Origin of the sequence: Aequorivita sp. 609, from assembly GCF_014212065.1 — a bacterium.
Classification (GTDB): Bacteria; Bacteroidota; Bacteroidia; order Flavobacteriales; family Flavobacteriaceae; genus Aequorivita; species Aequorivita sinensis.
In genome coordinates this window covers 57,672-115,342 of sequence record NZ_JACJVM010000012.1, presented here as the reverse complement: position 1 = coordinate 115,342, position 57,671 = coordinate 57,672, and the positions used below count along the sequence as shown (strand labels likewise).

Sequence of the window (57,671 nt, the reverse complement as noted above, 5' to 3'; positions counted from 1 at the left end):
CGTATTTTTAATTTGGATACCAATGCGTTTACTGAAGGAGCACTTCCAAAGAAAACAAAAGAACTCCTAGGTTTAGGAAACTCATTAGTGCTTCGTTGTGATGACTGTGTACGATATCATCTAGAAGAATGTCATAAACTTGGACTTACAAAAGAAGAAGTTGTTGAAGGGATGAGCATTTCACTTCTTATTGGCGGAACCATAGTAATTCCTCATTTACGAAGAGCTTATGAATATTGGGAAGCTTTAGAGGCTAAATAAATATTAAACCAATTATATACACTAAAAAAGGCTGTCTACATTAGACAGCCTCTTTTTATGGTTTCACGGTAAGTAATTAAGATTATTTACCTTCCCATTCTTTTATAGACTTTTCGTTCATTTTTACATAATCGTCGTTTCCAGCCTCTTTAGACATTTTAAGCGATTGCTTGGCAGCTTCAATTGCTCCTTTTTTATCACCTGCAGCTGCGTAAATAAGCGCTTTCTGACGAATTTGATAGTACTTAGGATCTTTATTCATCTCAAACGACTTATCAATCCAATTCTTAGCTTTATTGATGTCTTTTCCTTCAGTTAAGTAGTATACCGCTGCAGCGTAATAGTCGTTAGAACTAGGACCGCTCATTGCGCGTTCTATGTTTGCTGTAACAGCTTTATCAGTAAACAATTTAATTGGTACTCCAACATAAGTATCGGCCCAAAGAATTCCTAATACTACAGAGTCATTTGTAAGATTATCAAACGTCATTGTTAACGTTTCAATTTTTACTGGCATTGGGTAAGCTGGAACTGAAACCTTTGCAGCTACTTTCTTATCATCCCATTTTTCAGGTAATCCCCAGTTGTTTGAATCGCTGTAGAAGTACACTTCCCAATTTGTAGCACTCGGCTTTGCGTATACTGCATACGAACCAGCAGCGAGGTTTTTTCCTCCTATTTCAACTGCATCACTAAACGTTATTTTTGTATTTATATTAGCTCCTACACGCCACATTTTATTGTGAGGCACTAAATCGCCAAAAATTGTTCTACCTCTCATAGAAGGTCTAGAATATTCTAATGTAATATCTGTAAGCCCTACTTTTTGTTCTATTTTTTGAAACGGACTCGGTTGTGGAGTTTCTATTTGTGCTTGAATACTTGCAGTTAGCATTAAAACAGAAAAAAGTAAAATTATCTTTTTCATCTTTATTGGTTTTTGGATGTTTATATTACTTACGAAGGTACTGTTTGAAAACCTTCTTTAAAGTTAATAAAAACTTAAAAAACCCACAAACACAATACTTCCAAGTCCAAGCTATACAAGAAACGACCTCTATATGTTAAATTTTTGTTTAACCTTTTAATTACAATTTAAAACAAAGTAATTTTAAGGAAAAATTTGAGCTATGTTGAAAAAATTAAGGAATAAAATAAGAGTTAAGTCGAGATATAAAGCTTTAGATGTAGACACTTACAGATTACTGTCAATGAACAAGAGACTAACAATCAAAAGAAGTAGATAAATCATTAATGAAAATTTATACACTTCAAGCAAAACAAAAATTACCTATAACAATTGATGAAGCTTGGGCGTTTCTTTCAAACCCTAAGAACTTAAAAGTTATTACTCCCGATTATATGGGATTCGATATTCTGTCCGGATCAGAAAAACCTATGTTTGCTGGACAAATAATTGAGTATATAGTAACCCCTAATTTAGGCATTAAAACTAAGTGGGTAACTGAGATTACACATGTTGTGGATAGAGAATATTTTGTAGACGAACAACGTTTTGGCCCGTATTCTCTTTGGCATCACAAGCATTTTATTAAAGAAATTGACGGCGGAATTGAAATGGAAGACTTACTTCATTATAAACTTCCTTTTGGAATTCTTGGGAAACTAGTCCACCCACTGTTGGTTAAACCGAAATTAGACGAAATATTCGAATATCGTAAAAATAAATTACACGAGCTCTTCGGTACTCTATAACACTGAAAACAAACCTTTTGACAGAAACAGATCTATTAATAAATTTTTCAAATTAAATTAATTTCGTCTGTAAAAGTCAATTTACAGATAATTTTTATAGCTCATTATTAAAACTTGACGAAAAAACTCCAACCTTAAACACTAATTAAGATTTGACAGAAAAAGTAAATATATTTTGGTTTCGAAGAGATTTAAGGTTACGTGACAACACGGGTTTTCATCAAGCTCTAAACGGGAAGTTTCCAGTACTTCCAATCTTTATATTTGATTCAGAAATAATTAGTGAACTTCCAAAAAACGATGCACGCATCACTTTTATATTTCAAACACTTCAAAGTTTGCGCGAAGAATTACAAAAGCACGGGAGTAGTTTAGCAATATACCACGGAAAAACCAATGACGTTTTCCAAGAAATAATTTCAAAATTTGAGGTTCAAAATGTAATTACAAATCACGATTATGAACCTTATGCGAGAGATCGCGACCAACAGATAGAAACACTTCTAAGTCATAACAAAATCAAATTTCACACCTTTAAAGATCAGGTGATTTTTGAGAAGAATGAAATTGTTAAAAGCGACGGTACTCCTTATCTCGTTTACACTCCATATATGAAAAAATGGAAAGCTCAGTTTAATATGGAGTTTAAAGGTGAAATATTAAACTCAAAGAAACACTTTAAAAATTTATATCAAGATTCACGTTTACCAAATCTTTCATTAAATGATATCGGATTTGAGAAGTCTACAATTAAAGTCCCAGATTACTCCCTAACTCCTTTAACCATTCAGCAATATGAAAACAAAAGAGACTTCCCTGCTGAAGATGCTACTTCGCATTTAGGAATCTATTTGCGATTTGGTACAGTTAGTATTAGAGAAGTAATGAAGAAAGCTACAGCTGAGAAAAACGAAGTTTTTTGGCAAGAACTAATTTGGCGTGAATTCTTTATGCAAATCTTATGGCATTTTCCTGAAACGGTAGAAAATGCCTTTAAAAAAAAATACGACAGAATTGAATGGCGAAACAATGAAGTTGAATTTCAAATGTGGAAAGAAGGGAAAACTGGCTACCCCTTAGTGGATGCTGGCATGCGGCAGTTAATCACTACTGGTTATATGCACAACCGCGTAAGGATGGTTGTAGCGAGTTTTTTGTGTAAGCATCTTTTAATAGATTGGCGCTGGGGAGAAGCATATTTTGCCGAAAAGTTATTGGATTACGAGCTTTCTAGCAATGTTGGAAATTGGCAATGGGCAGCGGGTTGCGGTGTAGATGCAGCGCCCTACTTTAGAATTTTCAATCCTACAACACAGATTGAAAAATACGATAAGGATTACAAGTATATTAAAAAGTATATTTCCGAATTTGAAACTGCCAAATACCCTGAAAAAATAGTCGAACATAAAGAAGCTAGAGAACGATGTTTAAAAGTGTATAAAGCTGCGATTTCCTAAGTTTTTCTCCCTATATTTTTTTCATTTGTTAAAAAAAAGGTAAATCAAGCCTAATTTTGTGCTATTCTACACAATTTTGCTACTCTTGTGCAGTTAATGAAGGCAAGCAAACAAACTTAAAGACATGAAGAAAATTTTATTATTAACTATCCCTCTATTTCTGTTTAGCATAAGCGCTAATGCTCAGGATTCTGTTCAAATTGAAAAGAACACCCTTGATAACCAAATGACCGAGGCCTTTGATAAAAGTAATAGTTATCAAGAGTACAAGGTGATTAAGAAAACCCAACTAGCAACTTTAAAAAGAAACATTTTAGATTCTGTTTCTACGTTAGAGCGAAAAATTACAGGTTTAGAAAGTGAAATAAAAAACCAGAATACTGAAATTGACTCACTAACTCAAAACTTGAATCAAACTCAGGAAAATTTAGCGGCTTCTAAAGAAAAGGAAGACGGTATCGAATTATTTGGAATACTTACTTCAAAAACTACTTATAATACCATTATGTGGTCTATTATAGGAATTCTGCTTTTAATCTCAGGCTTTTTATTCTATAGATTCTTAAACAGCCATAAAATCACTAAAGCAGCTCAATTAAAAATGGCTGAAATAGAGATTGAATTAGAAGATAACCGTAGAAATAGCTTAGAACGCGAGCAAAAATTACGTAGAAAACTTCAAGACGAAATCAACAAGAACAGGAAAGTTTAATTACTTTCCGTTCTTGTTATTTTAGCTCCAATAGCTCTTAATCTTTCATCAATATTTTCGTAACCTCGATCTATTTGTTCGATGTTGTGAATAACGCTTGTGCCTTGTGCAGAAAGCGCTGCAATTAACAATGAAACTCCTGCGCGTATATCTGGCGAAACCATTGTAGTTGCCTTTAAATTAGATTGGAAGTTATGCCCGATTACTGTTGCACGATGCGGGTCGCAAAGAATGATTTTTGCACCCATATCTATTAATTTATCCACAAAGAACAGGCGGCTTTCAAACATCTTTTGATGAATAAGCACACTCCCTTTTGCTTGAGTACAAATTACAAGAACGATACTCAATAAATCTGGCGTAAATCCTGGCCAAGGTGCATCAGCTACTGTAAGAATAGAACCGTCAATATAGCCTTGAATTTCGTATTCTTCTTGCGAAGGGATATGGATGTCATCCCCTACCTTATTTAGTGTAATACCAAGTTTACGGAAGGTTTCAGGAATAAGCCCTAAATTTTCCCAACTTACATTTTTAATGGTAATTTCACTTCTTGTCATTGCTGCAAGACCAATCCAACTACCAATCTCAATCATATCTGGTAAAACACGATGATTACATCCTCCAAGTTTTTCTACCCCTTCAATTTCTAGTAAGTTTGAACCAACACCTTTAATTTTAGCTCCCATCGAGATAAGCATCTTACAAAGTTGTTGTATATAAGGTTCACAAGCAGCGTTGTAAATTGTAGTTGTTCCTTCAGCCAAAACTGCAGCCATTATAATATTTGCAGTTCCAGTAACTGAAGCTTGGTCTAAAAGCATATAAGCCCCTTTTAAACCCTCTGGAGCTTCTACTCCATAAAATCGCTCTTCTCTATTGTATCTAAATTTAGCGCCTAATTTAATAAACCCTTCAAAGTGGGTATCTAATCGTCTTCTTCCTATTTTATCGCCACCAGGTCGCGGAATATATCCTTTTCCAAATCTAGCCAATAACGGACCTACAATCATGATAGAACCGCGAAGAGAGCTACCCTCTTGCTTAAATAGTTCAGATTCTAAGTATTCAAGGTTAATTTCATCTGCAATAAATGAATATTTTCCTTTGTCAAGTTTTTCAACTTTTACTCCTAAATTACCAAGTATCTGTATAAGCTTATTAACATCAAGAATATCTGGAATATTCTCAATAATCACTTTTTTAGGAGTTAATAATACTGCACAAAGAATTTGTAAGGCTTCATTTTTGGCACCTTGAGGGGTTATTTCGCCCTTTAGTTTATGCCCACCTTCTATTTGGAAACTACCCATAGATAAAGATTGGAAATTTAGTGACGCTTTCGGTTGCGATTGTTAGAATTCGATTTGTAGTTTTTCTTATTTGAACTTGAAGATGAATAGCGCTTTTTAACTTTTAGTAAGTTTGAAGCATCGCTTAAGTCTTCATCACTATTTTTAAGATTGATTTTCCCTTCTGAAAGCTCATAAAGGTGTCCGAAAATCACATCATCTTCAACAGTGTCTTTATTCCAATTAAGGAAACACTTTTTCATGTGGTTTGCGATAGTTATAATTAAACCATCTTTTTTATCACCATCTTCCCAGCTATTAGCGACATCTATCATCCTTTTAATATTGTTCCCGTAAAAACGGTACTTTGGATGGTTCTGTGGATAACTTAAAGGTTCTGGTCTTTCCAATAACTCTTCTCTTGAAGGAATTGGATATGGAGAATCAACATCTAATTTAAAATCAGACATTATAAAAAGTTGATCCCACAGCATCGGTTGAAAATCTGGAACATCGCGAAGGTGAGGGTTTAGATTACCCATAACAGCAATAATACCTTTTGCCATTTTATTGCGTTCTTCTTTGTCTTCGGTAGCAATAGCCTGATCGACCATTTTTTGTATATGGCGACCGTATTCAGGTATTATTAATTTTGGACGCTCTGTATTATACTCTATCTGTGAAACTTCTTGTATCAAATTTTTAATATTAGGGGAGAGAATTATTTTACTTGGAAAGATTGAAAAATCATTTCACTTGCAAATTACTAAAAATTAAAGTGAAATTACACCTTCAACCTTAGAAACTTCAAGATATTTTTCTACAACTTCTTCTGGTGAAGACATTGTAACCCTTACCGATATACTTGTATATGTGCCTTTTGAAGAATCTCTTGTGTTAATCACTGCATCAGTTTTATCAAAAACCGCACGTATTTCTGCTATCTTTTCAAGATCTGCAGGCACTACAAATTTATAGAGGTATGGTGAAGGCCAAGTAGTGTCTCCTTTAAGTTGCTCTTTTAAACGTTCGTAAAACTCTGTAGTCTTTTTATCTTGACTCATTTATATAGTAAGTAGTTGGGTGAACTGCAAAGATACACTTTCACCACAAATAATTATTTACTTACTTTGTATAAAATTATAACTTTTGAAAACAAGACGAATTGTAATTACTGGTGGGCCAGGCTCGGGAAAAACCTCTTTGATTAAGTATTTAGAAGATAAGGGGTATAAAGTAAAAGAAGAAATCTCCAGAGAAGTTACACTTCAAGCTCAAAAAGAGGGTATTGATCAACTTTTTTTGGAAAAACCCATCCTATTTAGCCAAAAACTGCTAGAGGGAAGATTAAAGCAGTACCTAGAAGGAAATGAATGTGTTGACAAAATTCTTTTCTACGATCGCGGTATGCCAGATGTTACTGCTTATATGGATTTTGTAAACACCGAATACCCTGAATATTTTTCAAAAACCTGTATTGAACATAGATACGATGAAGTTTTTGTATTACCACCTTGGAAACAAATCTATAAACAAGACAACGAACGGTATGAGTCTTTTGACCAAGCCGAAAAAATATTTCATTTTTTAAAAAAAGGTTACACTAATTTCGGTTATAAAATCCATGAAGTACCAGTAGGGTCAATTGAAGATCGCGCTCACTACATTCTTAGAAGCTTAAATGAGTAGGTGTTTAAAGTAAAACCCTTATTCCTCATATATATAAATAGTTATTTATAACTTAGTAAATAATAAACTTCGTCAATTTGACAAATGTCCACGACATCTTAAACAAATATTGGGGTTATACTTCCTTTAGACCAAAACAGGAAGATATAATTAATTCCGTAATAAAAGGAAGGGATACCGTGGCTTTATTACCTACTGGCGGGGGAAAATCTATATGCTTCCAAGTTCCTGCAATGGCCATGGAAGGAATATGTATCGTGGTTTCCCCCTTGGTAGCACTAATGGGAGATCAAGTAAATTCACTAAAAGAACGCGGCATAAAAGCTTTAAACTTAACGGGGGGAATTTCATTTTCTGAATTGAATACACTTTTGGACAACGCCCTTTATGGAAAATACAAGTTTCTATATCTTTCTCCTGAAAGGCTGCAACAGGAAGTAGTTCAGAATTACATCAGGCAAATGAATGTGAACCTAATTGCTATTGATGAAGCGCACTGTATATCGCAATGGGGAAACGATTTTAGACCCGCCTACAAAAACATAACAATCCTTCGTGAAATTCATCCATTAACTCCTATTATTGCACTTACTGCAACAGCAACAACAGAGGTTTTAAAGGATACTATAGCAGAATTAAAACTCGAACAACCTGAGATATTTAAAAACTCATTTGTAAGAAAAAATCTTTCCTATCAGGTTTATAAAGAAGAAGACAAACTTTATAAGGCAGAGCAGTTTTTAAAGAGCAATACCGGCTCAGCAATTGTTTATGTAAGAAACCGAAAAGGCACCATTGAAATAAGCGAACAACTTAATAGCTTAGGAATCTCTTCAACTTATTATCACGGTGGAGTTTCCACTAAGGATAAAGCTAAAAAACTTCAATCTTGGCGACGAGGTGAAGTGTCGACTATGGTAGCTACTAATGCCTTTGGAATGGGAATAGACCAACCCAATGTTCGCTATGTAATTCACTTACAAATTCCAGAAAGCATAGAAAGCTATTTTCAAGAAGCAGGTCGCGCGGGGCGTGATGGTAAACTTGCAACAGCAGTTTTACTCTATAACGATTCCGATAAAATACAGGTACAAAAACAATTTATAGAATCACTTCCTTCCTCAACAGATTTGAAAAAGATATATCGGAAACTGAATAATTTTTTCCAGATATCTTATGGTGAAGGAGAGTTTACAAAACACAACTTTGGGTTTTCGGAATTCTGTAAAACCTATAATTTCAATCCTCTTCTTGCGTATAATGCTTTAAACAATTTAGACCGATTAGGTGTTATTCAATTATCACAAGAATTTGGACGGAAATCTACCATTCAATTTTTAATTTCTTCAGAGCGTTTATTAAACTATTTTGAAAAAGACATCACATCTTCAATAATTGGTAAAACGATCTTAAGAATTTACGGTGGAGTTTTTGAAATGCCCACTTCAATCAATTTAGAACTTATTTCTTCAAAAACAGGGCAATCTATTGAAACTATTATTTCTACTTTAAAAAAGTTAGAACGCGATCAAGTGGTAGAGTTGTCTTTACAAATTACTGATGCTACTCTTACTTTTCTCGTCCCAAGAGAAGATGATAAAACTATTAACGTTATTTCACGGGATGTAGAGGCTTTAAATAGAAAAAAGACCGCTCAAGTAAATTCGGTGTTACATTATATAAACGACACAAAAACCTGTCGGAGTGTTCAATTGGTAAAATACTTTGGGGAAACAACCTCAGAAGATTGTGGAATTTGCTCTAATTGTAATTTATCATCGCCACAAGCTTCTAACAAAGAATTAAAAAACATTGCTGTACAAATACTAGCCTTGCTTGAAGGTAGTGATTTAAGTTCGCGTGAAATAACAGAAAAACTTACTTTTGCGGAAGACACTGTTTTAAAAGTAATCCGGATATTACTGGATGCTGAAAAGATAAAAGTGAGTATAAAAAACGAATATTACATACCTTAAAATTGACTATATAATTGAAATATCTAGAGCGTCCTTATTGGAGTCTTTTAGATATCGCCTTTATATATTATTACGTCATTAAACTTATTATAGAGATTTAAAAATGCCAAAAGATTTAAGAATAGTATTTATGGGAACTCCAGATTTTGCTGTTGGAGTTCTAAAAGAAATGGTTGAAGCAGGAAGAAACATCGTTGGTGTAGTTACAGCGGCAGACAAACCTGCTGGAAGAGGACGAAAACTAATGGGGTCGGCAGTAAAAAACTATGCTGTTTCAAAAGGATTAAAGGTTCTACAGCCATCTAATTTAAAAGACAAAGCTTTTTTAAATGAACTTGAAGAGCTACAAGCAAATCTTCAAGTAGTTGTTGCTTTTAGAATGCTTCCAAAAGTGGTTTGGCAAATGCCTGAATTGGGCACTTTCAATCTTCATGCATCACTTTTACCACAATACAGGGGTGCTGCACCAATTAACTGGGCTATTATTAATGGTGAGAAGAAAACAGGGGTAACCACCTTCTTTATAGATGAGAAAATCGACACTGGAGCAATAATAGCAAATACAGAAGTTGATATTGTAGATGATGAAAACGCCGAATCTCTCCACGACAAATTAATGGATGTAGGAGGCAAACTAGTTTTAGAAACACTTACCTTAATAGAGCATGGTAATGTTGATCCTAAAATTCAATCTAACAATAGCGACCTAAAAGAGGCGCCAAAGCTCACACCCGAGAACACTCGAATAGATTGGAACAAACCAGGAAAAGAAATTGAAGCATTTATTAGAGGTCTTTCCCCCTATCCTGTTGCTTGGTCTGTATTACATAATAATAATGAAGAGCTAAAAGCTAAGATATACTCAGCCAAATACGAAAAAGCAGATCACAATCAAGAGCCGGGAGAAATTGAAACCACTAAAAAGGAAATAAAAGTTGCTTGTATTGATGGTTACATTTTAGTGAAGGAGTTACAGCTTCCTGGAAAGCGAAAAATGGATAGTGCATCGCTTTTAAATGGTTATTCATTCGATGTGAATTCAAAACTGTCGTAAACCCTCGTAAACACTGATTTGATTAAATTTTATTTAAAAACAATCAAGTTTATTAACAATCGACCAAAGTTATTAACAATATAGTGGATTTACTGCGTGGTTACTTGCTTGAACGGATAATCCTTTTAAATTTGTAGAGCAATTAATCGAAGTTTAACCAACAATTTAATTTAAAAAAAATTATGAATAAATCTGATTTAATCGATGCAATGGCAGAAGATGCCGGAATCACTAAAGCTGCTGCTAAGAAATCTTTAGAATCTTTCTTAGAAAATGTTCAAAACTCACTTAAGAAAGGTAACCGTGTATCTCTTGTAGGATTCGGTTCTTGGTCAGTTTCAAAAAGAGCTGCTAGAGAAGGAAGAAACCCTCAAACAGGAAAAACCATCAAAATTGCTGCTAAAAACGTAGTGAAATTTAAAGCTGGTTCTGATTTACAAAATAGCGTAAATTAATTGTAAAAAATACTTTACAAAATTTAAAACCTTCTTTTCAATTTAATTGATAAGAAGGTTTTTTTATTGGTCTGATTTATAGTTTATTAGTAATTCATTCTTTTTTATGAATATTGATGAGTTAATCATAATTATACTTTGGTTTGATTAAATTTTTGGCATTCTTAAATTAATTACTTAGCTTTAATAAACCAAATAAAAACTAATGACCATAATTAAACCCGAAAAAGGCCATCTTTTAATTGCGGAACCATCTATTATAGGTGACGTTTCATTCAATCGTTCTGTCGTTTTATTGGCAGAGTACAATGAAACAGGTTCTGTAGGTTTTATTCTCAACAAGCCATTAAAACATAAGCTTAGAGACTTTATTCCAGAAGTTAAATCTAAGCTCACTGTTTACAATGGCGGACCTGTAGAACAAGACAACCTTTATTTTATTCATAGTATTCCAGACATTATTCCTGAAAGTATAGAAATTTCGAAAGGCATTTATTGGGGTGGCGATTTTAATGCAATCTTAGATTTACTAAAAGAAGATAAATTAAACGAAAATCAAATTCGTTTCTTTTTAGGATATTCAGGATGGGAAGCCGACCAATTAGACCAAGAATTAGAAGTACATAGCTGGGTAGTAGTCCCAAATACCTATAACAATGAGATAATAGGAAAAACCAAAGCTAATTTTTGGAAACAAAAAATGATCGAACTTGGAGGCGATTATGTTTTATGGTCTAACGCTCCAGAAAACCCTACTTACAACTAATTAGTTGTTACCAAATCATTCAATTTTTGCAATAAAATTTTTGCAATTTTATCTTCAAATGCATTTTCATTATACCTAGTAACGGGTACAATTCCTTGAATAACATTTGTTATAAAAATTTCGTCAGCGGTATGTAAATCCATAACCGAAATTGAGGTTTCTTTTATCGAATATTCTGTGTCGCTTTTTACAATAGTAATAAGCTGCTTTCGCATTATTCCATTTAAACATCCTTCTCGAATTGGAGGCGTTATAATAGTTTTTCCTGAAACGATAAACAGATTACCATTTAAAGCCTCTACCACATTATTCTTTTCGTTTAGAAGAAAACAGTTATCAAAACCATTTTCCTTAGCAAAAACACTACCTAAAACATTAATTAACCTATTGTTCGATTTTAAAGTGGAAAGCTCTCCTGAAGAAACTAAGTGTTCGTCATAAGCCCCTATTTTACACGCTGCAATATTCGATGGATACGTTAGTGAAGCTAAAGCTTCAACCATAATTGCATATTCAACCTCATTGGTAAAGGGTGTGTATTTTCCTCCAGCCTTACGCCAAACTAATAGCTTTACTCTATATGAAGAATTTATAGATACCTGTGCAGCTATAGTTCTTGAAATTTCTTGTTTAAGAAAGTTGCTAGAAAAATTCTCTGAACTTTCCATTTTCAGAATTTTCAATGACGATTTTAAACGTAGATAATGGTCTTCCCAAAAGTAAATTTTGCCATTTCCATAACGCATAGTTTCAAAAACAGCGTCACCATAATTCAAGCCTCTATTATTAATTGTAATAGATGCATCTTGTTCTTTTACTATTTGGCCATTTAAGTTTATCATATAAAAAACCGTCTTAGCTATAAGACGGTTCTAAAATAATATATTTATTGCGGTTTTAAGCAGATCCTAAAATCTGTTTAAGGTTTGAAACCATATTTTCCCAAAGCATTTTTCCTTCTTCTATTTCATCTTCTTCAGCGTAGTCGGTTATCATAAGCGAGACGTCTTTAGTTATTTCGTCAACTTGTATTCTTAGTTCGAAATAAAACTCCTCCCCTTCATCTTCCAACCATCTAAATTTGATGCGTTCAGGGCTTTTTTTGCTTAGTAACTTAGCTTTCTCTTCGCTACCTTCCCAAATAAAAGTATAAAATTCCCCACGTGAATTTACGTTGTCTGCATACCATTCTGATAACCCAGAAGGTGTTGAAATATATTGATATAATAAAGATGGAGATACCTGTATTGGGAATTCCATTTCATATTTAATTTTGTCTTCCATAGCACTATATTTGTTGCTGCCCAATATATATATATTAATTATAATCCCGAAATATTCGTTTAAAAATTTTATGAGATTAAGATATAAAAAAAATGAAATAAATTTGAGATAAAATTTGCGTCAGTTTATTTTGTTACTATCTTTGCAGCCGCTTAGGCCTTTTGGCTGTAGCAAATTTAGATTAAGAATCTAAAATGGCGAGGTAGCTCTCCCGATAGCTATCGGGAGGTAAGAGCGTCGAAAAGGAAAAGTTTTGATTGAAACTTACCTTAATTTTTTTTTAAAATGGCGAGGTAGCTCAGCTGGTTAGAGCGTCGGATTCATAACCCGGAGGCCTCGGGTTCAAGTCCCGATCTCGCTACAGAGGTTAATACTCAAATTCAAACGGTTAGGTTTATTCCTAACCGTTTTTTTATGCAATCAACTTTTGAATTTAGTACCTTAGAGCACAGAATTAGATACGATTTGAAACAAATTATTCTAAACGGTAATTCTTAAAACTACACCTATCTATAATGTGCTACGAAACCGCCCTCACAAAAAAGAAAAAGGAAGTAAAAGAAAACTTTAATAAAGACTTTGCTAATCCCGAACAATACGAGATTTACTATCATCGCTCTGGATTTACTCATCCCAATCTTCAAATTGTAAAAATGAATGAACCCAACACTATTTATCCGGCTGAATGGGGATATGTACCAAGTTGGGGAATGAGAGATATCACAGCGTTTAGAAAAAAATACAACACCTTAAATATAAAGTCCGAAACACTTTTTCAAGGATTATCCAAAGAAGCAGCATTCGAAAACCGCTGCCTAATTATAGCCGATGGTTTTTTTGAACCACATAAAACTGCGGGAAATTCTATTCCCTACTTCTGTTATATCCCAACCGATAAATATGCAGATAACCGTGATTTGTTTGTATTTGGTGGGATTTATTCTGAAATAGAAGATGATACAAATCAATTTACCTGCTCCATTCTTACTATGGAAGCAAATCCTTTTTTCACTGAGGTTCACAATGTCAAAAAAAGACAACCTCTTGTACTTGATGAAGAATTGTACGACGAATGGTTCAATCCTGATTTAAATGAAGGAAATGTATTAGAATTAATCAAAAATGGCTTTACCTCAAAAGAATTTAAGGCTCATCCTGTAAGCACAGATCTTTATAAGCGGAATTTAAACACAAACAAACCCTATATTATCGAGGAGGTTCCACCTCCAAATCTTTTGTTTTAATAAAATTTTATTCTTTATAATTCTAGCGATATTCAGGGTTCTTAAACTCCCAACGTGCTCCATCATCCCAATCATTTCTAGAATTTCCATAGTTTGAGTAACCGTTATTTGATTTTAACATTGAAGCTAGGTGAAGTAAATTATAAGTCATAAAAGTAGTATTCCTATTGGTAAAATCGCTTTCAAAACCTACGGGTTGCTTTAATTTTTTACCCTGCCATTCGGTATCTCCATAACTAGGGCCAGGACCTACCTCTCCTATCCATCCACAGTCAGCTTGTGGAGGTATAGAATACCCTATATGCTGAAGTGAATACAGTATTCCCATTGCACAATGTTTTATTCCATCTTCATTGCCTGTTACTACACACCCACCAACCTTTCCGTAAAACAAGTATTGTCCTTTATCGTTGGTTTGACCACTCATAGCGTAAAGTCTTTCTATAAGTTTTTGTGCAATTGAAGATTTTTCTCCCAACCATATTGGTGAACCTACGATAAGAATATCTGCATTAATGATTCTTTTAAATAACATTGGCCAGTCATCTTTTTCCCAATTATGTTCCGTCATATCAGGATATACCCCAGAAGCAACTTCAAAATCTACCAATCGGATTTCATCTATTCTAACTTTTTCCTTCCTCATTATTTGTTTTGAAACATTTATCAATGAGTCTGTATGGCTAGTTTCTGGAGATTTTTTCAATGTACAATTTACATACATCGCACTCAAATTGGTGAAGTCTGGAGATTTCATAAAACAATTTTAATTGATTCTGTTATAAGTTACAACATGTTTTTTAAATTGGCGTGATATCGTAGAAATTCCACAGTCTAAAATTTTAGATAATATTCAAACATCTAGAAAATATTTCTAAAAAATCCTGCTATTAAAAGTATTCGTTTTAGAATAGAAATTAGATAGATATCAATGAGTTTTGCTAATAATTATTAGATCTAATCTTCGACACTATCAACAATTAAAATTATAAAAACCAAAAATCCCGCTGAATATATTTTCCAGGGGATTTTTGATATACCTGCGTAAAGTAGTAATAATCTATTCTGCTAAAAAACTTTCTAGGTCTGAATAACTCATCATTGTTTGTTCTCCAGTTTTCATGTTTTTAAGCGTAAAAGCTTCGGCTTCCATTTCCTTTTCACCTGCTAGGATTGTAAATGGAATATTGCGCTTATCGGCGTACCCCATCTGTTTTCCCATTTTTGCCGAATCTGGATATAGCTCAGCTTTTACATTAGCACTACGCAACTTTGAAATTGTTTTCATGGCGTACAACGCTTCTTTTTCACCAAAGTTTAGGAAGAGCGCTCTACTATTTTCAGAAATGGCTTCTGGAAAAAGATTTAGTTCTTCAAGCACAAGATATGTTCTATCCAAACCAAATGAAATTCCCATCCCACTCATGTCTTTTAAACCAAATATCCCGGTAAGATCATCGTATCTTCCGCCGCCGCCTATACTTCCCATTTTCACTTGTTTGGGAGCAGCTACTTCTAAGATAGCACCTGTGTAATAGTTTAGGCCACGCGCTAAGGTTACATCAATTTGCAATGAAGCGGACTTTAAACCAAGCGTTTCTATATTATTAGTGATGAACTGTAACTCTTCTACCCCTTGCATTCCTGTTTTAGAATCAGAAAGCATTTCGCTTAAGGATTTTAAGTTTTCATCGTTATTTCCTGAGAAAGAAAATAATGGTTGCAATTTGTCTAAGGCTTCTTCAGAAATTCCTTTTTCACGCATTTCCTTTTTTACGCCTTCCTCACCTATTTTATCAAGTTTATCTAAAGCCACTGTGAAATCTATCAGTTTATCTTCTGCACCAATAGTTTCAGCGATACCGCTTAAAACCTTACGATTGTTTATTTTAATGGTTACTCCTTTTAGTCCAAGTTTGGCATAAACAGCATCATAGAGTTGCACAAATTCCACTTCTTGCCAAAGCGATTTTGAACCTACAACATCTGCATCGCACTGATAAAATTCGCGGAACCGTCCTTTTTGAGGCCTATCTGCACGCCATACAGGTTGAATTTGGTAACGTTTAAAAGGAAAAGTAATTTCGTTTTGATGCTGAACAACATAGCGAGCAAAGGGAACTGTAAGATCATAACGCAAGGCTTTTTCAGAAATCTTAGCAGTCATTTTAGTGCTATTTTTTTCAGAATAAAGCCCATCGTCTACTTTAGAAAGATAATCTCCACTATTAAGAATTTTGAAAATCAAACGATCCCCTTCTTCACCATATTTCCCCATTAAGGTATCACTGTTTTCAAATGATGGGGTTTCAATAGGCTGGAAACCATAAAGAGAAAATGTTTCTTTTATAGTATTAAAAATATAGTTACGTTTAGATACTTCTTCAGGAGTAAAATCGCGAGTACCTTTTGGAATAGACGGTTTCAAAATAGATTATAGATTTTAGATTTTATAAAAAAGAGAAGAGAGAAGAGAGAAAGATGGTGAGAATTTCAAACAAACAACCAAACTCATAACTCATAACTCATAACTCATAACTCATAACTCATAACTTAAAGAAGCAAATATCTTAAATAATAGTAACTTTATCCAACTTTTGCCGTCTAATGAGAAACTCAAACTAAAAATATGTTTTCACTCTTTTGGGAAAATGTTCGAATTGCACTTGGCTCTATTAAAGGGCAACTGCTTAGAACTATATTAACTATCGTAATTATAGGCATTGGTATTTGGGCTCTTGTAGGGATTTTAAGTGCCGTAAAAGCACTGGAAAACACTATATCGGGCAATTTTGCATCTATGGGTGCCAATACTTTTAATATTCAACGATACGAATTTGAAGTACAAAGTAATAGAAGCGGCGAACGCGAAAAGGTAAACCCTATAATTAGCTACAACAACGTTCGTGAGTTTTTAAATAAATATGAATTCCCACAAACAAAAACTTCGCTTTCATTTTTAGGTACCGCCGGCGCCGAGGTAAAATTTGGCTCAGAAAAAACAGATCCAGAAGTAAAAGTTTATGGTATTAATGAAAACTATCTTGAAACCTCGGGTACAGAAATAGAAAAAGGTAGAAATTTTACAGTTTTTGATGTTGAAAACAACAATAAGGTGTGTATTATAGGCTCCGATTTTATGAAAAGTCTTTTTAAGAATGAAGACCCTATTAATAAAACCATTAGCATACGCGGGGTTAAGTTTAAAGTTATAGGCTTACTTGAATCTAAAGGCTCTACATTTGGCAATAATCAAGATTTAAGGGTTTTAATTCCCGTTCAAGTTGCACGAAGTATGTACACTCAGCCTAACATTAATTACAACATCAGTGTAATGGTTGGCGACAAACAGTATATGGAAGCAGCCCAAGATGAAGCAATAATTACTTTCAGAAACATACGCGGACTTAGTCCAGTTGAAGAAAATAATTTCGGTCTTGAGCGCAGTGACGATTTAATAAATAGGATTGCAACAATGACGGGGTATTTAGAAATTGCCGCCTGGATAATAAGTATCATCACAATTTTGGGATCTTCAATAGCTCTGATGAATATTATGCTAGTATCTGTGACTGAGCGTACTCGGGAAATTGGTGTCCGTAAGGCATTAGGAGCCAAACGATCTACAATATCTACTCAGTTCTTTATGGAAACTATAGTAATTGGTCAGTTTGGAAGTATTCTCGGGATTATTCTCGGAATCCTAACCGGATATGGCTTCGCAAAAGCTTTCGATTTCGATTTTACCTTACCTTGGACTGCAATGATTTGGGCTACAATAATAACCTTTATAGTAGCTGTTATTGCAGGCTCCTACCCTGCTTCAAAAGCTGCACGTTTAGATCCTATTGAGAGTTTAAGGTATGAATAAGTAAAACTATAACATAAGGAAAGCCCCAAATCTCAAAATTAAACTTCTGAAATTTGGGGCTTTTTAATTTGAAAATTATTCTTTCAATAGGTCGCTAAAATAAGTATAAAGTTCACCTTTTGTAATAACAGCACCTTGCTGAATTAGAATAAAAATATCTTTATTTCTATCTTCTTTAATTGCTTTAGTAGATGTGTACAAGCTTACTGCATCGTCGTGTAAATTTTGCTGAAGCCATTTGTAGCCGTATTCGGTTGTAATATCAACCTCTTCCTTATCAATTTTTATTGCGATAAGTTCCATAAAAGCATCTGTAATATGAAAAAGCATTAATTGCTTAGGCGAAATGTGCTCTAGGTATTTAACTTTCTTAAGCACACCTTCCCATATTAAGTCGCTAAAAACATCTAACTCTTCTTCAGCTACTTCAGGTTTTTCAACTTTTAACTTAGCCCATTCGTCTGCAGTAATAGACTGAGTAGCTAGAAAGTTGATAAACTCCTGGTGTAATTCTTCAAATTGTTCTTTTGTTAATCTGGCGTATTTCATTTTTGGTATCTGTTATCTATTGTAATTGAAAACCTATTTCCAAATAAAAAGCCTTCCTCAAACTGAGAAAGGCTTTTTTATATTCAATTGAATAAATTATTTTGCTTCCGCAACAACCTCAAATGCGAAGTTGCTAATCACATCTCTGTGGAAACGGATAGTTGCTTCGTAAGGTCCTGTACGCTTAATAGCTCCACCAGCAATCATGATGAATTTCTTCTCGATAGATACACCTGCTTTTTCAAGTGCTTCTGCAAGATCAGCGTTGTTTACTGAACCGAATAATTTATCACCTTCACCAGTTTTGGCAGAGATTTTAATTTCAAGTCCGTTTAATTTCTCAGCCTGTGTTTTTGCTTCATCAACTATTTTCTGTTCTTTAAAAGCGCGTTGTTTTAAAGTTTCAGCAAGTACTTTTTTAGCTGAAGGAGTAGCAAGTACTGCATGTCCTTGAGGTATTAAGTAGTTTCTTCCGTAGCCGTTCTTAACAGTTACAATATCATCTGCAAAACCCAGATTTTCTACGTCATTCTTTAATATAAGTTCCATAATACGTTCTGGTTTTTTATTTTAATAGATCGGTTACATATGGCATAAGTGCCAAGTGGCGTGCTCTTTTAACTGCAACTGCAACTTTTCTTTGGTACTTCAATGAAGTTCCAGTAAGTCTTCTTGGTAAAATTTTACCTTGTTCGTTTACAAATCTTAATAAGAAATCTGCATCTTTATAGTCAACGTATTTAATACCTGACCTTTTAAACATACAATACTTCTTAGTCTTGTTTGTTTCTATATTAAGCGGAGTAAGATATCTGATCTCTCCGTCTTTTTTTCCTTTTGCTTGTTGTTGTAATGTTGCCATAATTTAAGCTGATTTTTTATTGCGATTTCTTCTCTTCTCTGCCCAAGCAATTGCGTGCTTATCAAGGCTTACAGTAAGGTAACGCATAAAACGCTCATCCCTTTTGAATTCAGTTTCTAATTCGTTTACAGTATCACCTTCTACAGTGTACTCAAACAGGTGGTAAAACCCACTTTTTTTCTTTTGAATTGGGTAAGCAAGTTTCTTCAAGCCCCAATTTTCTTTGGATATCATCTTAGCACCTTTAGAAACAAGAAAATCTTCGTATTTCTTTACTGTCTCCTTTATCTGATCTTCAGATAAAACGGGATTTAAGATGAAAACAGTTTCGTAATGATTCATAAAAAATCTATTAAAATTATTATTAAAACTCCTTGACTTCCTGCCAAAGAGGGTGCAAAAGTAATACATTATTTGGTTTAATCAAACCTATTTTTAAATAGAATTTAAAGAAATGCCCAATAAATCTTCAAGTTGATACACTTTACTAAAGTATTTATGTACTCGACATATTCTTAATTTTAATAATTATCCACATCTATATTAATACGCACACTTGAAAAATCTTTAATTGTATTAAAACTACGCTGTACGTTATTAATATATTTCTTACTCTTATCTAAAGACTGATCCTTCGGAATTTTGATTAGGACATTAATAATATACATATTCTTAATTCTTCCAATAGGTGGGGGTTCAGGACCTAAAACATTTTCTTTAAACGGAAATTGTAGCGCTTGAGCAAACCAAGCAGAAGCTTTTTGAACTTTTTTTAAATTCTTGTCTTTAAAAACAATTTTTATAGTTCTATAGTATGGAGGATATTTAAAATTGTACCGCTCTTCTAGTTGCTCCTTATACATCTCGGCATAATCATTAACGCTAACTTGCTTTAAAATTTGATGATACGGATTGTACGTTTGTATTAAAACTTTACCTCTTTTTTGTGTACGCCCTGCCCTACCCGACACTTGTTGAAGTAATTGAAAACTACGTTCGTGAGCTCTAAAATCGGGGAAATTTAGAAGGTTATCGGCATTCATCACCCCTACCAAACCTATATTTCTAAAATCTAACCCTTTAGCCAGCATTTGAGTACCCACCAAAATATCTATTTCTTCATTTTCCAGTGCTTCAATAAGTTTTGAATACGCGTGTTTTCCCCTGGTAGTATCTTGGTCCATCCGTGCGATTTTGTGATTCGGGAAAAGTGGTTTTAATTCGTTTTCAACCTGTTCGGTTCCAAATCCTTTTGTGTCTAGCGTTTCACTCCCACAAGCTATGCAACTTAGCATCATCGCTATTTTGTATCCGCAGTAATGGCAACGCAACTGATTTTTATATTGATGAAAAGTTAGACTTACATCGCAATTAGGGCATTGAGGCGAAACACCACAAGTTGTACACTCTACCACTGGCGAATAACCTCTTCTATTCTGAAAAAGAATAACCTGTTCCCCATTTCCTAAAGTTTCACGCATTTCTTCCAGCAGTCTATCACTGAAATGCCCCGTCATTTGCTTTTTACGGCTTTTGTCCTTAATATCTACCAATTCAATTTCAGGCATTAGTACGTTTCCGAAACGCTTTTTTAGGGTTACCAACCCAAATTTCCCTGTTTTAGCATTGTAATAGCTTTCTAAAGAGGGCGTTGCAGACCCCATCAAAACCTTTGCTTTGTGAAGTTTAGCTAATACTATAGAGCTGTCTCGAGCATTGTAACGTGGTGAAGGACTATATTGCTTAAATGATGGCTCGTGCTCTTCATCTACTATTATGAATCCTAGATTTTTAAAAGGTAAAAATAATGATGAACGCGCACCAATAACCACTTGTGCTTTTGACTTTTCATTCAATACATTATTCCAAACCTCAACCCTTTCATTTACTGAAAATTTTGAATGGTAAACAGAGATTTTTTCTCCAAAATATTTTTGAAGTCGAGTAATTAATTGTGTAGTCAAGGCAATTTCAGGAAGCATATATAAAACCTGCTTTCCCGTAGCTATCATTTGTTCTATTAAACGAACATAAATTTCAGTTTTCCCACTAGATGTTACACCGTGAAGTAATACAACATCTTTTTCAGCAAAAGTAGCTTTAATCTCTTGGTAGGCTTTTGTTTGTGCTTCGCTTAACTCTTTAATATCTGTGGTAGCTTCACCCGAAAACTCTACCCTATCTTTTTGAATAAAATATTCTTCTAAAACTCCTTTATCGATAAGCGATTTTAAAGTGGAAGCCGAGGCATTACTTTTCTTTTGAAGTGCTATAGTTGTAATCGGTTTTTTTGTCTGACTACTCAGTACAAACAAATTCATAAGCATTTCGCGTTGTTTTGGAGCGCGACTCATCGAATCTAAAAGTTGACGTAAATTCTCTTCAGAAGTATATTCAGGTGAAAGCTTCACATAGCGAACAAGCTTTGGGGTGTATAGCTCGTAAACGGTTTCTTCAACATCAACAACTTTTTTATCTATTAATTTATTAATAACAGAAACCACATTTTTCTTATCGAGTATAGAGCGCACTTCATTTATGTGTAATGAAGTTTGATTTTGAAGCGCTTCAAATACTAAAAACTCTTCATCTGTAAGTGATTTTTCCTCTATATTAATTTCGGTAGAAAGCTTAATCATTGTTTCACTTTCCAATAAAAAAGCACTTGGTAAAGCAGCCTTAATCACTTCCCCTAATGAACACATATAATACTTCGCAATCCACTCCCAATGCTTTAACTGATGAATTGTAATTATGGGGGTTTCATCTAAAATATGATCTATAGACTTGGTTTCGTAGCCTACCGGAGCTTGATCGTGAACTTGATAAACAATTCCCGTAAAAACTTTTGACTTTCCAAATGGGATAGCTACACGCATACCCGGTTGCAGAAAAGCAGCTTCATCCTTGTTTACACTATAAGTGAAGGTTTGTTTTAAAGGAATAGGAAGAATAACATCTATAAAAAACAAAAGGAAAAATTATTTGATTAATTATTTGATTTGAAGACACAAAAAAGGCCACCAAAATGGTGGCCTAAAGATACTGTTTTTATGATTTTTTAATTCACTCTAGACCAAGTTTGTGTTCTTCCTAAAAGTGAAAAACCTACATATCCACGTACGTCAAGCTTATTTGCTCCATTTAATTTAATATAGCTTTTATAAACTTTCCCGTTTAATGGGTCCATAATTGTTCCGTCGTTGTATTCATCGCCATCTTTCTGAAGTCCTTTAAGTATTACAAGTCCTTCTATTGGCTTTCCTTTATCCGCTCCTGGGCATTTATCGCATACTGCATTTTTCTTAGCAGGGTTTAAAATTTCTACTATTTTACCATAAACTTTACCGTTTTGCTTATAGATTTCAACAATAGATTTTGCTTCCCCTGTTTCGTCGTCTATAGTTTTCCATTTTCCAGTTACATCTTGAGCCGAAGCAGCAAAAACAGTCATTAAAGCTAATGAGAGTGTTAAAAATATTTTATTCATAATTTGAAGAGATTAAGTTATTTTTTAATTTTTTCTTTAAGCTGCTTAATTGAAACATTCAACTCAAAACCTAGCAGCAAAAGGTTTGCGTTTATCCAAATATATAACATCAATATCAAAAGTGCACCAATAGAGCCATATAACTCGTTATAATTTGAAAAATTATTAATATATATTCCGAAAAAATATGTGGTTAACAAGAACAACACTGTAGTAACTACTGCTCCAATGGAAAAAAAGCTTGAAGACTTCCCTTCTTTGGTTCCGAAGTAATACAAGGTCGCAATTACGACATAGATCATAATTAGGAATACAAGAAATTGAAAGAACTGAATCCAAAACAAATCGTTATCGATATAAGCTCTAGATTGGAAGTCGCGAATAATAAATTCTCCATAAAGGATAACCCCTACTGAAGTTAACAACAACAATGCCAAGAAAATAGCAACACTTAGAGCTACAAGGTATTGACGGAAAAAATTCCTATTTACAGATACGTGAAAAGAGTATTGAAATGCACTAAATATAGCATTCACCCCATTTGCTGATAAGAATAGCGACAGTATAAACACAAACGACAGCAATCCAGAGCGTGGGTTTACCGCAATATCTGCAATAATTGGATAGAAAAACTGTGTGGTTTGTGGAGGTAATAAAGCTTCAATAAATATTAAAAACCGCGTTTGAAACCCATCTATACGGATGTAAGGAATAAGGTTTAAAAGTAAAAGCAAAAAAGGAAATAACGCTAAAAAGAAACTATAAGCAATAGAACTAGCTCGCGGCGAAAAGGAACCTTTTAAAATACCATTTACATAAATTTCTAATAAATGATATAGTGAAAACTGACCTAATCCTGGGAGTTTTATTCTTTTTGTTACATCAACCAATTCCCGTATTACAGGAATTTTTATTTCCTTTTCTTGGTTTTCGCTCATTTAACCGCTTTTAGGCTAAGATCCATATTATAAACCGAATGCGTTAACGCACCACTTGAAATATAATCTACACCACATTCTGCATATTTTCTAACTGTTTCTAATGTAATTCCTCCACTAGATTCTGTTAAACACTTACCGTTAATTAGTTTTACAGCCTTACGAGTATCTTCGTAATTAAAGTTATCGATTAATATTCTATAAACTCCGTCACTTTGAAGGATTTCTTCAATTTCAGCAAGATTTCTTGCTTCAACAATTATTTTAAGATCAAAATGATTTTCTTTTAAATATGCTTGCGTTTTTTCAATAGCCTTAGTTATACTTCCGCAGAAGTCGATGTGATTATCCTTTAGCATTATCATATCATATAACGCAAAACGATGATTCTCTCCACCTCCTATCTTTACAGCCCATTTTTCTAATGCGCGAATTCCAGGTGTGGTTTTACGAGTATCTAAAATTTTGGTATTAGTGCCTTCCAAAAGCTTAACATATTGATTAGTTTTAGTTGCAATTGCACTCATACGTTGCATAGCATTCAAAACCAATCTTTCAGCTTTTAAAATTGACTGTGAAAGTCCTGAAACATAAAAACATACATCTCCATATTTTACTGGAGAGCCGTCTTTTATTTTTACCTCTACTTCAAGACCTGGATCTATATATTCAAAAACTTGTTTCGCAAAATCTATTCCTGCAATAATTCCTTCGTCCTTTACCAAAAGCTTAGCCGAACCGGTAGCATCTTCTGGAATACAGGCTAATGAACTATGATCGCCATTCCCTACATCCTCACGAATTGCATTTGCGATTATGATATCTATCTCTTTGTTGAATTGTTTTTCTGAAATCATAGCTTAAAATTTTAGCTAAAATACTTTAAAAAGTTAGAAAGTCGAAGTGAGAATTAGGAAGAGACACCTATTATCTTTGTATTTTTGAAATCTGAAAACTTTTAGATGAAAATTACACTACTCGCAATAGGTAAAACCGACAATAAACAGTTACAATCCCTAATGGATGATTACATCAAAAGATTGGGGTTTTATATTCCTTTTGAATTGGAAGTAATTCCAGATATTAAAAATGCAAAAAACTTATCTGAAGCCCTTCAAAAACAAGCTGAAGGTGATGAGATCCTAAAACGAACAAATACAGCTGATGTATTGATTCTTCTAGATGAAAAAGGAAAAACATATACTTCTGAAGGATTTTCTCAATTTTTACAAAAGAAAATGAATAGCGGCCTGAAAAATCTAATTTTTGTAATTGGAGGGCCTTATGGATTTAGCGAGGAGGTATATAAACGCGCAAACGGAAAAGTATCCCTTTCTTCAATGACTTTTTCTCATCAAATGGTAAGGTTGTTTTTTATTGAGCAACTATATCGCGGGTTCACTATTTTAAGAAATGAACCCTATCATCATAGGTAGTCCGGGGCTTCGGTGTATTTTATTTTTCTACAGAAAATAGAAATACTCAGCCACCTTCAATTGTTCAATATTTCATATTTTAATATTGATACTTAGCTTTTATTGGCTAATCACCATTGACAATCTATAAAATCTGTTAGCATGTGGAATAGTAATCCTACTGCTATAATTCTTGTTTTTTTGAAAAACAACATCACCACATAAACCGCTATTGCCCAATAAGTGTGTAATGGGTGGAAATTAATACTACATCTACCTGGATCAAATATAGGCGTAGCCAAAAGATGATCTAAATCTACTAGCATTGTAGCCAACATTATTAACCAAGCTTTCTTCCATTCTTTTCTGAAGAAAACATAAGCTATTAGTCCAGGAACTAATAAATGTAATGTATAATGAATAATCGTTTGAAGCATTAAAGATTTTTATGGAAGTAACTTAATCGATGAAAACAATGAATTCTATAATTAAAGCAAGAACTATCAAAACCACAATACTTACGGCAACCCAAGCATACACCTTATAAAACTTCTTGATATCGCGAAAATCTTGATTTAGTATTGTTTCAGTACTAGCAACTATATCATTTTCAATTAGCAATGAATCTACTTTTTGTCTATCAGTTTCAAGAATGAAATACCTAATTCCACCATCTAAAAATGCTTGTTCCTTAACTTCAGAATAGAATGGTAATTGTTTGCGGGTCATCACATTTTCAAAGTTGATTTTATCTTTCAATAAAACATACAACTTTAAATGATCTTGATGCTTTATATAAAAATTCTCATTCATTCTGATAATTTATACAATAAAGCAGTCAATTACCCCCAATTCCACTACTCTATAGATTCAATCAACACTCCCAACATCTCAATTGCTGCATCGCTAATGCGGGTTCCGGGACCGTAAACAGCTATAGCCCCTGCATCAAAAAGGTATTGATAGTCTTGTGCAGGAATTACACCGCCAACGATAACCATAATATCCTCACGGCCGTAATTTTTTAAAGCTTCAATTACTTGAGGTACTAACGTTTTATGGCCTGCTGCCAAAGACGATACGCCTAGAATGTGGACATCATTTTCTACAGCTTGTTTCGCAGCTTCGGCTGGAGTTTGGAATAGTGGACCTATATCCACATCAAAACCTACGTCGGCATATCCCGTAGCAACAACTTTCGCTCCTCGGTCGTGACCATCTTGCCCCATTTTTGCAATCATAATACGTGGACGACGCCCTTCCAATTCTGCGAACTGGTCTGCCATCTCCCTAGCTTTTGCAAAGCTTTCATCTTGTTTTATTTCTTTACTATACACGCCGCTAAATGATCTTATTTGTGCTTTATACCTTCCGAATTCCTTTTCCATTGCGGTAGAGATTTCGCCAAGAGTTGCTCTACAACGAGCAGCTTCTACAGCTAAAGCTAATAAATTTCCTTCACCTGTACGGGCACATTCGGTTATATCTGCAAGTGCTTTTTCAACTTTAGTATTATCTCGAGTAGATTTTATTTGATTTAAGCGTTCTATCTGAGAAGTTCTAACCTTTTTATTATCAACATCTAAAATTTGTAATGGGTCTTCTTTAGCCAATCGGTATTTATTAACCCCGACAATTACATCCTGACCACTATCTATACGCGCTTGTTTTCTAGCCGAAGCTTCTTCAATGCGCATTTTAGGAATACCCGCTTCTATAGCTTTTGTCATCCCTCCTAACTCTTCAACTTCTTCAATTAAAGCCCAAGCTTTATTTGCGATTTCATTAGTTAGACTTTCTACATAGTAACTTCCTGCCCACGGATCGACAGTTCTTGTGATTTGGGTTTCAGTTTGTAGATAAATTTGTGTGTTTCTCGCAATACGGGCAGAGAAATCTGTTGGTAAAGCAATAGCTTCATCTAATGCATTGGTATGTAAAGATTGTGTACCACCGAATGCCGCTGCTGCAGCCTCAATTGCAGTTCTAGCAACATTGTTAAAAGGATCCTGCTCGGTAAGACTCCACCCACTGGTTTGACAGTGCGTACGCAACGAAAGTGATTTTTCGTTTTTAGGATTGAATTGCTTCACAATCTTAGCCCATAGCATTCTAGCAGCTCGCATTTTTGCGATTTCCATAAAATGGTTCATCCCAATTGCCCAAAAGAAAGAAAGTCTAGGTGCAAAGGTATCTATATCCATTCCTGCTTTAATTCCTGTTCGGATGTATTCCAATCCATCAGCCAAGGTATATGCAAGTTCAATATCTGCCGTTGCTCCAGCTTCCTGCATATGATATCCAGAAATAGATATACTGTTGAATTTAGGCATATTTTTAGAAGTAAATTCAAAAATATCACTGATAATCTTCATCGATGGTGTAGGCGGATAGATATAAGTATTCCTCACCATAAACTCCTTTAAAATATCGTTTTGAATAGTTCCCGAAAGATCTTTTGGCGCAACGCCTTGTTCCTCGGCAGCAACAATGTAGAATGCCATAATTGGTAGTACAGCACCATTCATCGTCATCGATACACTCATCTTATCTAAAGGAATTTGATCGAAAAGAATCTTCATATCCTCAACGCTATCAATAGCCACTCCTGCTTTACCAACATCACCTTCTACCCTTTCGTGGTCGCTATCATATCCTCTATGTGTAGCAAGGTCGAAAGCTACTGAAAGTCCTTTCTGACCTGCAGCTAAATTTCTTCTATAAAAAGCATTACTGTCTTCTGCAGTAGAAAATCCTGCATATTGACGAATTGTCCAAGGACGACGCACATACATAGTAGAGTATGGTCCGCGAAGATTTGGAGTAATTCCTGCTACAAAATTTAGATGCTGAAGCTTGTCAATATCTTCCTTGGAGTATTCTTTTTTTAATTCAATATTCTCCGCTGTGGAAGAAGTATCATCATTCAATTCTGAATTCTGAGTTCTGAATTCTGAATTATCCAGGCTAATATGTTGTATATCTCTTCTACTCATTGCTTAATCTTTCTTGTTCAACTTTTTCTGCCAAACGTTTTTGAATGATTGGAACTATTAAGGTTTTTACCGGATTGTGCTTTACAAACGGAAAAAGCTCAATATCCTCTTTCATTCTATCATTCTTGTTAATGTGATAGTTGGTTCCCAATAGTTTTAATTCGCCACTATCAAAAAGCTGCTGTTCTTTTTCAGCGCTTTTTTTAATTTTCTTCTGAATTGTTTCTTCTTTTAACTGCTTCAGAAAACCACCGTTCTTCTCAATGTCTTTAAACAGTTTTAATGCTTTTTCAGCCAGTTCAGTTGTAAGTTGCTCGATATAATAAGTTCCATCAGCAGGATTACTTACACTTTCAAAATAACTTTCGTTTTTTAAAATCAGTAATTGATTTCGCGAAATACGCTCACCAAACTCATTGCTTTTGTGATAAATTTCATCGTAAGCCAAGTTACAAACAGTATCAGCACCGCCTAATACAGCACTCATACATTCGGTAGTACTTCGCAATAGATTTACGTTGTAATCGTAAAGCGTTTTATTGCGTTTTGAAGGTGTAGAAACAATATGGCAAGTTTCTTTTACTCCATATTCGTTAGCCAAAACTTTATAAAGCTTTCTTAAGGCTCGGACTTTTGCAATTTCAAAGAAATAATTAGCTCCTGTAGCTAATTGAAAAGTTGTATTTAAGTTTTGAGCTTCTTCCTTGTTTAAAATCTCAGTATTAGCTTCAGAATCTTCTGAATTAATTAAGTGATTTAGATATTCATTTACGTGAGACAAGGCATAAGCCAATTGCTGCACGATATTAGCACCAGCATTTTGGTAAACAGTTGTATCTACAGATAAGAGGTTTAAGGAAGTATTTTTCTTAATAACACTCTCTAAAATTTCGTGATCTTTCTTTAAGTTATGAAACCAATTTCCAGTACGAGTTAAATTTCCAATAATATCAATATTGTAATATACTGAGGCTTCTTTATTTGCAAAGAACTTGAATAGTTTAGTGTAAAACGCTTCTGAAAGAAATTTTAAGTTGAAATAAACTGAGACATTCTCAAGTGGGAAATCTTTAAAAACAACTTTAATATCAAAATCTTCATCTGCAGTAAAAATTATTGCATTTGCACCTCTGTTAATTGCATCAATAGCAATATTATTAGCTATTTGCTCGTCATCGATAAATATTTTTTGGGCAATCTTCCAAGATTCGGGTTGCCCTGGAATTGGAGAAAACTCATTATCAAAATCATCTTGATGATAAAAAGGTTTTACATGTACTCCTTCAGGACTTTGCCAAACTAATGTTTCGTTATAATCTGCGCCCTTTAAGTCAAATTGAATTTGCTGTTTCCACTGTTTAGCTGAAACTTGGTCAAATTCTTCAAATAGAAACTCACTCATCGCTTATCTTCTTTTTTAATACTATCTTGATTTTCGATAATATAAATATCTTCGTTTTCTTTTTTCAAATAATACTTTTCTCGAGCAAATTTTTCCATTTCCTCTTTATCTTCCATCTTCTTTATAAATGCTTTATCATTTTCTATTTCCTTTTGATAGAACTCGGCATTGTCTTCAAGCGCATTAATTTCACTATCTAATTCGTGGTGAGTTAGATAGGAATTTGCATCGAAAAACAACATCCAAATAATAAACACAACAAGAATTAGTACGTATTTGTTACTTACAAACCGCACGAATTTATTATTCCTAAGTTCTGATAAACTCACTATTCTTTAAGTCTTATTTTATGATCTATAATACTTCTTATAACTTCTACAGCCACAGTATTGTATTTGTTGGTTGGTATAATTATATCGGCATACTCTTTTGTAGGCTCTATAAACTGCTGATGCATCGGTTTTAGTGTGGTTTGATACCTGTTTAAAACTTCCTCTAAGTCACGACCACGAGTGGCAATATCGCGTTTTAATCTGCGTATTAATCGTTCGTCGCTATCAGCATGTACAAATATCTTAATATCAAACATTTCGCGAATAACAGGATCTGATAATATAAGGATTCCTTCTACAATTATAACCTTTTTTGGGTAAGTAGTAATTGTTTCTCCTGTACGATTATGCTCTATAAATGAATAAACTGGTTGCTCAAACGAATTTCCAGCGCGAAGTTCTTTTAAATGACTAGCTAGCAATTCAAAATCAATAGCCTGTGGATGATCAAAGTTTATTTTGGTTCGTTCGTCTAATGTTAAATGACTTGTATCGTGATAGTATGAATCTTGAGATATTATACACACTTCATCTTCTGGAAGTTCTGATACAATTTGATCGACTACTGTAGTTTTACCACAACCGGTTCCTCCGGCAATGCCAATTATGAGCATATTTAAAAGATTTTTACAAAGGTAGGGAAAATGGTTTCAAGTTCCACCCTAGATAGCACTCCCGTTGTTAGTTTAGGCTTATTTTTTATTACTTCAGGTTAAAGTGAAAACCTAAAAGCTTTACACTATTTAAAACTATGTACATTAATTTTGTTTTGAGTATGTTTTTCTTTCTTAATTTTGACACGCTCAATTATTTAAAATGAAAACAATCCTCTTATACCCATCATATTTTCCTACTATCGAACAAATGGCTGCGGTAGCGCAGGCTGAAAAAGTGGTTTTTGAAGTGGAGGATAACTACCAAAAACAAACTTACCGAAACCGAACATATATTGCGCATAGCAACGGGAAACTACTGTTGAACATTCCAGTGAAGCACAGCAAAAATGGAAATCGTCAAAAAACTAAGGATATTTTAGTAGAAAACGACTTTCCTTGGCAAGACCATCATTGGAAGAGTTTGCAAAGCGCTTATCGCACCTCTCCTTTTTTTGAGTTTTATGAAGACGACCTAGAACCTATATTCACCGAAAAGGTGGAAAGCTTAATGGAGTTCAATCTAAATATATTTAATATCCTCTGTGAAATAATAGGAATAGACATTGAGGTTTCACATACCACAGAATTTGAAAAGAAACCCGAAATTGATGACCTACGTATATTAGTTAACGCTAAGAGAAAGTCGGCATTTAATTGTGAAAAATATACGCAAGTTCACGAAGCAAATCATTCATTTTTACCAAATCTATCGGTATTAGATTTACTGTTTAATGAAGGACCAAACACATTAACGTATTTAGAAAATGCCGAAGTTTTTGAGAATTACATCAAAAGCTAAAAGACTACCACCCCACAGTAGAGCGGATAGCGTAATGGTCGGAAAAGGTTTTTTTCATAGTATCAAATGATAAAACATCCAACTCTTCAGAAGCAAAAATATAATCAATACGCATTGGGAATTTTTCGAAATTGAAAGTTGTTCCTAGGCCATTCCCACGTTTTCTAAAGCTATCTTGCATACCTTCCTTTAATTTTCTATAGGTATAAGAAAAAGGAGTGTTATTGAAATCACCTGCAATAATTATCGGGTACGATACTTTAGTTTTATGTGCATTTATTTCTTCAATTTGTGATTGCTGTTTTCTGAAGGCATAAGAAACCCGCTTCATCAACTTTTCATTATCATTTTTTTGTAAAAAGCTAACTCGAGGTATTATACCTAAAGATTGTAAATGCAAATTATAAACTCTAAGAGTGTCCTTTCCTTTAACTATATCTGCATATAATGCATTATTATAAGTTTCCGAAAAATCAAAATAACCTCTCTTTATGATTGGATATTTTGATAAAATAGCGTGACCTAAAGCAGCTTTGTTGTGTTTAAAATGAATGAATTTATAAGGATATGCTGAAAAGTCAATTTTATTGCCCTTATAAAACTCCTGAATGCAAACGATATCGGGATCTTCTTCAGAGAGAATTTCGGTCATTATATCAAAAGCTTCATCGTCTAAATTTTTCTCGTACGCATTAAAAAGTCGAACGTTATACGACAAAATATTCAAACTATTTTCATACTGTGAAGCATCAACTTGCGATGAAATTTCATAAAAAACATTGAAATAGAAATATGAAATTAAAAGAACAGTAAACGAAACAAAAAATCGTTTTCTAAACTGTATTGCCCAATAAATAGCGAAAATAATGTTAACTATAATTAGCAATGAAACCACCAAGCTTAGCAAAGAAAGTATTGGAAAGGTCTTGGGAGGTAGGTAAGGTAAAACGAAAGAAATCAATAATAGAAATGCTGCGAGCAAGTTGCCCCAAAAAATCATCTTATTGATAAATCTTCGCATGGAATTAATCTTCTTTCCCGGCTTTAAAAAGAAAGTCTTTTTCTTCTTTTGTTAGACTTTCATAACCGCTTTTACCTATTTTATCCAAAATCTCATCTATCTTTTTTTGATAATCAGACTTTGATTCTTTAGGCTTAGAACGCTTAGATTTTGGTTGTGTTGTACGGTGAACTTTTCGAAAGGGTTTTTTTGTTCTTGGCTTAAAAAGATTGGCTATCCAATCCATGAAATTCTCGAACCATTTCCCAATATCATTACCTTTTGCAAGCTGAATTGCATATACATAACCAAAGACTGCTCCTCCTACATGGGCTAAAATTCCACCTGCATTTCCAGCTGGAATTCTAACTAAATCCAACACAAAAAGAAATAACGCAATATGCCAAAGTTTGATTGTAAAACTAAATAATCGGAATGCTGTATTTGGAGTATATGTAGCTATAAATATCATTACAGCAGTAACCGCTCCAGATGCCCCAATCAAGTAGCCTCTACTTTCATTAAAAACAGGAAAAAGATTATAAGATACTACAAACAGAAGGCCACCAAAAAGTGCTCCTAACAAATATACCGTGAGCAATCTTTTACCTGTAAACAGGTTTAGCACAAATTGTCCAAACCAGTACAACCATATCATATTAAATAAGATATGTAAAAACCCGAAATGCAGAAAAGTATAAGTGATTAAAGTCCATGGCTTAGTTATAAGACTTCCAATATCATCACTTAAAACAAACCAACGAGAAAAATAAAATTGACTAGTGTTTAAAAAGAAAGAGCCTAGATAAACTGCAAAAAATGCAATTGCATTAATCACAATAAGCTTCACCAGTATATTGGCCGACTTGTATTTATCTATAAGATTGTTTGCTGCCATAATTAATTCCAGCGATGGTTATCAAAACTATTTTTCTTCCAGTACCAAGCCATAATAAACCCGAACAATGCTCCTCCAATATGCGCGAAGTGTGCAATACCTGTTTGAGCTCCAGTAATTCCAAAAACTAAATCTAAAACAATTATACCTGGGATAAAGTATTTTGCTTTAATAGGTATAGGCAGGAAAATCATCATCAGCTCTACTGTTGGGAACATCATTCCGAAAGCCACTAACACTCCATATACTGCTCCAGAAGCACCCAATGCCACTCCGTTGTATATATTGTACATACTCTGAATTGTGTCCTGAGACACATACTCTAAAATTGCAGTGTTATACTTTCCTGTTTCCAAGATATCCATAATTTGCGGCTGACTTAGCCCCGCACTTAACAAATCATCCATGCCACTATGAAGCTGGAAGTAATTTACAAGGGTATAAATTAACGCCGAACCAATTCCTGCAGAAAAGTAGAAGAACAGAAATTTTTTCTGTCCCCAACGCATTTCCAAAGGTGAACCAAAAGCCCACAAAGCATACATATTAAAAAGTATGTGGAAAAAGCTGCCATGCATAAACATTGATGTAACCGGCTGCCAAAATTGGAAATTCGAGTTTTCGAAATAATATAAAGCGAATAATCTCTCCGCAATTCCTCCTGTAAACTGTGTGCCTATAAAAAAGATCACATTCAGGATTAATAGAAACTTTACTGTATCTGTTATTCTTCCCATAATTATTACTACCTCTAATTATAACAATGTGTTTTAAAACACCACATCTTAATAAACCTCGGTAAAATTATTTAAACCCCTAAAGGTTAATTCTACATAAACTTCTTATCCAGTTCATTTACGTCTAAAGTAATGAAAACTGGCTTATTGGTTGGGCTTACAGACGGTTCCTTACAAGCAAACAATTGGTTTATTAAATGTTCACGCTCTTCGCTATTTAAAGAAACACCCGTTTTAATCGCCATACTTGCTGCCATCGATTTAGATAACATATCGTTCTGACTGAAGCCACTATCCGGCACTTCCTCTTTTATATCGTTAATAAGCTGACTTAGCAAATTTACGACATGGCTTTCTAGTATCAATACCGGAATTCCGCTAATCTCAATAGTTTCATCTTTTAACTCTGAAAAAACAAAACCTGTGTTCTCCAACTGTTCCCGTATTTTTTCAATAATAGCTACGTCAGGTTTAGAAAAACTAAGCTGAAGTGGAAATAATAACTGCTGACTAACCGCTTCTTTAACTGTTATATTCTTCAGCAATTCCTCATAAAGAATTCGTTGATGCGCTAGATTTTGATGAATTACCATCATTCCGCTTTTTAACGGACTTATAATGTATTTATTCTGAAGTTGAAACGTTGTTTGTCCACGCTCAGTTTCTTTATCAGTAAAAAGACTTCCCGTCACTTCTTCACTTTCAAACTCCATTTCTACGGCACTCAACGATCTCCCTTCGGCTTGTTGCGTGGTGCCGAAACGAGAAGTTTCATTTTCACCTTTTAGCCCAACATATAATGATTCCCAAGAAGATTCTTTACCTCTGTTAAACGGAAATTTTATATTTGCTTGTTTAGGTTTTTCTTTAAACGGATTGAAATCTCTATCAACCTCTATAGTTGGTGCTGTAGGTGCTTTTTTACTGTATTCATAAGGAGTGTCGAACCCTTTATCTCTTTCAAAATCGAGTACAGGAGCAATATTAAATTGCCCTAAGCTGTGTTTTACAGTTGCGCGAAGCATTGCATAAATAGAATGTTCGTCGTCGAACTTAATTTCGGTTTTTGTAGGATGAATATTGATATCTATAGAATGTGGATCTACTTCTAAAAACAAAAAGTACCCTGGATGAACATCGTTTTTCATCAAGCCTTCAAAAGCTGAATTTACTGCGTGATGTAAATATGGACTTTTTATAAAACGGTCGTTTACAAAGAAAAACTGCTCTCCTCTACTTTTCTTTCCGTATTCTGGTTTCATCACAAAACCTTCTATTTTTAGAATCTCAGTTTCTTCACTTACTGGTACTAGTTTTTCATTTGTTTTACTACCAAAGATATTTACAATTCGTTGACGCGAATTTGACGATGGAAGATTAAAAACATCGCTTCCATTGTGTAGCATATGAAAAGCAACACCGGGATGTGCCAAAGCTACACGGTGAAATTCGTCGATAATATGACGAGTTTCAACTGTATTGCTTTTAAGAAAATTTCTTCTAGCAGGAATATTGTAAAATAGATTTTTAACCGAAATGGTTGTTCCTTTTGGTACAACAGCGGGTTCTTGGGAAATTACTTTGCTACCTTCAATAGTTAAATGCGTTCCAATTTCTGAATCTTCAGTCTTGGTTTTTAATTCAACGTGTGCAATTGCAGCAATAGAAGCTAAAGCTTCTCCTCGAAATCCTTTTGTATTTAAATTGAATAAATCTTCAGCCGATTTTATTTTTGAAGTCGCGTGACGCTCAAAACTCAATCGCGCATCGGTTACACTCATCCCTACTCCATTATCGGTAACTTGTACAAGTGTTTTTCCTGCATCTTTAACAACAAGTGTTATAGCAGTAGCTTTCGCGTCAATGGCGTTTTCCAATAACTCTTTTACTACCGAAGCAGGGCGTTGAACAACTTCCCCAGCTGCAATTTGGTTAGCAACGTGATCTGGTAATAACTGAATAATGTCTGACATTAAAATCTATGCGTAGAAAATGGATAAATCGAAATCAATGATAAATAGGAAAATAAGCACAAGAATTGCGATTATAGCCAACAGTCTTAAATTAGTTTTTCTATCTGAAGACTGTCTTAAATCTGCCCAAGCAGTTCTAAATTTAGCTTTTATCCCTGTGTTTTCACCAACAGTAGTCCTGTATTGATCAAATTTATGACCTATTGAAAAAGGGCTACCTTCTCCGTCATATTCAAAATGACGTGGTTTATAACTATACTTCTTATTTTTTCTTCTACCTATTAGTCCCATAATTGTTGTGCCTCAAAGTTACTCAATTCAATTCTGAATTTAAATGTTTTTTGAACAATTACTGTACCAATGGTGTATTCCGTTCACATTGGCAGTGCGTAGTAATTTGCACCCTTCGTTTGCGTTTAGGGTGACAAAACTAGGATTTGAATCTAAAATTTCGGTTACTGAGCGAATTCGAAGTATAAATACTAAATATTAAAACTTAGAATCTTTGCGAAGTTGCGCCATTTTGATTGCTGCAATAGCTGCTTCAGTTCCTTTGTTTCCGTGCTTTCCGCCACTACGATCTATAGCTTGTTGCATAGTATTATCTGTAAGAACACAGAAAATAACAGGGATATTCCCTTGAACATTTAAGTCTTTAATTCCTTGTGCTACGCCCTCACAAACGTAATCAAAATGCTTAGTCTCTCCTTGAATCACACTACCTATTGCAATTACTGCATCAAGCATATCATAACTCTGAGTCATACGTTTACAGCCATAAATTAACTCAAAGCTCCCAGGAACATTCCAACGAACTATATTCTCGTTAATAGCGCCACAATCTTTCAAAGCATCGAAAGCGCCTTGAAACATTCCTTCTGTTATTTCGTGATTCCATTCTGAAACAACAATCCCAAATCGAAAGTCCTTCGCATTTGGGATTGTTGTTTTATCGTAAGCCGATAAATTTGTATTTTCTGTTGCCATTCTTTATTTCATTGCTTCTGCACGACCGGTATAAATTTCGGCTTTTGCAGCTTCAGTTGAATTCGGATATTCATCCGCTATTTTTTTGAAGTGCTTTAATGCTTTGTCATTCTGATTTAAAGCTATCGCTACAATTCCAGCTTTTAGTAGGAAACGTGGCGTAGTAAATTCATTAGAGCGCATTTTTGCAGCTTCTTCGTAATATTTTAAAGCGTCTTCATTCTGATTTAGTTGAGCGAACGCATCACCAATTGCACCTTTAGCTAGAGGAGCTAAAACATCGTCCTTGCTGCTAAATTTATCTAACTGAGCAATTGCTTCTTGATATTTATTAGTGTTAAGGTAAGCCATACCTGCGTAATAATGTGCAAGGTTTGCCGCTTTTGTTCCACTATAGTTTTCAATTATATCAATAAAACCATATTTACCCTCGCCTCCTTGAAGTGACAGATTGTATAGAGAGTCTTTAGCTGGAGCAGTTAAAGCTTGTTCCCAATAGTTTTGTGCTTGAAACAATTCGTTCATTGCTTCTGCCTCTTTAGGAGCTTTTATATACTGGTCGTAAGCAAAATATCCTAAAACACAAACAGCTACTACGATAATGAAACCTAAAATACCTTTCTGGTTCTTTTCAATCCACGCCTCCGTTTTAGATGCGCCTTCGTCAAGGGTATTAAACACTTCTGCAGTTGTGCTGCCGTCTTCTAATTGTTCTTCTTTTTCAACCTTAGTTCTAGGTTTGCCTCCGCGTTTTTTGTACGTTGCCATAGTTATTGATTATAGTGGCGCAAAAATAAAATTTTTAATGGAATTTAAAAGGATTAATATTTCTTATTTTTTATTAATACTCAATCCTACTATTAATAGACCTCAAAGCGCCATTTACGTGCAATAATAAACCTTTTAAAATAGAATTTAAACAAAAGAACACAAGTCTTTAGACAAAATCACGTCAAACCTTGTATTTTTACATCCTTATTGAAAACAACCTCTAAAATAGTTCTCAAAAGCACTGATATCATCATGTGGGTTTAATTGTCCTAAGTCAATTTTTTATATGAATTTACAAAAGCTATCCTTACTTAACTATAAAAATTTTGAAGCCAAATCCTTCGAATTTGATCCCAAAATCAACTGCTTCGTAGGGAATAATGGTGTAGGAAAAACTAACGTTCTAGACGCTATCTATCACCTATCCTTTGGGAAAAGTTATTTCAATCCTATTACAATTCAAAATATAAAACACGGAGAGGAGTTTTTTGTGGTTGAAGGGTTTTACGATAGAAAAGAAAGTCAGGAAAAAATTGTTGTAAGTGCCAAAAAAGGACAAAAAAAAATCATTAAAAGAAATGGAAAGGCTTACGAAAAATTAAGTGAGCACATTGGATTTCTACCCTTAGTGATAATCTCACCCGCTGATAGAGATTTAATTATTGAAGGAAGCGATACACGAAGAAAGTTTATTGATGGTGTTATTTCGCAAAGAGATCCGGATTACTTACAAACTCTTCTCAAATACAATAAGGTATTATCACAACGTAATTCCCTATTAAAGTATTTTGCTGCAAACAACACTTTTAACCAAGATACAATTGACATTTACAATGAACAACTTCACAATTACGGAACATCTATCTTCGGAAAAAGAAACGCATTCTTAGAAGAATTTTTTCCAATATTTCAAAATAGATACAAGTCGATTAGCAGTGGTGACGAATCCATAAACTTAATTTATCAAAGCCAATTACAAGAAAATGATTTGCTAACACTTCTTCAAACAAATATTGTAAAGGATAAAATCACGCAGTACACCAACTTTGGAATTCATAAGGACGATTTAATTTTCGAAATTGACGGACATCCTATCAAAAAGTTTGGCTCACAAGGGCAGCAAAAATCGTATCTTATAGCCTTAAAGCTAGCTCAATTCGATTTTATAAAAAATCACACTAAAACTAACCCTATTTTACTTTTAGATGATATTTTTGACAAACTCGATGAAACTCGAGTAGAACATTTAATCACTTTAGTAGACAAAGAAAACTTCGGGCAGCTATTCATCAGTGATACTCACGCCGAACGCACCGAGGAAGTAATAAAAAAAGTACATCAGACATATAAAATGTTTCAGCTATAAACTTAAGAAAAGATGAATTTTAGAATAATACTATTAATACTTACTATCGTTTTATTTTCTTGTGAAAAACCTAATCCAGAGGAACAAAAGCAACATCTTAGCGGTTATTGGGAAATAAACACCGTAGAAATGCCTGACGGAGAAGTTAAAAACTTTGGTGTAAACACTATAATAGACTATATTGAGATAAATGGCGATAGCGGAACTCGCACAAAGGTTTCTCCAAAATTTGATGGAACCTTTAATACAAATGGTGTAACGGAGGACTTTACCTTAAACATTGAAGAAAACCAATTAATCATGCACTACAAAACTTCATTTGATGAGTGGAAAGAAACAGTAGTTGAAGCAAAAGATAGCACCTTGGTTTTAAAAAACAGAGATAATAAAACCTACACGTACAATAGGTTCAAAAAATTTGACATTGTAGATTGATTACAAATGTTGAGTAGTAAATGATAAACCTTAAAATTCACATTTCTAAAATTGAAAAATGGCTAAACGATACGCAGAAAATATATCACTTGGAGACGCTTTAAAAGAGTTTATCGGTAAAAACAAGCTTGACAAAGGCTTGGACAAGGTAAACGCTAAAGAAGCTTGGGTAGCCGTTATGGGTCACGCTATTGTAAAATACACATCCGATGTAAAATTGGATCGTGAGACGTTGTACGTGCAACTCACTTCTTCAGTTTTACGTGAAGAGCTCAGTTATGGTAAAGACAAAATAGTTAAACTCCTCAATGAAGAGCTGGGAAGAGAATTAATAAAAAAGTTGATTTTACGATAGAGCAAAAAAATAATGTAAAAACAAAAACGCCTTCCAAATTGGAAGGCGTTTTCAATATAAATATTTTGTAAATACTTAGAACATTTCACGACCTGAGAAATGGAAAGCACTTTCAATTGCAGCGTTTTCATCGCTATCACTTCCGTGAACTGCGTTTTCGCCAATTGAAGCTGCATACATTTTACGGATAGTACCTTCAGCAGCATCTGCTGGATTAGTAGCACCAATTAATGTACGGAAATCTTCAACTGCATTTTCTTTTTCAAGAATTGCAGCAACGATTGGCCCGCGTGTCATATATTCTACTAATTCTCCATAAAATGGACGCTCACTATGTACTGCATAAAATGCTTTTGCATCGTTTGTAGTCATATGAGTAAGTTTCATCGCTACGATTCTAAAACCTGAAGCGTTAATTTTTTCAAGAATTGCGCCTATGTGTCCTTTTTCAACCGCATCTGGCTTTAACATTGTAAATGTTCTGTCTGTTCTCATTGTGTTTTTTAAATTTCGGCAAAAATAGGTATTTTATTTTCAACATTCAAAACCTATGCTTTTTGTTTAAACACTTAACTCACATAATTAGATATAATTCAATCACTTCAGCAGTATTTCCACCAATAATTAACCATATTCGATTCTTTGGGGTTAAAAGGCTTTATCGTATCTTCGCGCCCTATGAATAAAGAAACCACAGAAGTAGTAAAAAACCTACTTAAATCGCCTCAAAACATAGTAATCATCGGTCATAGAAACCCTGATGGAGATGCCCTTGGCTCTTGCTTAGGCCTTTCATTTTATTTGAAAAGTGAAGGACATAATACAACTGTATTAATGCCTAATGACTTTCCAGATTTCTTAAAGTGGATGCCTGGAGCAGATGATATTTTAATTTATGAAAAGGAAATTGAAAAAAGCACTGAGACTTTAAACCAAGTTGACATAATTTTCACTCTAGATTTTAACGATTTAAGTAGAGTTGGCGATCCACTTAAGGGGGTTTTAGAAGAATCTTCTGCAAAATTTGTAATGATAGACCATCACCAACAACCATCAAACTACGCTATTGCAACATATAGCGATGTTAAAATGAGCTCTACTGCAGAAATGGTTTACCATTTTATAGATGCCTTAGCTGGAACTGAAAAGTTATCAAAAGAAATAGCTACCAATCTTTATACAGGGATAATGACCGATACGGGATCATTTCGTTTTTCGTCTACCTCCCCAACTACACATAAGGTTGCAGCAAAATTGATTGAAACTGGTGCAGAAAGTGCTATTATTCATCAAAATGTTTACGACAACAACAGCCCCGAAAGAATGAAATTGCTAGGCGTTGCCTTAAATAACTTGCATTTAATTCCAGAATTACACACAGCCTACATCACACTTACGCAAAGTGAATTAGACGAAAATAACTTTAGAAAAGGAGATACCGAGGGGTTTGTAAATTATGCATTGTCGGTTAAAGGCATTGTTTTCGCTGTAATATTTATTGAAAACAAACAAGAGAGTATTGTTAAAATTTCTTTTAGAAGTAAGGGAACGTTTTCGGTAAATGATTTTGCTCGTAATCATTACAGTGGTGGTGGACATATTAACGCTGCCGGGGGAAAAAGTTCGCAAGACCTTAACAAAACCATAAACGAATTTATTAGTATCTTGCCACGTTATAAAAACGAACTTGCAAATGCTCAATAAGCTAATATACATATTATTATTCTCGGCTTTAATCACCTCTTGTAAGAGCCCTGAAGCCAGGAAGCCTATACAAAGTCAGTCTGGTACATTCATAAAAGAATCTGCAGAAAGGAATAAAAAACTTTATGAAGAGGAAAAAGATTATATCGAAAAAATAATCGCAAAAGACTCAACTCACAACTACATTACGTCGGAAAGTGGGTTCTGGTATTTTTACAATAAACGCGATACTACATCTTCAGATATGCCTGATCCAGGAGATATTGTAAAATTCACTTACGACATTAAAGACCTTAACGGTTCCTTGATTCTTTCAGAAAAAGATAATGGTTTACAGCAATATAAGGTAGACCAAAGCAATCAAGAACTTATATCCGGTGTTCGTGATGGCATAAAACTTATGAAGGAAGGTGAAACAGTAACTTTCCTATTTCCTTCCTATAAAGCCTATGGCTATTATGGGATCGAACAAAAACTCGGCACTAATATTCCTGTGCAGAGCACTATAACTTTACACTCAATTGAACAATCAAACGAAAATTAATTATTTATGAAAAAATTATCATTTCTATTTTTATCACTTACGCTTGCATTTGCGTCTTGTCAGGAGAAATATCCTGAATTAAAAGAAGATGGTGTATATGCTGAATTTATTACTAATAAAGGAACTTTTGTTGCTAAACTAAAAAATGAAACTGCACCACTTACTGTTTCTAACTTCGTAGCATTAGCCGAAGGTACTAACGGAATGGTAGATTCTATTTACAAAGGAAAGCGCTTTTACGATGGACTTTCTTTCCACAGAGTTATAAAAGATTTTATGATTCAAGGTGGGGACCCAAAAGGTGATGGTACAGGAAGCCCTGGTTACGCATTTCCAGATGAAATTACCGACACTATACGATTTGACAGAAAAGGACTTTTAGCAATGGCTAATTCAGGTCCAGCGACTAACGGAAGTCAGTTTTTCGTTACTTTAAAAGAAACTCCTTGGTTAGACGGCCGTCACACTATTTTTGGTGAGATTGTAGTTGGGCAAGATATTGTTGACGCAATTGGAGTAGTAGAAACAGAAAAGCCTGGTGATAAACCAATTTCTCCAGTAATTATTGAAAAAGTAAACATCATTAATAAAGGGAAGGTGAAAGTACCTTACTTTACTGAAGAGATGAATAAAATAGAAAAAGAGAAAAAAGAGAAAGAAGAGCGCATTAATAAAATTGCATCTACTAAAGCAGAGGAATTAAATGCCCTAAAAGCTAAAGCTGATTCTCTTCCTTCAGGTTTAAAAATCTACTTCAACGAAAAATCAGAAGGAGAACAACCTAACGAAGGCGATAAAATTTTAATGAACTACGCAGGTTTCTTAACTAACGGAAAATTATTCGATTCGAATATTTTAAAAAATGCTGAGCAATACGAAATGGTTGATGAAATGCGTAAAGCAGCTGGACAATACGTACCAGTACCAACAGATTACAGCAAAGACGCTCAGTTAATTCCTGGTTTCCGCGAAGGATTACTAAATATGAAAGTTGGCGATAAAGCTACACTCTTTATTCCTTCTCATTTAGCATATGGAAAAAGAGGAGTTCCAGGAGTTATCCCTGCTGATTCTGAATTAATTTTCGAACTAGAACTTGTAGAGATTGTGAAGTAATTCCAAATCTTGCTAAATAAAAAAAGAGGAACCGATTTAAAATCAGTTCCTCTTTTTTATTTGAATTATTTGTCAAAAGCTAAATAAGCTATAACCCTACCCTATTTTTTGAATAATTTAGGTAGCGAAACATCTCAGCGCTATTTCTTCGGTATATTCTTCATTACTTCAAGAGTAAAGTTCCAGTATTTTTGAGCTGAAGAAATACTTGCACGCTCATCAGGAGAATGCGCTCCTCTAATAGTTGGGCCAAAGGAAATCATATCCATCCCTGGATAATTCTGACCTAGAATACCACATTCTAATCCTGCGTGACAAGCAGCAACATTAGCTTTTTCACCATTCATTTTTTCGTAAAGACTATCCATTACTTTTAAAATAGCACTATCCATATTTGGTGCCCATCCAGGATAATCACCTGAAAGTTTAACCTCGTAACCCGCTAGTTCAAAAGTTGATTTTAAAGCATTTGCTAAAGTCGCTTTTGAAGATTCAACAGAACTTCTAGTTAGACATTCAATTTTGATGCTTCCCCCTGCAACTGATACTTTTGCAATATTATTTGAAGTCTCAACCAAGTCTTCAATGTCTGGAGACATTCTATAAACACCGTTATGTGCAGCATTCATAACATTTAAAAACTTAGTCTGACATTCGCCGTGCATTACTTTAGAAAAAGCTTCATCGCTCTTTTCAGCAGTAATTGAAAGATTTTCTTCTAATGATTTATACTCTACAAGAATATCATTTTTCATGCTTTCGAATGCAGCTTGAAATTTCGATTCATCTGTAACTACAACCTTCGCAACACTTTCACGCGGAATTGCATTTCGAAGACTACCTCCTTCAAGATTAGCTAACTCCATAAAGTCATTAGTAGCAAAAAGTAATCTGTTCATTAACTTATTTGCATTTCCAAGACCTTTAATGATGTCCATTCCACTATGGCCACCGTTTAGTCCTTTTACACTAATAATATACGATTGCCCATTTTTAGAGGCATCAACATTTTTGTAAGCTCCTGAAGCAGTAATATCTACTCCTCCAGCACAACCAATACCAATCTCATCATCTTCTTCAGTGTCTAAGTTTAAAAGAATATCTCCCTTCAGCACTCCTCCTTTTAAGCCTTTTGCACCAGTCATTCCTGTTTCTTCATCTATAGTGAAAAGCGCTTCTATTGCTGGATGTTCTATATCGTCACTTTCAAGAATTGCCATTATTGTAGCAACTCCTAAACCATTGTCTGCCCCAAGTGTAGTTCCTTTAGCGCGTACCCAATCACCATCAACATACATTTCAATTCCTTGCTTGTCGAAATCGAAGTCTGTGTCGTTGTTTTTTTGGTGAACCATATCTAAATGACTTTGTAAAATAATCATTTTTCGGTCTTCCATTCCTTTAGTTGCAGGCTTGCGGATAATTACATTTCCTACTTCATCTTCTATGGTTTCCAATCCAAGACTTTTACCGAAGTCTTTCATAAAAGCAATTACACGCTCCTCTTTTTTTGAAGGTCGCGGTACAGCGTTTAGATCTGCAAATTTGTTCCAAAGAGCTTTGGGCTCTAAGTTTCTTATTTCTTGGTTCATATAATTTATAATTTTTATAGTGAAAAAAATTTTACCGCAAATTCACGAATATCCTGCGAGGTGTTCCCCGTTTTTATGCGGGACTCCTTGAAGGTTTAATTTATTTTTGAATTCGAGGAATATTTCCACAAAATTACCGATTTTCATCCGCTATAAAAATTATGTGGAGAAAGAATTCCTTTGTAAGTTTGAATTATGCAAAGACGAACTTCACTAATCATTGCGCTGCTTCTACCAATACAGATATTTCTGCTTCAAATTCTAAAGAATTTTCCCGAATTTGTAGAGAAGTATTACAGTTTAGGTTTCTATCCTATGCTTTCAAAAATCTCTCGCTATCTGTTTGGGTGGGTTCCATTTTCTGTTGGAGACGTTTTTTATTTGCTGATTGCTATTATTGCCATACGATGGGTTTACAAAAACTATTACCGACTTCGTTTTGAACCATTTCGAGTTTTAATAGACATTACTGCTGCCGTTTCAGTGGTATATTTTATGTTCCATATACTTTGGGCTTTCAATTATTATAGACTACCCCTTCATAAATCGCTGCAACTAAAAAGCGATTACAGCTACGAGCAATTGCTAGAAACAACTAAAAAATTTATTGAGAAGAGTAACACATTGCACAATGAATTAAACGGTGGCGATACTCTAAAAGTAGAGGTTCCCTATACTCAGAAAACAATGTTGGAAAAATCCACAAACGGTTATGTTAATTTAGAAAAAGAATTTCCACAACTCGCCTATTCTCCTAGAAGTATCAAAAATAGCGGTTGGAGCTTAGGTTTGACGTATATGGGGTACAGTGGATACTTAAATCCATTTTCTGGGGAAGCACAAGTGAACAATTTAATTAAAACTTATAAGTTCCCTGTAGTAGCATGCCACGAAGAAGCGCATCAAATTGGTTATGCTGCAGAAAACGAAGCTAATTTTATTGCGACTTTAGCAACCCTTCACAACAACGAAACTTATATACAATACGCTGGTCACATATTTACACTTCGCTATTTATTAAGCGATGTGTTTAGAAACAGTGAAGATGATTTTTTTGAATTAACAAAAACCATTAACCCAGGAATTTTAGCCAGTTATAGAGAAATGCAAGATTTTTGGGGAAACTATGAAAATCCTTTCGAAACATTTTCAAAAGTGTTTTGGGATAATTTCTTAAAAGTGAATAACCAAAGTGATGGTATAAAAAGTTATAATTATATGGTGGCTTTGGTGGTTAATTATTTTGAAGGGAAAGCTTTATAATCGTTTTGGTTTCTTTAAATAATAATTAAATAAGACGATTTAATTGATGAAATGATTAAATCTGCCCTGTTTTCAAAGTAAAAATTAGCGATTTCTTTAACAATTGAGGTATTTTTTTATTATTCTTGCCGCATTGAAAATTGCCTATTTATGAAAAGAAAACATTTATTTCAATACTTATTTTTAGGTATTGCGTTTGTTCTTCAATCTTGTGAGGTTGATATAATGAATGATAAACGTGTTTTGGTTACAGGAACCATTGTTGACAGCAACAACAACCCTATTTCAAATATTTCTGTTCGTTCTGAGACTAGCCGTGAAGCATTATTAGGTGAGACTATAAGTGACGAGAATGGACAATTTGAATTCACTTCGCTTATGTCAAAACCTCCATATAATTTTTATATAGCTGTTAATTCAAAACCGTTTAGCGAAATCTGGCATTATCACTATGATACCGAACTAATTGAAAATATAGATTATTCTGCCAAAGCCTTTTACGACGAAAGCAATAATCGTAATGCTTCTACATATCATTTAGGTGTTATTCAGCTAAATAAGTATGCAAAACTTAACCTTCATATTAACAATATTCCAGGAGACACAAACACCCTTGAATACAATCTAAATTATGATTCCGCTATTTGTAGAGTAAACTTAAATGGCAATGATTTAAACCGATGTGAGGATGATGAATCTGAATTTCGGTTTTTAGATTCAGAATACTCAGATATTCATATAAATGTAGAAAGCCAATTAGGTACGACTGTAACGTTTATTTACAAATTGAATGGCGAGCCTGAACAAACAATTTCCATCCCACTAACAAACCCTGAAAATACATATGTTTTTGAATATTAGAACTTTTGTGTTGGCGTTATTTATTTCATCTACCGCATTTGCACAACAAACAGAGACTACTAAAATAGACAGCTTAGGACCAGGTAAGAACATTGGCAATATCAGTTTTGGCCCATATTTTCCAATTGCATTTGGTGATAATTTTGCAAATAATGGTTTGGATTTAAAAATGGGGGCGAGATTTTCTTTTAAAATTATAACAACTAAAGACATTTATGTTGGCCCATATTTTAGTTTCTTCAAATCTAATGTTTCGGACCCAGAGCTAATAGGAAACTACTTCCGTTCAAACAACTATTTAGTTGGAGGTATGGTTAACTATGAAAAGCACATAGGAGATTTTGACGCTAGCATCGGAATTGGTGTTGGGTATTCAACCTATCGCAATCACGCCACAGGTGACAATTTTAGCGATACCGCGACTGCAGTTTGGTTAAATCCTGAGCTCAGCTATCGATTTTCAAACTATTTAGGTGTTTACGCTTCTACTGAATTACGTCACGATTTTATGAATGTGAATGTTCCTAAGGAATTAAAAGACACTTTTAATGGTGCCAATTACATCAACATTAGTTTCGGACTTCGTATAAATTTAGGGACTGCACATAAGTATATGTAGCTTATCTTTGCAAAATGCAAAAATCAATTAAAAGTCTTCAAAATCCGTTGATAAAACAGATTGTTCTCCTTCAAGAAAAATCGCGTGAACGTAGAAAAACAGGTCTTTTCTTTATTGAAGGGCTACGTGAAATTTCACTTGCAATAAAAGGAGGATATCATTTAAAAACCTTATTATATTGTCCTGGAATTATTTCTGAAGACGATTTTGATGCGCTAAAGAAATCTGTTAGTACTAACACTGAAATCATAGAAATCACTTCAGAAATCTATGAAAAACTAGCTTATCGAAGTTCAACGGAAGGAGTTTTGGCGATTGCAATGGTAAAAGATTTAAGTCTTTCTACATTAACGATTTCGAACTCGCTTAATAACCGTTCTTCGAGCGAATCTAAAGGACCGTTAATCTTAATTGCTGAAGCACCTGAAAAACCTGGAAACATTGGGGCAATTCTTCGCACTGCCGATGCTGCTAATGTTGATGCTGTAATCATCGCCAACCCTAAAACTGATATGTACAACCCGAATATTATCCGCAGTAGTGTGGGATGTATATTTACAAATAACATTGCGACGGGAAGTACTTCGGAAATCATCTCTTTTCTGAAAGAAAACAATATCAACATCTATTGTGCTGCCTTACAAGCGTCCGTACCATATCACACTTGCGATTTTATAGAAAGTACAGCAATTGTAGTTGGCACCGAAGCAACTGGTTTAAGTGATGAATGGTTAGAAAACAGCAATCAAAACATCATCATCCCAATGCAAGGGGAAATTGACAGTATGAATGTATCTGTAGCTGCGGGAATCCTTATATTTGAAGCTAAAAGGCAACGAAATTTTCTAAAGTAAATTTCGCAAATCACAAAAGTCCTAATCCTAAATCCCAAACAAAATCAGAGTTTTAATTAATGACTTTTATTGGATTTTGGTGCTTAAAATTTAGAACTTAAATTATGAGTCCAGAAACTCTTTTCTATATAATAATAGCAATATTAATTGTCAGTTTTATTATTGAGCAGGCGTTAGATTACTTAAATGCAAAACACTTTGGAGATAAGCTACCTAAGGAGTTAGAAGATATTTTTGATGAACAGGAATATCAAAAATCCCAAAGATATAAAACGGAACGTTATAAATTCGGACTGCTTACTTCAACCATTTCTTTAATAGCCACGCTCCTATTCTTCTTTTTTGATGGCTTCGCGTATGTTGATAATTTAGCGCGTTCTATTTCCAACAATGAAATTCTAATTGCCTTGGTTTTCTTTGGCATTATAATGATCGCTAGTGATACATTAAGTACTCCATTTAGCTATTACAGCACATTTGTTATTGAAGAAAAATACGGTTTTAATAAAACAACTCGAAAAACATTCTTTCTCGATAAATTGAAAGGATGGCTTATGGGTGCTGTTCTTGGTGGAATAATTCTAGGAGCAATAATTTGGATTTATCAAACCACAGGAGAAAACTTTTGGCTTTATGCTTGGGGAATTATAACCGTATTTACTGTACTGATGAATTTATTTTACGCACGTTTTATTGTTCCTTTATTTAACAAACAAACTCCTTTAGAAGAAGGCTCACTGCGTTTAGAAATTGAAAAATACGCTTCGAAAGTTGGTTTTACTTTAGATAAAATTTTTGTTATTGACGGAAGTAAAAGAAGTACAAAAGCAAATGCATATTTCTCAGGATTTGGAAGCGAGAAACGAGTAACACTTTACGACACATTAATTAATGATTTAAACGAAAAAGAAATAGTAGCTGTACTTGCTCACGAGGTGGGTCATTATAAACGAAATCACATTATTATCAACCTAATAGTTGCCATTTTAACCACAGGATTTACTTTGTGGTTATTGTCTTTATTTATTGGTAATCCCTTACTTTCTGAAGCATTAAATGTTTCTCAACCTTCATTTCACATTGGGTTGGTAGCATTTGGAGTGTTATATAGCCCGATTTCCGGGATTACGAGTTTAATTATGAATTACCTAAGTAGGAAGTTTGAATACCAAGCAGATGATTATGCTAAAAACACTTTCGCATCAGAACCGCTAATTTCAGGTTTAAAAAAGCTTTCGAAGAATAGTTTAAGCAACCTTACCCCGCACCCACTATATGTTTTTGCACACTATTCACACCCTACGCTGTTGCAAAGATTTAAGAATTTGAATAAGTAGCAATTCTATTTATGCAAGGGCTGCAAAGCTTTTGTTTCATTGAAAAAAATTAACGCATCGTAACGAAGTGGCACAATAGTAGGCACAAACTGTCTTCTGTCAAATTGAGGATTGTACACCACTCCTATCGCACGATGCCCCCTAACCTTTAAATTTTCTTCCTTTCTATCTTCTTCGTCAAAAATAAGATAGAAAGAATCCAAACCTGTTTTCTTAAGTTTATACTCAACACTACTTCTTAAAGCTCTAGGAATCGTCATTTCTTCCATTCTAGCGCCCCAACTAGAACCAGCAATTACTTTTCCTTTGTAACTAGAAAAACCTATTAGAAAAACATTTTCCTTTCCTAAACTTTCTCGTTTTAGCTGACCAATATTTTTTTCACCAGTATTTCGCATACTGGTAAACGAAGCATCGCCTATATGCGTGTTGTGTGCCCAAACCACACCTTTAGAGTTTTTACCATAGAGCGCCAGTAAATCGCCTACTGTTTCTCGCATATGAAAAACTCTAGAGTTCCAAGAAACAGCATCTTTAGAAGCTATACTTTCACGATAAAATTCTTCAGCATTATGTACTACAATTGCATTCTGAAGCAAGTAAAAATATTCATCATTTGAAAGGCCTTTTAAGATTTCACGATTATTTCTAATATAAGAAACTACCCTTTCGGTAGCAGCTTCGCAATCTGGTTTTCCGTCTTTTACTGCACGAGCATATTGCCAACTATCGCCTTTATGAGGATTAAAGCAATTGTATTGGAGTTTAACGTAATTATAGCTCGATTCATCTATTTTTTTAAGCGTTTCCAACACCATTTGTTTTGAAACCCATTCATCGTAAACATCCATTCCGTAAAAACCAACTTTCTTATCTTGCGGCAAACGATCATTATACTCTCGTATCCATTCAGCAAGAGCTACAACTTCTTCATTTGCCCACATCCACGTAGGCCAACGATTGAGCCGCATTAAAACCTCTCTTGCCGACTTTCCTGAACCCTCAATATTCTTAACATATTGGTTTAACTTATAAAGACTAGCGAAATCACCTTCCACGGCAATGAAATTAAAACCGTGTTCTTCTATAAGCCTTCTGCTAATTTTATCGCGCCATATGTAATACTCATGGGTACCGTGGCTGGCTTCTCCTAGCAAAACTAACTTTTTATCACCTGAAGCCGCAATAAGTGGGTCTAAACTAGATGTACCATCCAGTTTAATTGCTTTATCTGTAAGATTTTGAGCAGAGAGCATCATAAGTGAAAGAACCATTAATAGCGTTAATCGCAACTTCATATATTGACTTATTAGTTAGTACAGAATATAAGCAATAATAATGAGATTACTCAAAATGAGTTTCTTCCTACTTGTAAAAGGTAAGCTTGAAGTTATAGAGAGGTTCTTACAACTTCATAATCCAGCGCATCAGCTTTAATCTAAAGCTTGTATGAGGATAATATTTTATAAAAGGATCGAACCATGTTGGTTTATCCATAATACTTTTATAATGGGTAAAAGCTTTAAATCCTGCTTCTCCGTGATAATTACCAATTCCACTAAAACCAACACCTCCAAATGGTAAATTTTCGTTTGTGATGTGCATTACGGTTTCATTAATTGCCCCGCCACCGAAAGAGATTTCTCTTAAAATTTTCTTTTTAATTGTATTGCTTTTTGTGAATACATAGCAAGATAATGGTTTTGGCAAGATATTTACTTTGACAATCGCTTCTTCAATAGTTTCATAGGTAATTACAGGAAGTATAGGCCCGAATATCTCTTCTTGCATCACGGCATCGTCAAAACTTACATTTTGCATTACAGTAGGTTGAATATAGCGCGATTCGCGATTCGTTTCGCCTCCGTAAAATATTTTTTGTGGGTCGAGCATTTTAACCAACCTATCAAAGTTTTTATTATTGATAATTTGAAGAAAATTATCATTTTCAAAAGCAAAATGCTGACTTTCAATTTCTATTTTTAGTTGATTGAGAAATTTTTGTTCAATACTTTTATGAACCAGTACATAATCTGGAGCGATGCAAGTTTGGCCGGAATTTAAAAATTTACCCCAAACTAATCGTTTTACTGAAACTTTCAAATTACAATTCTCCGTAACAATAGCAGGGCTTTTGCCTCCAAGCTCTAGGGTTACCGGAGTTAAGTTTTCGGCAGCAGCTTTATAAACTATTTTACCAACTGTAGTACTTCCAGTAAAAAATATTTTATCGAATTTCTGTTTTAATAATTCTTGAGTTTCTTCCACTCCACCTTCTACCACTGTAAAAAACGCAGGATCAAAATTCTCCCTTACAATTTTAGACATAGCTGCCGCAGTATTGGTCGGTAATTCACTAGGCTTTAAAATTACAGTATTACCTGCGGCAATTGCAGCAATTGCTGGAGCAAAGGAAAGCTGATAAGGATAATTCCACGCCCCAATAACTAAAGAAACTCCTAAAGGCTCAGGAATAATATAACTTGAGGCAGGAAAATTGAGAATTCCAGTAGGCACGCTTTCCTTTCGCGCCCATTTGTAAATCATTTTTCGCGCTTCCTTTATATCTTTATAAAGCAGGGAAAGCTCAGTACTGTAATTATCAAATTCAGATTTTTTGAAGTCTTTGTATATTGCTTCGTGAAGTAATGCTTCATTTTGCTCTAAAGCTTGTTGAAGTTTTTTTAACTGAGTCCTTCTAAACTGTATGTCTTTTGTAGCGTGAGTATTAAAGAAGTTACGTTGCGCATTAATGATTTTTTTCATAATTGTTGTATTTTCTTAAATTTAGAAAACTTCCGTAAGCTAAACAACACAGAAGCACAAAGGAACACAGAGATACCAAAGAAATAATCAATAAATAAATTTAAATTTCAGTTTAAAGTAACTGAACCAGGCCGAAAGGCGACTTCATCTTCGATTTCAATTTCAATTTCAATTTCGATTACGTTTTCGATTTCGATTTCGTTTTCGATTTCGATTTCCAGACTACTTATCCCTATTCAAAATTTTATACTCCTCATAACAACCACTAATTGCATCTAAAATTTGAAGGTCGTTTGCTGTTCTAATAAAATCTTTAGAGTAATTACATTTATTTAATATCTCATCAATATCAACACGTTCTAACTGCAGTACGGCCATTAGGGTTTCACGGTCGAACTTACTTTGAAGCAAGTTTCTTATTTCATCATCCTCTTTCATCTTGCGCATTTTCCGCATCTGTTGTGGCCGCTTCCCAAATACATTATAGAGGAAGTCGGCAGGATTAAAAATAGAGCTTAAAACTTTGCTTACAGCGCCTGGTTGATTACTACCTCCTTCATAACCCGTGCTCAACCCAGAAATTCTATAACGGTAATTGTCATAAACAGGTATTAACTTAGCGTCAATTTCTACATAACCCGTTAGCTGAACAGGTTTTACAACTACCTCTTCTAACGCAATCCCAAGTTCAGTCATTTTTACTTTAATATCTCCGAATTTAAGCCAATCATTGGTAACACGAACGCGAAGCGATTTAAAACCTAGATATGAAAAATACAGTGTATCGTTTACTGCTGCTTTTAATGCAAACTCTCCTTTGTCGTTAGTAGTAGTTCCTTTTACCTGATTAAGGTTTACGATGTTTACGTTTTCTAAAATTTTATCGTTAGCATCATTCATTACAACTCCTTTTATATCGTGTAATTCCTGGGAGAATGATGAAATTGAAACAAAAAACAGAAGAATTAGTAAGAGATTTTTTTTCATAGTAAAAATTGCATTCGTCTTATTCAAAAATAACAATTAACAAACTAAGACAAATTAATGTTTATTCAAACCCTAATATGGTAAACATTATAATTTAAAGTAACATTTTTAAGAAGCTAACCTTAGGGATGGTAAACCTCCTAATTAATCAGTACACGCTCTATGCCAAAAGCTCATTTTAAATAAATAAAAAACGGGCCCTTTTAAAAGGCCCGTAAATATAATTATATAGTCGTTAAGATGTCGCTAAATTTTAATAATTCAGTATTATGAATTATTTATGCATTTCTTCTACGTCTTCCGCCAGTCCCTTTTGCATTTGGGCGCTCGCTACTTCTTCTACTTTTTCCTTTAAAAGCTGGTTTGTCGCTGCTTGAATTGCTGCTGCGTTTCTTAAAGCCCCCTCTTCTTCCGCTATCATTACGATCGCCTCTATCGCTTCTTTTCTTTCCGCGACTACGACCGCTTCCACTGCGACCAGTGTCTTTAGAGATTTCAATGTTTATCTGTCTGCCATCAAGCTTAAAGTCTTTGAATACACTCATCACCATTTCCTGATGCTTTGTATCGGTATTAAAGAATGAGAAACTATCTTTTACATCAACTTTGTAAACATCATCTTTTCCAAGGCTTAATAAATCACGAAGGAAGTCTTTCAAGCTCATCCAATCGAAATCATCTTTTCCACCAACGTTTAAGAAATAACGAGTGCTATCTCCTCCATCTTCAGAAAAGTTACGATCTCCACCAGAGATATTTAAATCTTTACTGTTTTTGTAGTAATTTAAGAAACGAGTAAACTCTACTGAAAATACTTTCTTGATTAAATCTTCCTTTGAAAAATCTGCTAATACTTCGTTTATATTTGGAAGGTAAGCGTTAATCTCAGGATTTATCTCAGTGTTTTTTATTGTATTTGCTAAATGAAACATTTGTACTTCACAAATTTCCATTCCCGAAGGAATTTCCTTAGCAACAAATTTCTTTTGAATTATCTTTTCAATAGATCTTATCTTTCTAACTTCACTTTTAGAAACAATAACTATTGAAACTCCTGTTTTACCAGCACGTCCGGTACGACCACTACGGTGAGTGTACACTTCAGTTTCATCTGGAAGTTGATAGTTTATAACGTGCGTAATATCATCTACATCAATTCCACGTGCAGCAACGTCTGTTGCAACAAGCATTTGAATTTGACGGTTTCTGAATGATTTCATAACTGTATCACGTTGACTTTGACTTAAATCTCCGTGAATTGCAGCTGCGTTATACCCATCTTCTATAAGTTGTTCAGCTACTTTTTGAGTATCGCGTTTTGTTCTGCAGAAAATTACAGAAAAGATTTCTGGATTTGCATCTGCCAAACGTTTTAAAGCGTTGTAACGATCTCTTGCGTTAACTAGGTAATATTCGTGTGTTACTTGATCTGAACCTACATTCTTTGTTCCTACAGTGATTTCCACTGGAGTATGCATAAACTTTTTGGCAATTGTAGATACTTCTTTAGGCATTGTAGCACTAAACAACCATGTACTCTTGTCTTTAGGTGAATGCGAAAGAATTTCGGTGATGTCTTCGAAAAAGCCCATGTTAAGCATTTCGTCTGCTTCATCAAGAACGCAATATTCAATTTTTGAAATATCTATTAAGCCACGACCAATCATATCTTTCATACGACCTGGAGTAGCTACAATAATTTGCGAGCCTCTTTTAATTTGGCGTGCTTGATCGGTTATACTTGCACCACCATAAATAGCAGTAACGTTTAAACCTGGCATATACTTACCGTAAGCCACCATTTCATTTGTAATCTGTAAACACAATTCACGTGTTGGTGAAAGGATAAGTCCTTGTGTAGTGCGACTGTTTACGTCTATTTTTTGCAACATAGGAAAACCGAAAGCTGCGGTTTTACCTGTTCCTGTTTGTGCCAAGGAAACCATATCGGTCTCGCGGTCTAATAAAATTGGAATTGCTTTTTCTTGAACTTCAGAAGGGGTTTCAAAACCCAAGTCTGCGATGGCTTTTAGAAGATTCTCTTCTAAGCCGAGTGCTTTAAATGCTGTCATTTTTTGTAAAATAAATTTTTATATGCGTGCTAACGAGAAGCGACTGGACATATAAAATAAAAACGGACAGCTTCACTATAACACTCCTCACCCTGAGGATTTCTTGATAATCAAAAGCCTTACGCTATGATTTTTCAAGGCCGCAAAAGTAGTGTTTACTTTTTAACTAACAATATTTATTGGGATATATTTAAGGTTTTCCACAAAAATAATTTTCTATCGCCAATAAAATTGGCACTTATTCGGTTAGATAATCAATTAATTGACGCATTGCTTTTCCTCTATGACCTATTTCACCTTTTTGTTGAAGCGTCATTTCGGCAAATGTTTTATCATAGCCGTCAGGTTGAAAAACTGGGTCGTAACCAAAACCTGAATCCCCACGCAATTCTTCTATAATTTTACCCTCACAAATGCCTAAAAATAAGACTTCTGAGTGATTCATTGAAAGAGCTATGGCAGTTTTAAATCTTGCACTTCTGTCTTTTTTATCAGCTAAATTATTCAGGAGCTTTTCAATATTTGCTTGAGAATTATTATCCTTCCCAGCGTATCTAGCACTATATACCCCTGGCTCGTTGTTTAACGATTTTACCTCTAACCCGGTATCATCTGCAAAGCAATCTAAATGATAATTATCTCGAACGTAATTAGCTTTTAAAATAGCATTTCCTTCGATGGTGTTGGCAGTTTCTTCAATATCTTCATTACACCCTATATCGTCTAAGCTTAATAATTCGATATGATGCGGCAGAAGGGCTTTAACCTCTGCAAATTTATTTTTATTGTGAGTAGCGAAGACGAGTTTCATTTTAATAATGGAATTGCGATTTATAATTTACGTAATTTGGAATTTATAGTTCCTTATTTAGCGTTTTTATAACGCTCAATAATTTCATCTGAAGACTTTATAGTTTTTTTAGCCCATTCTAGTTCTATTTCACGTTTTTCTTCTTCTGAAAGCTGCCAATTAATATTACTTTGTTTCAGTTTTGAAACCACACTTTGTAAAATAATTGCAGCAGAAACTGAAATATTTAAGCTCTCTGTAAAACCGTACATTGGGATTTTTAAAAAACCATCGGCTGCTTCCATCACTGTATCACTTAAACCATCACTTTCTTTTCCGAAGAAAAAAGCACTTTTCTTAGACACATCAAAATCATGTAACATCATTGAAGATTTATGTGGTGTTGTAGCAATTATCTGATATCCAGAATCTTTTAACTCACTAATACAATTTTTTATTGCATTATGCCTTTTAAACGAAACCCATTTTTGGGCCCCCATAGCAATTTCTTTATCTATGCGTTTACTCACTCTTTCTTCTACAACGTGTAAATCCTGAATACCAAAAACATCGCAAGTACGCATTACGGCGCTTGTATTATGGAGTTGGTAGACATCTTCGGTAACTACCGTAAAGTGGCGGGTTCGTTCTGATAGCACTTCCTGAAAGCGCTCTTTTCTATTTTCTGTAAGGTAAGTTTGAAGGTATTTTAAAAGTTCTAAATCCATACTTCGATTTCGCTCATTAATCGACTTGAAAAGCTAATGAGTTTTGGGTTTATAGGTTTGTGAATTAAAATAAACTTTTCAAGTTAGATTTCAAATTCAATTTTAAGTTTGCGAAGATAAAAGTATTTGTTTTATTGATGGTTTCTTATATTCATATTTTTAAATAACTTAGTAAAGAATTCAATTAATAAAACTCCCCGTTATTGCGGGCAAAAATTATGAAAATTGTAGTATTATCAGGAGCTGGAGTAAGTGCCGAAAGTGGCATAAAAACTTTTAGAGATGGCAACGGATTATGGGAAAATCACGATATAATGGAAGTAGCCTCACCCGAAGGATTTAAGCGTAATCCTGCCTTAGTACTCGATTTTTACAATCAACGTAGAAGGCAACTGCAAACGGTAGAACCTAACAGCGCTCATATTGCGTTGGCAGAACTTGAAAAACATCACGAGGTAACAATAATCACTCAAAATGTAGACGATCTTCATGAACGCGCCGGAAGTACTGATGTTATACATCTACACGGCGAACTTCTTAAAGCAAGAAGCACTGTGGATGAAAATTTAATTTTAGAATGGAAAGACGACTTAAACATAGGTGATTGCTGTGATAACAACCACCAACTTCGTCCACATATAGTTTGGTTTGGCGAAATGGTTCCAATGATTGAAGTTGCCTCGGAGATTATTGAAGATGC

At 34.3% G+C, this 57,671-nt stretch carries 61 protein-coding genes, 1 tRNA gene and 1 pseudogene (2 of these 63 cut by a window edge); 26 read left to right on the top strand and 37 right to left on the bottom strand.

The window, feature by feature from the left end; genetic code table 11:
* Positions 1-261: the 3' portion of a carboxymuconolactone decarboxylase family protein gene (locus tag H4O20_RS06155; protein ID WP_139854909.1), read on the top strand. It extends 87 nt beyond the left edge of the window; only the last 261 of its 348 coding nucleotides appear in the window; the start codon falls outside the window, past its left edge; it ends in the stop codon at positions 259-261.
* An 82-nt stretch (positions 262-343) separates the two neighbouring features.
* On the opposite strand, the gene H4O20_RS06150 is transcribed toward H4O20_RS06155, so the two are convergent.
* Positions 344-1,189, bottom strand: a complete 846-nt coding sequence (locus tag H4O20_RS06150; RefSeq protein ID WP_185098610.1) for a DUF2911 domain-containing protein — start codon at positions 1,187-1,189, stop codon at positions 344-346.
* A 326-nt stretch (positions 1,190-1,515) separates the two neighbouring features.
* Between H4O20_RS06150 and H4O20_RS06145 the strand changes: the two genes are divergently transcribed.
* The 3 genes from H4O20_RS06145 (at position 1,516) to H4O20_RS06135 (ending at position 4,146) form a co-directional block, all read left to right on the top strand.
* Positions 1,516-1,977: an SRPBCC family protein gene (locus H4O20_RS06145; protein WP_185098609.1), complete on the top strand. Its 462-nt coding sequence runs from the start codon at positions 1,516-1,518 to the stop codon at positions 1,975-1,977.
* 152 nt (positions 1,978-2,129) lie between these two features.
* Positions 2,130-3,434, top strand: a complete 1,305-nt coding sequence (locus tag H4O20_RS06140) for a deoxyribodipyrimidine photo-lyase (RefSeq protein ID WP_185098608.1) — start codon at positions 2,130-2,132, stop codon at positions 3,432-3,434.
* Between the two features lie 124 nt (positions 3,435-3,558).
* Complete coding sequence (locus H4O20_RS06135) at positions 3,559-4,146, top strand: hypothetical protein (protein ID WP_185098607.1); 588 nt, start codon at positions 3,559-3,561, stop codon at positions 4,144-4,146.
* On the opposite strand, the gene murA is transcribed toward H4O20_RS06135, so the two are convergent.
* From murA to H4O20_RS06120, 3 genes are all read right to left on the bottom strand, one after another.
* On the bottom strand, positions 4,143-5,459 hold the full coding sequence (gene murA / locus H4O20_RS06130) for a UDP-N-acetylglucosamine 1-carboxyvinyltransferase (RefSeq protein WP_185098606.1): 1,317 nt from the start codon (positions 5,457-5,459) through the stop codon (positions 4,143-4,145). The genes H4O20_RS06135 and murA overlap by 4 nt on opposite strands.
* A 17-nt stretch (positions 5,460-5,476) precedes the next feature.
* A complete protein-coding gene (locus tag H4O20_RS06125; RefSeq protein ID WP_165148418.1) occupies positions 5,477-6,136 on the bottom strand; it encodes a DUF4290 domain-containing protein in 660 nt (219 codons plus the stop codon).
* A gap of 75 nt (positions 6,137-6,211) precedes the next feature.
* Positions 6,212-6,502: a DUF493 family protein gene (locus tag H4O20_RS06120; RefSeq protein WP_139854916.1), complete on the bottom strand. Its 291-nt coding sequence runs from the start codon at positions 6,500-6,502 to the stop codon at positions 6,212-6,214.
* Between the two features lie 85 nt (positions 6,503-6,587).
* On the opposite strand from H4O20_RS06120, the gene H4O20_RS06115 reads away from it, so the two are divergent.
* The 5 genes and pseudogenes from H4O20_RS06115 (at position 6,588) to H4O20_RS06095 (ending at position 11,378) form a co-directional block, all read left to right on the top strand.
* Positions 6,588-7,127 (top strand): AAA family ATPase, encoded by a 540-nt coding sequence (locus H4O20_RS06115; protein ID WP_185098605.1) that lies wholly within the window; start codon positions 6,588-6,590, stop codon positions 7,125-7,127.
* Positions 7,128-7,204: 77 nt separating this feature from the next.
* A complete protein-coding gene (locus H4O20_RS06110) occupies positions 7,205-9,103 on the top strand; it encodes an ATP-dependent DNA helicase RecQ (RefSeq protein WP_185098604.1) in 1,899 nt (632 codons plus the stop codon).
* A 103-nt stretch (positions 9,104-9,206) separates the two neighbouring features.
* A complete protein-coding gene (gene fmt, locus H4O20_RS06105; protein ID WP_185098603.1) occupies positions 9,207-10,157 on the top strand; it encodes a methionyl-tRNA formyltransferase in 951 nt (316 codons plus the stop codon).
* A 173-nt stretch (positions 10,158-10,330) separates the two neighbouring features.
* A pseudogene (locus tag H4O20_RS06100) lies at positions 10,331-10,612 on the top strand (HU family DNA-binding protein); the annotation flags it as partial.
* Positions 10,613-10,817: 205 nt separating this feature from the next.
* Positions 10,818-11,378: a YqgE/AlgH family protein gene (locus H4O20_RS06095; RefSeq protein WP_139854921.1), complete on the top strand. Its 561-nt coding sequence runs from the start codon at positions 10,818-10,820 to the stop codon at positions 11,376-11,378.
* Here H4O20_RS06095 and H4O20_RS06090 read toward each other — a convergent pair.
* Positions 11,375-12,220, bottom strand: coding sequence for an aminotransferase class IV (locus H4O20_RS06090; protein WP_185098602.1), 846 nt, complete (start codon positions 12,218-12,220; stop codon positions 11,375-11,377). The genes H4O20_RS06095 and H4O20_RS06090 overlap by 4 nt on opposite strands.
* A 55-nt stretch (positions 12,221-12,275) precedes the next feature.
* Complete coding sequence (locus tag H4O20_RS06085) at positions 12,276-12,662, bottom strand: START-like domain-containing protein (RefSeq protein ID WP_139854923.1); 387 nt, start codon at positions 12,660-12,662, stop codon at positions 12,276-12,278.
* A 287-nt stretch (positions 12,663-12,949) separates the two neighbouring features.
* On the opposite strand from H4O20_RS06085, the gene H4O20_RS06080 reads away from it, so the two are divergent.
* A tRNA-Met gene (locus H4O20_RS06080) sits at positions 12,950-13,023 on the top strand.
* A 154-nt stretch (positions 13,024-13,177) separates the two neighbouring features.
* On the top strand, positions 13,178-13,906 hold the full coding sequence (locus H4O20_RS06075) for an SOS response-associated peptidase (protein WP_185098601.1): 729 nt from the start codon (positions 13,178-13,180) through the stop codon (positions 13,904-13,906).
* Positions 13,907-13,928: 22 nt separating this feature from the next.
* Here H4O20_RS06075 and H4O20_RS06070 read toward each other — a convergent pair whose 3' ends face one another.
* Both H4O20_RS06070 and hisS read right to left on the bottom strand, forming a co-directional pair.
* The gene (locus H4O20_RS06070; protein WP_185098600.1) at positions 13,929-14,663 is read right to left on the bottom strand and encodes a flavodoxin family protein; all 735 of its coding nucleotides are present in this window, start codon (positions 14,661-14,663) and stop codon (positions 13,929-13,931) included.
* A 303-nt stretch (positions 14,664-14,966) separates the two neighbouring features.
* Positions 14,967-16,337: a histidine--tRNA ligase gene (gene hisS / locus H4O20_RS06065; protein WP_185098696.1), complete on the bottom strand. Its 1,371-nt coding sequence runs from the start codon at positions 16,335-16,337 to the stop codon at positions 14,967-14,969.
* A 198-nt stretch (positions 16,338-16,535) separates the two neighbouring features.
* Here hisS and H4O20_RS06060 point away from each other — a divergent pair, with 198 nt between their 5' ends.
* Positions 16,536-17,777, top strand: a complete 1,242-nt coding sequence (locus H4O20_RS06060; RefSeq protein ID WP_139854927.1) for an ABC transporter permease — start codon at positions 16,536-16,538, stop codon at positions 17,775-17,777.
* 75 nt (positions 17,778-17,852) lie between these two features.
* Here the strand turns inward: H4O20_RS06060 and H4O20_RS06055 are convergent, their stop codons facing one another.
* From H4O20_RS06055 to nadC, 8 genes are all read right to left on the bottom strand, one after another.
* Complete coding sequence (locus H4O20_RS06055; protein ID WP_139854928.1) at positions 17,853-18,326, bottom strand: DUF6495 family protein; 474 nt, start codon at positions 18,324-18,326, stop codon at positions 17,853-17,855.
* 96 nt (positions 18,327-18,422) lie between these two features.
* A complete protein-coding gene (rplI, locus tag H4O20_RS06050) occupies positions 18,423-18,875 on the bottom strand; it encodes a 50S ribosomal protein L9 (protein WP_139854929.1) in 453 nt (150 codons plus the stop codon).
* A gap of 16 nt (positions 18,876-18,891) precedes the next feature.
* Entirely contained in the window at positions 18,892-19,188 is a 297-nt protein-coding gene (gene rpsR, locus H4O20_RS06045) for a 30S ribosomal protein S18 (protein ID WP_073216777.1), read from the bottom strand.
* A 3-nt stretch (positions 19,189-19,191) separates the two neighbouring features.
* Positions 19,192-19,530 (bottom strand): 30S ribosomal protein S6, encoded by a 339-nt coding sequence (gene rpsF, locus H4O20_RS06040; RefSeq protein WP_139854930.1) that lies wholly within the window; start codon positions 19,528-19,530, stop codon positions 19,192-19,194.
* Between the two features lie 179 nt (positions 19,531-19,709).
* Entirely contained in the window at positions 19,710-22,160 is a 2,451-nt protein-coding gene (gene priA / locus H4O20_RS06035) for a primosomal protein N' (protein WP_185098599.1), read from the bottom strand.
* Positions 22,161-22,249: 89 nt separating this feature from the next.
* On the bottom strand, positions 22,250-22,678 hold the full coding sequence (locus H4O20_RS06030) for a DUF2147 domain-containing protein (protein WP_139854932.1): 429 nt from the start codon (positions 22,676-22,678) through the stop codon (positions 22,250-22,252).
* A 17-nt stretch (positions 22,679-22,695) separates the two neighbouring features.
* Complete coding sequence (locus H4O20_RS06025; protein WP_139854933.1) at positions 22,696-23,616, bottom strand: YihY/virulence factor BrkB family protein; 921 nt, start codon at positions 23,614-23,616, stop codon at positions 22,696-22,698.
* Positions 23,613-24,473 carry a carboxylating nicotinate-nucleotide diphosphorylase gene (gene nadC, locus H4O20_RS06020; RefSeq protein WP_139854934.1) on the bottom strand — a complete coding sequence of 287 codons (861 nt, stop codon included), beginning with the start codon at positions 24,471-24,473 and terminating at the stop codon, positions 23,613-23,615. The genes H4O20_RS06025 and nadC overlap by 4 nt, the downstream gene beginning before the upstream one ends.
* A 105-nt stretch (positions 24,474-24,578) precedes the next feature.
* On the opposite strand from nadC, the gene rlmH reads away from it, so the two are divergent.
* The gene (gene rlmH, locus H4O20_RS06015) at positions 24,579-25,052 is read left to right on the top strand and encodes a 23S rRNA (pseudouridine(1915)-N(3))-methyltransferase RlmH (protein WP_165148458.1); all 474 of its coding nucleotides are present in this window, start codon (positions 24,579-24,581) and stop codon (positions 25,050-25,052) included.
* A gap of 110 nt (positions 25,053-25,162) precedes the next feature.
* On the opposite strand, the gene H4O20_RS06010 is transcribed toward rlmH, so the two are convergent.
* From H4O20_RS06010 to udk, 6 genes are read right to left on the bottom strand one after another with little or no spacing between them, the layout of a single operon-like run.
* Entirely contained in the window at positions 25,163-25,468 is a 306-nt protein-coding gene (locus tag H4O20_RS06010; RefSeq protein WP_139854936.1) for a DUF6122 family protein, read from the bottom strand.
* A gap of 22 nt (positions 25,469-25,490) precedes the next feature.
* Positions 25,491-25,844, bottom strand: coding sequence for a hypothetical protein (locus H4O20_RS06005; RefSeq protein ID WP_185098598.1), 354 nt, complete (start codon positions 25,842-25,844; stop codon positions 25,491-25,493).
* 44 nt (positions 25,845-25,888) lie between these two features.
* Positions 25,889-28,027 (bottom strand): methylmalonyl-CoA mutase, encoded by a 2,139-nt coding sequence (gene scpA / locus H4O20_RS06000; RefSeq protein WP_185098597.1) that lies wholly within the window; start codon positions 28,025-28,027, stop codon positions 25,889-25,891.
* A complete protein-coding gene (locus tag H4O20_RS05995) occupies positions 28,020-29,429 on the bottom strand; it encodes a methylmalonyl-CoA mutase subunit beta (protein WP_185098596.1) in 1,410 nt (469 codons plus the stop codon). Before H4O20_RS05995 ends, scpA begins: the two co-directional genes overlap by 8 nt.
* Entirely contained in the window at positions 29,426-29,758 is a 333-nt protein-coding gene (locus H4O20_RS05990) for a septum formation initiator family protein (RefSeq protein WP_139854940.1), read from the bottom strand. Before H4O20_RS05990 ends, H4O20_RS05995 begins: the two co-directional genes overlap by 4 nt.
* Positions 29,758-30,375, bottom strand: a complete 618-nt coding sequence (gene udk, locus H4O20_RS05985) for a uridine kinase (RefSeq protein ID WP_185098595.1) — start codon at positions 30,373-30,375, stop codon at positions 29,758-29,760. Before udk ends, H4O20_RS05990 begins: the two co-directional genes overlap by 1 nt.
* 202 nt (positions 30,376-30,577) lie before the next feature.
* On the opposite strand from udk, the gene H4O20_RS05980 reads away from it, so the two are divergent.
* On the top strand, positions 30,578-31,216 hold the full coding sequence (locus tag H4O20_RS05980; RefSeq protein WP_185098594.1) for a WbqC family protein: 639 nt from the start codon (positions 30,578-30,580) through the stop codon (positions 31,214-31,216).
* A gap of 4 nt (positions 31,217-31,220) precedes the next feature.
* Here H4O20_RS05980 and H4O20_RS05975 read toward each other — a convergent pair whose 3' ends face one another.
* The 7 genes from H4O20_RS05975 to H4O20_RS05945 all read right to left on the bottom strand — a co-directional run bounded on the left by H4O20_RS05975 (position 31,221) and on the right by H4O20_RS05945 (position 37,579).
* Positions 31,221-32,237 carry an endonuclease/exonuclease/phosphatase family protein gene (locus H4O20_RS05975; protein WP_185098593.1) on the bottom strand — a complete coding sequence of 339 codons (1,017 nt, stop codon included), beginning with the start codon at positions 32,235-32,237 and terminating at the stop codon, positions 31,221-31,223.
* Between the two features lie 4 nt (positions 32,238-32,241).
* Entirely contained in the window at positions 32,242-33,114 is an 873-nt protein-coding gene (locus H4O20_RS05970; protein WP_185098592.1) for a rhomboid family intramembrane serine protease, read from the bottom strand.
* Between the two features lie 2 nt (positions 33,115-33,116).
* Complete coding sequence (locus H4O20_RS05965) at positions 33,117-33,851, bottom strand: rhomboid family intramembrane serine protease (RefSeq protein ID WP_185098591.1); 735 nt, start codon at positions 33,849-33,851, stop codon at positions 33,117-33,119.
* A 92-nt stretch (positions 33,852-33,943) separates the two neighbouring features.
* Complete coding sequence (gene mutL, locus H4O20_RS05960; protein ID WP_185098590.1) at positions 33,944-35,824, bottom strand: DNA mismatch repair endonuclease MutL; 1,881 nt, start codon at positions 35,822-35,824, stop codon at positions 33,944-33,946.
* A gap of 6 nt (positions 35,825-35,830) precedes the next feature.
* A complete protein-coding gene (locus H4O20_RS05955) occupies positions 35,831-36,115 on the bottom strand; it encodes a riboflavin synthase subunit beta (RefSeq protein ID WP_139854947.1) in 285 nt (94 codons plus the stop codon).
* 198 nt (positions 36,116-36,313) lie between these two features.
* Complete coding sequence (gene ribH / locus H4O20_RS05950; RefSeq protein WP_139854948.1) at positions 36,314-36,811, bottom strand: 6,7-dimethyl-8-ribityllumazine synthase; 498 nt, start codon at positions 36,809-36,811, stop codon at positions 36,314-36,316.
* Positions 36,812-36,814: 3 nt separating this feature from the next.
* Positions 36,815-37,579 carry a tol-pal system YbgF family protein gene (locus H4O20_RS05945; RefSeq protein ID WP_185098589.1) on the bottom strand — a complete coding sequence of 255 codons (765 nt, stop codon included), beginning with the start codon at positions 37,577-37,579 and terminating at the stop codon, positions 36,815-36,817.
* Positions 37,580-37,868: 289 nt separating this feature from the next.
* Between H4O20_RS05945 and H4O20_RS05940 the strand changes: the two genes are divergently transcribed.
* Genes H4O20_RS05940 through H4O20_RS05930 form a run of 3 tightly spaced genes read left to right on the top strand, consistent with a single transcriptional unit; the run spans position 37,869 to position 39,738 of the window.
* Entirely contained in the window at positions 37,869-38,948 is a 1,080-nt protein-coding gene (locus tag H4O20_RS05940) for a DNA replication/repair protein RecF (RefSeq protein WP_139854950.1), read from the top strand.
* Between the two features lie 12 nt (positions 38,949-38,960).
* The gene (locus H4O20_RS05935) at positions 38,961-39,383 is read left to right on the top strand and encodes a lipocalin family protein (RefSeq protein WP_139854951.1); all 423 of its coding nucleotides are present in this window, start codon (positions 38,961-38,963) and stop codon (positions 39,381-39,383) included.
* A 58-nt stretch (positions 39,384-39,441) separates the two neighbouring features.
* Entirely contained in the window at positions 39,442-39,738 is a 297-nt protein-coding gene (locus tag H4O20_RS05930; RefSeq protein WP_139854952.1) for a DUF721 domain-containing protein, read from the top strand.
* 75 nt (positions 39,739-39,813) lie between these two features.
* Here H4O20_RS05930 and H4O20_RS05925 read toward each other — a convergent pair whose 3' ends face one another.
* Complete coding sequence (locus H4O20_RS05925) at positions 39,814-40,233, bottom strand: nucleoside-diphosphate kinase (protein WP_165148494.1); 420 nt, start codon at positions 40,231-40,233, stop codon at positions 39,814-39,816.
* Positions 40,234-40,416: 183 nt separating this feature from the next.
* Here H4O20_RS05925 and H4O20_RS05920 point away from each other — a divergent pair, with 183 nt between their 5' ends.
* Genes H4O20_RS05920 through H4O20_RS05910 form a run of 3 tightly spaced genes read left to right on the top strand, consistent with a single transcriptional unit; the run spans position 40,417 to position 43,102 of the window.
* Positions 40,417-41,442 (top strand): bifunctional oligoribonuclease/PAP phosphatase NrnA, encoded by a 1,026-nt coding sequence (locus H4O20_RS05920; protein WP_185098588.1) that lies wholly within the window; start codon positions 40,417-40,419, stop codon positions 41,440-41,442.
* Positions 41,432-41,986: a gliding motility-associated peptidyl-prolyl isomerase GldI gene (gene gldI / locus H4O20_RS05915; protein WP_185098587.1), complete on the top strand. Its 555-nt coding sequence runs from the start codon at positions 41,432-41,434 to the stop codon at positions 41,984-41,986. The genes H4O20_RS05920 and gldI overlap by 11 nt, the downstream gene beginning before the upstream one ends.
* Positions 41,987-41,992: 6 nt before the next feature.
* Positions 41,993-43,102 (top strand): peptidylprolyl isomerase, encoded by a 1,110-nt coding sequence (locus H4O20_RS05910; RefSeq protein ID WP_185098586.1) that lies wholly within the window; start codon positions 41,993-41,995, stop codon positions 43,100-43,102.
* Between the two features lie 140 nt (positions 43,103-43,242).
* Here the strand turns inward: H4O20_RS05910 and H4O20_RS05905 are convergent, their stop codons facing one another.
* Positions 43,243-44,694 carry an aminoacyl-histidine dipeptidase gene (locus H4O20_RS05905; protein WP_185098585.1) on the bottom strand — a complete coding sequence of 484 codons (1,452 nt, stop codon included), beginning with the start codon at positions 44,692-44,694 and terminating at the stop codon, positions 43,243-43,245.
* A gap of 195 nt (positions 44,695-44,889) precedes the next feature.
* Here H4O20_RS05905 and H4O20_RS05900 point away from each other — a divergent pair, with 195 nt between their 5' ends.
* The 5 genes from H4O20_RS05900 to H4O20_RS05880 all read left to right on the top strand — a co-directional run bounded on the left by H4O20_RS05900 (position 44,890) and on the right by H4O20_RS05880 (position 49,628).
* Positions 44,890-45,957, top strand: a complete 1,068-nt coding sequence (locus tag H4O20_RS05900) for a DUF3810 domain-containing protein (RefSeq protein ID WP_185098584.1) — start codon at positions 44,890-44,892, stop codon at positions 45,955-45,957.
* 150 nt (positions 45,958-46,107) lie between these two features.
* On the top strand, positions 46,108-46,818 hold the full coding sequence (locus tag H4O20_RS05895) for a carboxypeptidase-like regulatory domain-containing protein (protein WP_185098583.1): 711 nt from the start codon (positions 46,108-46,110) through the stop codon (positions 46,816-46,818).
* Entirely contained in the window at positions 46,808-47,437 is a 630-nt protein-coding gene (locus tag H4O20_RS05890) for a hypothetical protein (RefSeq protein ID WP_185098582.1), read from the top strand. Before H4O20_RS05895 ends, H4O20_RS05890 begins: the two co-directional genes overlap by 11 nt.
* 14 nt (positions 47,438-47,451) lie before the next feature.
* Positions 47,452-48,291, top strand: coding sequence for an RNA methyltransferase (locus H4O20_RS05885; protein WP_185098581.1), 840 nt, complete (start codon positions 47,452-47,454; stop codon positions 48,289-48,291).
* Between the two features lie 104 nt (positions 48,292-48,395).
* A complete protein-coding gene (locus tag H4O20_RS05880; RefSeq protein WP_185098580.1) occupies positions 48,396-49,628 on the top strand; it encodes a M48 family metallopeptidase in 1,233 nt (410 codons plus the stop codon).
* A gap of 5 nt (positions 49,629-49,633) precedes the next feature.
* Here H4O20_RS05880 and H4O20_RS05875 read toward each other — a convergent pair whose 3' ends face one another.
* From H4O20_RS05875 to H4O20_RS05850, 6 genes are all read right to left on the bottom strand, one after another.
* Entirely contained in the window at positions 49,634-50,926 is a 1,293-nt protein-coding gene (locus tag H4O20_RS05875; RefSeq protein ID WP_139854963.1) for an erythromycin esterase family protein, read from the bottom strand.
* A gap of 106 nt (positions 50,927-51,032) precedes the next feature.
* The gene (locus H4O20_RS05870) at positions 51,033-52,394 is read right to left on the bottom strand and encodes an aldehyde dehydrogenase (protein WP_185098579.1); all 1,362 of its coding nucleotides are present in this window, start codon (positions 52,392-52,394) and stop codon (positions 51,033-51,035) included.
* 222 nt (positions 52,395-52,616) lie between these two features.
* Entirely contained in the window at positions 52,617-53,381 is a 765-nt protein-coding gene (locus H4O20_RS05865) for a carboxypeptidase-like regulatory domain-containing protein (protein ID WP_139854965.1), read from the bottom strand.
* Between the two features lie 278 nt (positions 53,382-53,659).
* A complete protein-coding gene (locus H4O20_RS05860; protein WP_139854966.1) occupies positions 53,660-55,453 on the bottom strand; it encodes a DEAD/DEAH box helicase in 1,794 nt (597 codons plus the stop codon).
* Between the two features lie 238 nt (positions 55,454-55,691).
* Positions 55,692-56,264 (bottom strand): non-canonical purine NTP diphosphatase, encoded by a 573-nt coding sequence (locus H4O20_RS05855; protein ID WP_185098578.1) that lies wholly within the window; start codon positions 56,262-56,264, stop codon positions 55,692-55,694.
* Between the two features lie 53 nt (positions 56,265-56,317).
* Entirely contained in the window at positions 56,318-56,971 is a 654-nt protein-coding gene (locus H4O20_RS05850; RefSeq protein WP_185098577.1) for an RNA methyltransferase, read from the bottom strand.
* Between the two features lie 215 nt (positions 56,972-57,186).
* On the opposite strand from H4O20_RS05850, the gene H4O20_RS05845 reads away from it, so the two are divergent.
* Positions 57,187-57,671, top strand: partial view of an NAD-dependent deacylase gene (locus H4O20_RS05845; protein ID WP_185098695.1) — the 5' portion only. Its footprint extends 199 nt past the window's final position; only the first 485 of its 684 coding nucleotides appear in the window; its start codon is at positions 57,187-57,189; its stop codon lies beyond the right edge, outside the window.

Excerpts from the sequence above, each read along its gene's own strand:
- H4O20_RS06150 (WP_185098610.1), bottom strand. The coding sequence starts at position 1,189 with ATGAAAAAGATAATTTTACTTTTTTCTGTTTTAATGCTAACTGCAAGT.
- H4O20_RS06145 (WP_185098609.1), top strand. The coding sequence starts at position 1,516 with ATGAAAATTTATACACTTCAAGCAAAACAAAAATTACCTATAACAATT.
- H4O20_RS06135 (WP_185098607.1), top strand. The coding sequence starts at position 3,559 with ATGAAGAAAATTTTATTATTAACTATCCCTCTATTTCTGTTTAGCATA.
- murA (WP_185098606.1), bottom strand. The coding sequence starts at position 5,459 with ATGGGTAGTTTCCAAATAGAAGGTGGGCATAAACTAAAGGGCGAAATA.
- H4O20_RS06120 (WP_139854916.1), bottom strand. The coding sequence starts at position 6,502 with ATGAGTCAAGATAAAAAGACTACAGAGTTTTACGAACGTTTAAAAGAG.
- fmt (WP_185098603.1), top strand. The coding sequence starts at position 9,207 with ATGCCAAAAGATTTAAGAATAGTATTTATGGGAACTCCAGATTTTGCT.
- H4O20_RS06095 (WP_139854921.1), top strand. The coding sequence starts at position 10,818 with ATGACCATAATTAAACCCGAAAAAGGCCATCTTTTAATTGCGGAACCA.
- H4O20_RS06090 (WP_185098602.1), bottom strand. The coding sequence starts at position 12,220 with ATGATAAACTTAAATGGCCAAATAGTAAAAGAACAAGATGCATCTATT.
- H4O20_RS06085 (WP_139854923.1), bottom strand. The coding sequence starts at position 12,662 with ATGGAAGACAAAATTAAATATGAAATGGAATTCCCAATACAGGTATCT.
- H4O20_RS06075 (WP_185098601.1), top strand. The coding sequence starts at position 13,178 with ATGTGCTACGAAACCGCCCTCACAAAAAAGAAAAAGGAAGTAAAAGAA.
- H4O20_RS06070 (WP_185098600.1), bottom strand. The coding sequence starts at position 14,663 with ATGAAATCTCCAGACTTCACCAATTTGAGTGCGATGTATGTAAATTGT.
- H4O20_RS06060 (WP_139854927.1), top strand. The coding sequence starts at position 16,536 with ATGTTTTCACTCTTTTGGGAAAATGTTCGAATTGCACTTGGCTCTATT.
- H4O20_RS06055 (WP_139854928.1), bottom strand. The coding sequence starts at position 18,326 with ATGAAATACGCCAGATTAACAAAAGAACAATTTGAAGAATTACACCAG.
- rplI (WP_139854929.1), bottom strand. The coding sequence starts at position 18,875 with ATGGAACTTATATTAAAGAATGACGTAGAAAATCTGGGTTTTGCAGAT.
- rpsR (WP_073216777.1), bottom strand. The coding sequence starts at position 19,188 with ATGGCAACATTACAACAACAAGCAAAAGGAAAAAAAGACGGAGAGATC.
- rpsF (WP_139854930.1), bottom strand. The coding sequence starts at position 19,530 with ATGAATCATTACGAAACTGTTTTCATCTTAAATCCCGTTTTATCTGAA.
- H4O20_RS06030 (WP_139854932.1), bottom strand. The coding sequence starts at position 22,678 with ATGAATAAAATATTTTTAACACTCTCATTAGCTTTAATGACTGTTTTT.
- H4O20_RS06025 (WP_139854933.1), bottom strand. The coding sequence starts at position 23,616 with ATGAGCGAAAACCAAGAAAAGGAAATAAAAATTCCTGTAATACGGGAA.
- nadC (WP_139854934.1), bottom strand. The coding sequence starts at position 24,473 with ATGATTTCAGAAAAACAATTCAACAAAGAGATAGATATCATAATCGCA.
- rlmH (WP_165148458.1), top strand. The coding sequence starts at position 24,579 with ATGAAAATTACACTACTCGCAATAGGTAAAACCGACAATAAACAGTTA.
- H4O20_RS06010 (WP_139854936.1), bottom strand. The coding sequence starts at position 25,468 with ATGCTTCAAACGATTATTCATTATACATTACATTTATTAGTTCCTGGA.
- H4O20_RS06005 (WP_185098598.1), bottom strand. The coding sequence starts at position 25,844 with ATGAATGAGAATTTTTATATAAAGCATCAAGATCATTTAAAGTTGTAT.
- scpA (WP_185098597.1), bottom strand. The coding sequence starts at position 28,027 with ATGAGTAGAAGAGATATACAACATATTAGCCTGGATAATTCAGAATTC.
- H4O20_RS05995 (WP_185098596.1), bottom strand. The coding sequence starts at position 29,429 with ATGAGTGAGTTTCTATTTGAAGAATTTGACCAAGTTTCAGCTAAACAG.
- udk (WP_185098595.1), bottom strand. The coding sequence starts at position 30,375 with ATGCTCATAATTGGCATTGCCGGAGGAACCGGTTGTGGTAAAACTACA.
- H4O20_RS05980 (WP_185098594.1), top strand. The coding sequence starts at position 30,578 with ATGAAAACAATCCTCTTATACCCATCATATTTTCCTACTATCGAACAA.
- H4O20_RS05975 (WP_185098593.1), bottom strand. The coding sequence starts at position 32,237 with ATGCGAAGATTTATCAATAAGATGATTTTTTGGGGCAACTTGCTCGCA.
- H4O20_RS05970 (WP_185098592.1), bottom strand. The coding sequence starts at position 33,114 with ATGGCAGCAAACAATCTTATAGATAAATACAAGTCGGCCAATATACTG.
- H4O20_RS05965 (WP_185098591.1), bottom strand. The coding sequence starts at position 33,851 with ATGGGAAGAATAACAGATACAGTAAAGTTTCTATTAATCCTGAATGTG.
- mutL (WP_185098590.1), bottom strand. The coding sequence starts at position 35,824 with ATGTCAGACATTATTCAGTTATTACCAGATCACGTTGCTAACCAAATT.
- H4O20_RS05955 (WP_139854947.1), bottom strand. The coding sequence starts at position 36,115 with ATGGGACTAATAGGTAGAAGAAAAAATAAGAAGTATAGTTATAAACCA.
- ribH (WP_139854948.1), bottom strand. The coding sequence starts at position 36,811 with ATGGCAACAGAAAATACAAATTTATCGGCTTACGATAAAACAACAATC.
- H4O20_RS05945 (WP_185098589.1), bottom strand. The coding sequence starts at position 37,579 with ATGGCAACGTACAAAAAACGCGGAGGCAAACCTAGAACTAAGGTTGAA.
- H4O20_RS05940 (WP_139854950.1), top strand. The coding sequence starts at position 37,869 with ATGAATTTACAAAAGCTATCCTTACTTAACTATAAAAATTTTGAAGCC.
- H4O20_RS05935 (WP_139854951.1), top strand. The coding sequence starts at position 38,961 with ATGAATTTTAGAATAATACTATTAATACTTACTATCGTTTTATTTTCT.
- H4O20_RS05930 (WP_139854952.1), top strand. The coding sequence starts at position 39,442 with ATGGCTAAACGATACGCAGAAAATATATCACTTGGAGACGCTTTAAAA.
- H4O20_RS05925 (WP_165148494.1), bottom strand. The coding sequence starts at position 40,233 with ATGAGAACAGACAGAACATTTACAATGTTAAAGCCAGATGCGGTTGAA.
- H4O20_RS05920 (WP_185098588.1), top strand. The coding sequence starts at position 40,417 with ATGAATAAAGAAACCACAGAAGTAGTAAAAAACCTACTTAAATCGCCT.
- gldI (WP_185098587.1), top strand. The coding sequence starts at position 41,432 with ATGCTCAATAAGCTAATATACATATTATTATTCTCGGCTTTAATCACC.
- H4O20_RS05910 (WP_185098586.1), top strand. The coding sequence starts at position 41,993 with ATGAAAAAATTATCATTTCTATTTTTATCACTTACGCTTGCATTTGCG.
- H4O20_RS05905 (WP_185098585.1), bottom strand. The coding sequence starts at position 44,694 with ATGAACCAAGAAATAAGAAACTTAGAGCCCAAAGCTCTTTGGAACAAA.
- H4O20_RS05900 (WP_185098584.1), top strand. The coding sequence starts at position 44,890 with ATGCAAAGACGAACTTCACTAATCATTGCGCTGCTTCTACCAATACAG.
- H4O20_RS05895 (WP_185098583.1), top strand. The coding sequence starts at position 46,108 with ATGAAAAGAAAACATTTATTTCAATACTTATTTTTAGGTATTGCGTTT.
- H4O20_RS05885 (WP_185098581.1), top strand. The coding sequence starts at position 47,452 with ATGCAAAAATCAATTAAAAGTCTTCAAAATCCGTTGATAAAACAGATT.
- H4O20_RS05880 (WP_185098580.1), top strand. The coding sequence starts at position 48,396 with ATGAGTCCAGAAACTCTTTTCTATATAATAATAGCAATATTAATTGTC.
- H4O20_RS05875 (WP_139854963.1), bottom strand. The coding sequence starts at position 50,926 with ATGAAGTTGCGATTAACGCTATTAATGGTTCTTTCACTTATGATGCTC.
- H4O20_RS05870 (WP_185098579.1), bottom strand. The coding sequence starts at position 52,394 with ATGAAAAAAATCATTAATGCGCAACGTAACTTCTTTAATACTCACGCT.
- H4O20_RS05865 (WP_139854965.1), bottom strand. The coding sequence starts at position 53,381 with ATGAAAAAAAATCTCTTACTAATTCTTCTGTTTTTTGTTTCAATTTCA.
- H4O20_RS05860 (WP_139854966.1), bottom strand. The coding sequence starts at position 55,453 with ATGACAGCATTTAAAGCACTCGGCTTAGAAGAGAATCTTCTAAAAGCC.
- H4O20_RS05855 (WP_185098578.1), bottom strand. The coding sequence starts at position 56,264 with ATGAAACTCGTCTTCGCTACTCACAATAAAAATAAATTTGCAGAGGTT.
- H4O20_RS05850 (WP_185098577.1), bottom strand. The coding sequence starts at position 56,971 with ATGGATTTAGAACTTTTAAAATACCTTCAAACTTACCTTACAGAAAAT.